The organism is Clostridium neuense, assembly GCF_045310695.1.
Classification (GTDB): domain Bacteria; phylum Bacillota; class Clostridia; order Clostridiales; family Clostridiaceae; genus Clostridium_S; species Clostridium_S neuense.
In genome coordinates, this window is record NZ_JBJIAA010000014.1 from 115,344 (window position 1) to 162,790 (window position 47,447).

The window sequence follows — 47,447 nt, forward strand, 5'->3', positions numbered from 1 at the left end:
GTTTTACCAGGTATCTTTGTGAACAAGTCCCAATTACTGATTCCTTTTCCATCTTCATTCCATGCTCCTTCTACTTGATATGCAGCCGAAGCAGCACCTAAGAAAAAATCTTTTGGAAATTTCATTTTTATCCTCCTTGTTTTATGTTAGCTTGCCTTTTTTGCCATCTTCAAAGCAGCTTCTAATACTTTTTCTCCATTGAGCATTCCATAATCTGCCGAATCGATTACACTTACTGGAATTCCCTTTGGATCAAATATTCCCTTTGCTTTTGGTAGCATAAATTTAATCTGAGGTCCAAGCAAAACTACATCTGCATCACCTGCATGGTTTATCATCTGTGCCTGTGGAAGTGCATCAATTTCAACATCCTCAATATTCTTTGCTTTTGCAGCCTTTTTCATTTTTGTAACTAACATACTTGTTGACATACCAGCACTACAAAATAATAAAATTCTTATCATAATATCTCCTCCATATAATTTATTTTAATTTATCTGATAAAGAATTTATAAGCTTTCTCATTTCAATCATTTCCATAATCATATTTTTCTCAGATATCGTTGTCATAAGATGATCTTGAGAATGTACAAATAATACTGAAACCTTTAAAGGCTCTCCACTAGCTTCCTGCTGTAACATTGTGGTTTGAATATCATGAGCCTTTCCAATAGCATCATTTGCTTTTTCAATTAAAGGTTCTATTTCATCGTATTTTCCTTCCTTTGCACTATTAAGTGCTTCATATAAGTAACCTCTAGCATCACCTGAATATATTATTATGTTCATTACTATTTGTTCTATATCCATATTTTAACCCCCTCATAGTTACGGTATATTTTTTATGCCAATATATTTTATAGCAAATACTGTGCCAAACACTAACATAAACATTAAAACCACTATTATTCAGCAATATATAATAAAAAAAATATAGTGTTTAAGTTTTTTGTAAGTGTATTATGTAATTTATAAAGTGTTTAAACACATCTTTTAGCAAAAGTTGAATTATTTACAATATTGATTTATAATTTAGCTATTATAATGTTAAGTATAGGGGTGATATCATGACTAAAAAAGAGTACATCTACAATAAATTATTAGACCTGCCTAGCGGTAAAGGCATTGATGCTCAAAGTCTTGCGGATATGCTGAATATGACTAGAGCAAATGTAAGCCACGAACTAAATAATTTGTGCAAGGATGGAAAGGTTTTCAAAGGTTCTGGAAGACCAGTTTTATTTTACGTTTCAAACACTAATATCAATAAATCTAAACTAGATGCCCTCATAACAAATAACATAAGTTTAAAACAAGCTGTTGAACAATTAAAGGCAGCTATTCTCTATCCTCCAAACGGCATGAACTGTTTAATACTTGGAGCTACAGGTGTAGGAAAATCCATGTTTGCCTCATTAATGCATGAATATGCTATTGAAATGGGTATAAAAGATAAAAAATCTCCCTTTATAGTGTTTAACTGTGCAGATTATACAAATAATCCTCAACTTTTAACCTCACAGCTTTTTGGAGTAAAAAAGGGAGCCTACACTGGTGCAGATGCTGACAAAATAGGACTCATAGAAAAAGCAAATGGAGGTATTCTATTTCTTGATGAGGTTCACCGACTGCCACCTGAAGGTCAAGAAGCTCTTTTTACATTTTTAGATAAGGGGACCTTTAGAAGGATGGGGGATGATGAAATACGAAAGTCCAATGTTCTTATAATATCCGCTACAACCGAAAATCCAAACTCAGCTTTACTTAAGACCTTTACCAGAAGAATTCCTATGCTTATTACAATTCCTTCTCTCAGCGAAAGAACACTTGAAGAAAGACTTTACCTAATAAAAACCTTTTTCAAAAACGAAAGCAAAAAATTAAACAGAAATATTTCTGTATCCTTAAATACTATGAGAGCACTTTTATCATATAATTGTCCTAATAATGTTGGCCAGTTAAAAAGCGACGTGCAGCTCCTTTGTGCAAGAGCCTATTCAGAATTTCTCACAAATACAAAATCCGATGTAAGAATAAATAGTTCAAGCCTCCCATTATACATTAAAGAAGGACTTTATAAAGAAAAAGAACATAGAATTTTATGGAATAAATTAATGGGTGAGGAAATTGAATTTTTTAAATTTTCCAGTAAAGATGACAGCTCAGAAAAACCAAATAACAAAGCCAATAATACCATATATGAATTTATAGAGCAAAAACTTGAGAAATTAAAATACAAAGGTATATCAGATATAGATATAGAAAATATTCTTGAGAAAGATATAACTAAATATTTCACAAAATACATAAGCAGAGTATCTGAAGAGATTAACAGAAAAAATCTCCTAAACATAATAGGTGAGGAAAATCTAAATTTTATCGATAAGGCGGTTTATCAAATTGTAACTTCATTAAAAAGAAACATAAGTAACAATATCTATACAGCCTTAGCTCTACATATAAATACACTTATAACAAGGATATATAGTAACAAGACCATAGTAAATCCTGAACTTAATAAGATAAAAAACTTATATCCAAGTGAATACAGCATAGCCTTAAATATTAAAAAGCAAATTGAAGAATACGTTCACCACTTAATTCCAGATGATGAGGCAGGATATCTAACCTTGTTCTTAGTCAATGACGATAAGGTATCCAAGAAAATTAAAGATAAGGTAAACATTATAATTATTGCCCATGGAAAATCTACTGCTACCTCCATTGCCGAAGTAGCTAACGACCTCCTTGAAGAAAACTCCGTAATAGGTATAGATTGTCCTTTAGATGTAAACCCTTCTGTAGTGCTTGAGAAATTAAAGACTACAGTTAAAAATAATTTTACTACCAGTGGATACATACTTCTTGTTGATATGGGTTCTCTAACTACCTTTGGCGAAATAATAGAAAGCGAATTTAAAATTCCTGTAAAGGTTTATCCACTTGCTTCAACCCTGCACGCAATAGAAGCAGCAAGAAAATCTCTATTAGGACTTTCTATAGATGAAATCTACAGCGATATACTATCAGTTAATTCATATGAGCATATGGAAACTCCAGCTAGCTATTCTAATGTAAAAAATAAAAAAAGCATTATTATAACTGCTTGTCTAACAGGTGAAGGAGGTTCTCTTGCAATTAAAAACTTTTTAAAATCTAATCTCAAATATGACAAGGATTTATTTGAGATAATGTCATTAAACTGTTTAGATAAGAACCATTTTAAAAATCAGCTTATTAAGCTCCAAAAGGACAGAGAAATTTTATTTATTGTATCCTCTTTTCCAATAGATTTGAATATAAAACAATACAATATGCACGATGTTTTATGCATGAAGGTAATGGATGAATTACAGCAGCTTATAGACACAAAGTCTGTGGTACAAAAAATGTCCTCCATACTAAAAGAAAATATAGATAACCTTGATGGGAACGAACTTTATGTTGATATAACTCAATTTATTAACTCTATAGAAAACAAACTTAAAATAAAGCTGGACGATGATTCTTTCATTGGGCTTATACTTCATATAGCTTTTTCAATAAGTAGATTAAAAAAAGGACAAGAAGCTGTAGAATATCCTGATAAAGAAGAATTCATAGAAAATAATAAAGTCTTATACAACATAATAAAAGAAAATTATTTATTTTTATACAACAAATACTATATAAAAATATCTGAAAGCGAGCTTTGCTATATAACGGACTTTTTTCTCGAATTTATGAATAATACGAAATAGCAATGCTTCGTCGCATACACATACGTGGGGTTTGGGATGTAATCCCATTATCCTTCTAGAATAAGATAAAAGTACTTTTAATAATAAATTCTATAAATCTAAGGTAAAAAAAATCATAAAATCCTAAGATATTTCAATAACTCGCTTAAAAAGTGCTCAAACAATTGAAATATCTAAGTATTTTATGATTTTTTTACCGAGATTTATTAGAATTTTTTTAAACTGTTCCTTCAGCATTGCTATTTCGCTCCCACAGTGGTGCAAGGAAAAAATTCCTCCGTTCCTACGGAATTTTAGGTGCAAATCTTTGCAAACAATTAAATTTTTGTGACATACATCTTATTAATCTTATTTGATATCCTGTAATGTGTACCTACTTCACATATTTTGTTAAGCTCATCATAGGCATAATTTATTATCTCTGCGCAGCTTACTTTGTTTTTCTTAAGTTCCTTGCAAAGCTGAGTTCCATACTTTGAATTGACATTATCTATCGTTTCGTTTATTCAGATAGCCAAGCATCATACTGTGTTTTTATATATTTTAAGATTTATCTGACGAAAGGAAGATAAATCAACCTTCATTGTCCTCTGTCCTCTGTACTTTATTTTTGTAGTTCTCCTCTGTAAGAACCAGTTCCACCCTTAACATTCACTACGTTAAACCCCATATCTGATAGCTTGCTGCAGGTCTTTTGACTTCTCATACCAGATTGACATATTATATAATACTCCTTTGACTTATCGAGGTACTTTTCCGGATTTTGAGTTACGGAATTCATCGGAGCATTTTTAGCACCTGGAACATGCCCTACCTTGTATTCCTCTGGCTCCCTAATATCTATTAAAGTTATATTTCCTCTCAAATTATCTAGTTCACTTACATCTATTGATTTAAATTTATTTTTATTTAAGAATAAAAACACAACAATTCCTCCTTTGTTAATCTATATAAATAAATTTACATTAGAATCCTCTGCCTCACCAAGGTAATAACCAACACCTCCTATTTTAACACCATCGATTAATTCCTCTTTTTTTATTCCCATAACATCCATCGACATCTGGCAGGCAACTATTTCTACGCCACTCTCTATTGCAGCTTTAATTAAATCCTCAAGAGAAGTTATATTTTTATCCTTCATAACCTTTCTTATCATTTTAGAGCCCATGCCCATCATGTTCATTTTAGAAAGTTTAAGCTTTTTACTTCCTCTTGGCATCATCATTCCAAACATTTTATCCATAAAGCCTTTTTGTACACTTACTTTTTCTGGCCTTCTCAAAATATTAAGTCCCCAGAAGGTAAAGAACATAGTTACTTTTTTACCCATGGATGCTGCTCCATTTGCTATAATAAATGATGCTATAGCCTTATCTAGATCACCGCTGAAAACTACCATAGTTTTGTTATCTTTAACTACTACTGTTTGATTTTGAGTCATAGAACCTTGCGAAGATTTCTGTATAACAGCTGTAATAATAGCTTTATCCTTATCAAGGCTTAAAAGCTGATTTCCTGTTCTCTTGCACCATGCCTTTATATCCTCATAAAATCCAGGATCTGATGCATTAACTTTTAAAACTTCACCATTTTTCAAATTATCTATAGCTTCCTTTACACTCATAAGAGGTCCAGGACAGCATAGCCCGCAGGCATCAAGTACTTTAGTATATTTTTCTGTGTCCATTGCTGCTTCCCTTTCATAACTTTCATCATTATTTTTATTTGAAGGTTTAAAATTAAGTGCTGATATAGATTTGTACCCTCCAGTAACATTCTTAACCTTAAATCCATTTTGCATTAAAATCCTCTGAGCAACATATCCTCTAAGTCCAACTTGGCAATAAACTATTATTTCTTTATTCTTATCAAGTTCATTTAATCTTTGCCTTAAATCATCTACAGGAATATTTACAGCTCCATTTATGTGTCCATTACTAAATTCAAGTTCTGTTCTAACATCTACAACCATGGAATTTTCTTTATTGCTTTCTAAAAATTCAGTTGAAGTTACAACCTCTGCCCTTCCAGTCAAAACATTTTCTGCTGCAAAACCCGCCATATTTACTGGATCTTTTGCAGAGGAATATGGAGGTGCATAGGAAAGTTCAAGTTCAGCTAAATCATAAACACTGCCCTTAAATCTTATTGCCGTTGCTATTACATCTATTCTTTTCTCAACACCACCGTAACCTACTGCCTGAGCTCCAAGTATTTTTCCCTTTTCATCAAATATTAATTTTAATGAAATAGGAGAACTTCCAGGATAATACGATGCATGAGATGCTGGATGAACTACAACCGTTTTATAAGGTATATTAAGTCTTTTTAAGGTTCTCTCATTATTTCCAGTGCTTGCTGCTGTAAGTCCAAATACCTTTATAACCGCTGTTCCCTGTGAACCTTTAAATGATGAATTTAATCCACAAACATTATCTGCTGCTATTCTTCCTTGCTTATTTGCAGGCCCAGCAAGAGGAATTGCTGTTTTTTGACCATTTACAAAATCCACCACCTCTACAGCATCACCAACTGCAAATACACTTTCTATATTAGTTTGCAGCCTATCATTTACAATTATGTGCTCTTTAGGACCAAATTCAATTCCAGAACCTTTAAGGAATGAAGTTTCTGGTGCTACTCCAATTGCTAATACTACAATTTCTGTCCTTACAGCTTTTCCACTTCCAAGAGTTATCTCAACATAATCTTCATTATCCTTAAATGATTTTACTCCATCACCTAAAATTAAATTTACACCATTATCATTAAGTTCCTTTTCTGCCATAACAACCATATCTGTATCAAAAGGTGCTAAAATATGCGGTGCTGCTTCAATAAGAGTTACATCAATTCCTCTTTCTTTCAGGTTTTCTGCAACCTCAACTCCTACAAAACCGCCACCAATAACTACGGCATTTTTTATTTTTTTACTGTCAACCTTCTCTTTTATCTTATCCATATCGGGAATATTTCTAAGCGTCATTATTTTATCACTTTGAATCCCCTCGATTGGTGGCCTTAAAGCTCTTGCACCAGGTGACAAAATAAGATAATCATAATTTTCTTCATACGTTCCCTTATCTTTGCTTTTAACCTTAACTTTTTTATTCTTTGTATCTACTTTAAGTACCTCGCTGTTATTTCTAACATCTATATTAAATCTATTTTTCATGCTTTCCGGGGTTTGGACAATTAATTTTTCTCTTTCCTTTATAGCTTCACCTATATGATAAGGAAGACCACAATTTGCAAAGGAAATATATTCGTCTTTCTCAAACATTATAATTTCTGCCGTTTCATCTAGTCTTCTAAGCCTAGCCGCAGCAGACGCTCCTCCCGCAACCCCACCAACTATTAAAACCTTTTTCATAATTTAACTCCTTTCTTTAACTAATATTTTCTTCAATTCCATCATAAAAATCTATATATTCGTATATTAAGATAAATAAATATATACTTTAAGCACAGCTTTAAAGTTTCCATTAAACGGTTAACAAGTAAAGTGCGCTTTTATGTGATACATATAAATTCAATTAATCGGTATAAAGAACTTTCATTAACTCTTCAACTTTTTTATTACAAACTCTGTATATAATCTCTGTTCCATTTCTAGTTCCTTCAATAATTCCTGCTGTTCTTAGCTTCTGAAGGTGCTGAGAAATAGTTGATTGAGGACAATTAAGGCAATCTGTCATATGCATAACATTACATTCGCCATTTTGTAAAAGTCCTGCAACTATACAAAGTCTAACAGGATGTGCAAGAACTTTCAAAAGTTCAGCTGCATTATTATATTTTGAATAATCCTTTTCCATAGTTTTTACCTCTTCTGTTTATTAATATATTTATATATTACGATATGCAAATATATGTGTCAAGTAAAAAGTTGTGAATTAATAATGTTTCGTCGCGTTAAAAAAATCCTATAAATCTAAGGTTCAAAAATCATAAAATAACTAAGATATTTCAATAACTCGCTATCGCTCAGACAGATTGAAATATCTTAGTATTTTACAATTTTTGAACCAAGATTTATTAGAATTTTTTTAAATCGTTCCTTCAGCATTATTACTTCACAATCACGGTAGTGCAAGGAAAAAATTCGAGGTCACTGAAAAACTAAAAAACATTACTAATTTAGATATATCTGTATATTTTTGCAGGTCATTTATGTCTAAAAAGTTGTTGGAAGACTATTAGAAGGCCTCCTAGCGCCTTACTTATTTTCCCAATTAATTTGCACAAAAAATATGAAGACTTTTTCAGTGGCCTCAAAAATTCCTCCGTACCTACGGAATTTTTCCATAAATCTTTGTAGCGCACAGTTTGAATAATTTATCACTATTTTTACTGCATAACCTCGTTTACAGTGTATTTTTCGTAGGGAAACGGATTATAGAGAGAACATAACATTTTGTTCAAGAATCACACGGGCTTATGCCCAAACTCCAATATGTGTATATTACTTCACAACTTCCAGTTTAGCGAATAAATCATTATCCCTATCCAAATTCCAAACATATTCAATGGAGTGTGCAATCTCTTTTGCCTTTCCCTCTCCAATTCTATCAGCTACAAAGCCTAAAGCCATATCTATTCCAGCAGATACACCAGAAGAAGTATAAAATTTACCGTCAACTACCCATCTAGCGCATGGCTGCCAGTTAACATTAGTATTCAAAGATTTTACCCACTCAAAAGCTCTTTTATTTGAAGTTGCCTTTTTATCATTTAAAAGATTTGTTTTAGCTAGCAGTGCGGAACCAGTACATACAGTGAGACAATACGTTGATTTAACTGCAACTTCCTTAAGTCTTTCTATAAAAACATTATCGTTAACTAAAGACCGTGTGCCTTGTCCACCTGGAACTAACAATATACCCGAAAAATCAGCCTCCTCTAATTTTTCAGTTATAACCTCTGTACCTTGCCTACTTATAACAGTTCCACCATTTACGGAAAAATAACGAAGCTTGTACCCTTCAAGCCTTCCAAGTACTTCTACTGGTCCAAACACATCTAGTGTTTCAAAATCAGAAAACAGCAAAATATTTATATCCATGAAAGCACCACCTTAATGCAGAGGACAAAGTACAATTGACAGAGTACAGTGAATGAAATTGAAGAAAATCGTCCTTCACTGTACTCTGTACTTTGTCCTCTGTACTCTATATTTTTATCCTATTATACCACTATACTCAAACTTTTTCTAAAACTTAAGCTCCCCTATATCTTTAAACGAGTTCATGTCCACTGCAACCATTTTAGAATCAAATATAGTATACAAGGTATTCCCTATATAAATTGCTCTAAAAGATGTATTTCCATCTTCATCTGATTCTCCTTTATATGCTAGCTTAAATCCATTTTTTAAATCAACCTTATATACATATATAAAACATTTTTGCCCCTGACTGGTGCTTATTGCAATTGGAAATGCCATAATACCTTTATCCTTATCAAACAGAAGTGCTTTATGATTATACAAGACGTCCGACTCGATACTAATATCAGCATCATAAGTTGATTTTAAATCTGAATTGCCCTCCTGCAAAGATTGCTGCGTTATTAAATTGTCTAAGCTCACATTATACATTTGCTTTGGTTTAGACATATCCGTTACATCAAACATAGCAAATTTCATATTTCCCGGTTTTGCCAGTGTAAGTCCATTTTCAGAAACATCCGTTGAATTTCTACCAAACCCTATAATATGATTTTCATCATACGGCTGCAAATAAGTACTAAAGCCAGGCATTTCAAGTTTCCCTGTAATCTTAGGTTTCTTTGGATCTGACAAATCTAAAGCAAAAAGGGGATCAGTCTGTTTAAAAGTAACCATATACGCTCTATTGCCCATAAATCTTACAGAATATATTTTTTCACCTACAGCTATATTGCAAACTTTAGAAATCAATTTCAAATTGTTATCAAATATATATATTCCGCTTGACATATTGCTATTTGTAAAACCATATGAATTATTAGTTACTGCTATTCTAAAATAGTTATTATATTCATCCATAGAAAATTGATTTAATATATTGCCATCAATTTCAGTTTTATTTTTCAGCTCTACCTTAGAATTAAAAAGCTGAAATTTATACAGTATAGTCTTGTTTTCAGCATTTTCAGATGCAATATACATGTTTTTGTCACTACAATAAATATTGCTTCCATTTCCTAATACTGATGTAACCTTAGCTTCACTGTTTATATTTGAAAGATCTATACTCGAAATATTTATATAATTTGGATATACATCTTTAGGGTTATATACTATATGTTTGTAATCTACCTCTTTAGCTTTTCCTTTTAAACTGCTGTCTATATAAAACGGAGCACGTTCTTCATCACTTGCATTTTTAAAATCTATATTTATACTTTGATTTGATATTACATAAACTTTATCTCCTATAAGTCTTGAATCATTATATCGGCCACCTACAATTAAGCTTTTAGCAAGCTTTGGTTCTTCTTTATTACCTATGTCATAAACTATAACCTTAGATTTTTCCCCTGCATACCAATGCTCTTTCATAGCATCATAATTAGGCGAACTTTCATAATATTGACCAAACACTATTAAAAAGTTATCCTTTAAAAACATATTACTAGCATGAAAATTCTTATCTAGGGATATGCTTGATTCTATTTTCATAGATTGAGCTGGATATGCCCTTACTATCATAACTTTGCCACTTCTAGTACTTAAAGTATAAATAAACTTATCATCATTTTTAACCATATCAGGTTCATCAACCCCATTTACCTGCACATTTGTAGCTGAATGAGGTGTGCTTTCACTTGTTTTGCTTCCAGAATTTTTCACAGCAACATCTGCTGAACCTATTTCTCCCCCCTTCATTGAGGAACCATCCATAGTGTTACTCTTATAATTTTCTAGTATACTTTTCAAATTTTTGTATGATCCTACAGCTGCAATACCTCTCGAATCTACTTTTGCACTTTTTTGAATCCAAAAGTTTTGTATATGTGTTTCTATAAATGGAATTTTAAAAATTAATAATATAACAGCAGCAGCCATAAAATAAACACTTAGCATTTTTATTTTATCCTTTTTTTCTTTCTTTTTTAGCCCTTTTTCTATAGCAAAATCTATTTCAGTCGGAACTTCTATATTATCTATATCATTTTTAAACTTCTTTATCTTATCTAAATCGCTCAAGCTACTTTCCTCCTTTACTTCTCTGGACAATCCATATTTATTCTAAGTGTCTTTAATGCTCTGTGTAGATAAGTCTTAACCGTACCAATTGGACACTTCATTACCTCTGAAATATCTTCAAAGGTCATGTCCCTAAAATATTTAAGTACTATCACAGTTCTATACTTATCATTTAGTAAATCTACAGCTCTATATAAATCTATATTTCCTTCAATATCTTCATCTTTTACCGCTTTGTTTAAAAGCACATTTTCACTGCCGTTTACAAATATTTTTTTCTTCTTTAGCATATCAACAGCACAATTAATGAGTATTCTTGTAAGATAAGTATTAAAGAACTGTGGATTTTTTAGCTTCTTAATTGAAGCGTAAGATCTATACACAGTTTCACTTACTATATCAAGTGCATCTTCTTTATTTTTTACGTATATGTATGCTGTTTTGTAAAGTACATCTTTTCTTTCATACATAAGCTTTGCAAAGGCTTCTTTGTCCCCTGACTTTGCAAGAGTAATAACCTCTTCCTCACCCAAATTTTTCACTTCCTTTAAATTCATTCTAAACATTAGACTAAGATACTTATGTTTTGGTTTCACACAAAGGAGAAATAACATTAATTTAATTATAATCCGAAATAATGAGAACAAAATACAAGAGTAGAGAGTAAGAAGTAGAGTGTAGAGTGAATGATAATTTTCTGCTTTGGCAGAAAATCTAAAACTTATTGCTGACGCCATTTCAAGATAATACCATATTATATTCATTCAGTCAGCTGAACATCATTCTACGTTTTTTTATATAATTTAGATTTATCTGACGAGAGGAAGATCAACATATACAAGGTTTGGACAAAGTCCATTATCCTTCTAGAACTAGATATTTATAATCTTTTCATTCCTTCACTCTACTCTTCTTTAAAGTTTGCATTATTTTTATAGCACAAAAAAAACAAGCACCATCCCCTCATAGTGCTTGTTTTTTTACATCGGTTTTCTATAAAATTTTATCTAAAAATGCTCTAGTTCTATCTTCCCTAGGATTTGTGAAAATTTCTTCTGGAGTGGCTTCCTCTACTATTTTTCCGCCATCCATAAATATTACTCTATCAGCAACTTCTCTTGCAAAGCCCATTTCGTGAGTAACAACAACCATTGTCATGCCCTCTTCTGCAAGTCCCTTCATTACTCCTAAAACCTCTCCAACAAGCTCTGGGTCAAGAGCAGATGTAGGCTCATCAAACAGCATTATATCTGGTTCCATGCAAAGTGCTCTTGCAATAGCAACTCTCTGCTTTTGTCCACCAGAAAGCTTTGAAGGATAGACATCAAGCTTATCACTTAATCCAACCTTTGCAATAAGCTTTTCTGCTCTTTCTCTTACTACTGCACTATTTTCTTTTTTTACAGTAATAGGTGCTGCCATAACGTTTTGTATAACCGTCATATGTGGAAATAGATTAAAGCCTTGAAAAACCATTCCAGTTTTCTCTATTATCTCTCTATATTCTTTTTTATTCTTTAAATCCAAGGTTTGGCCTTCTATTGTAACTTCACCTTCTTCTGGAACTTCAAGATGATTTAAACACCTTAAAAAAGTACTCTTTCCTGAACCAGAAGGTCCTATTATTACAAGAACCTCTCCCTTGTTAACATTAATATTCAAATTTTCAAAAACCGTAAGCTTGCCAAATTTCTTAGTTAAACCTTTAGCTTCTATCATTAACGTACTAGCCATTTCACTAGCTTCTGCCATTAACATACTAATCCTCCCCTTAATAAACTGATAGTTTCTTTTCTACACGTGAGAACAAGAAAGTAAATACAGTCGTCATTATAAGATAAAAAACACCTGTCATAACATATGGAGTAACCGCATCACCAGAAGCTGATACAAAGAGCTGTGCCTTTCTTAAAAGCTCTTCCATTGTTATTACTGAAACTAAAGAAGTATCTTTAATTAGGGCAATAAACTCATTTCCCATTGGTGGAATTATTACTCTAAAGGCCTGCGGTAAAATTATCTTTTTCATAGTTTGAAAATAGGTAAAACCAAGTGCCCTTGAAGCTTCAAATTGTCCCTTATCTATAGCTAAAATACCACTTCTTATTATCTCCGCAACATATGCTCCCGAATTCAAACTAAGTCCAAGTATTGCAGCTTGTATAGATGTAATTTGAATTCCTAAAGATGGAAGTCCATAATAAAACACATAGAGTTGAAGCAAAAGTGGTGTTCCTCTAAATATCCAGGTATAAAAAGCACCTATATAGTTTAACACCTTATTAGATGAAATCTTTAATATAGCAATTATAAGTGCAATTATGCATCCACATATAATTGCTATTACAGTAAGTTCAACAGTTACAACACTTCCATTTAAAAGCACTGGTAACACCTTGTTTAGTGAACCAAAATCCATAAAAAAATCTCCCTCCATCAGCCACTTATAGAAATTATAAAGTCTTTAATATCTATATATGTTCATTGCATTTTTATTCAATCAAAATTAAATATTTATACATCATTTAAAATTAATTATACATAAAATTTAACCATTAATCAATTACTTGTGCATAAAAATTGATTCCAGCATTGGATATTTATTATAGTAATTTTATATTAATAACCTTTTTTTACACTTACTATATTGTTTAGCTTTTCACTTCTTTTATATTTCAACATGTTGTTATAAATAAGCTCATACAACCTCTTGTCCTTATTTTGAGAAACCCATGAATTGTGCGGAGTTATTATAACATTATCAAAGCTCCACAGAGGATTTTCATAATCAAGAGGTTCTTTTTCAAATACATCCAAGGCTGCCGCAGCTATTTTTTTATTTGTGATATTCTGAATTAATTTTTCTTCATCAACTACCTCTCCTCTTGATGCATTTATAAAAGTAACTCCATCCTTCATAGCTGCAAATTCCTTTTCTCCTATAAAATGAAAAGTACCTTTAGTAAGCGGTAATAAACAGATTACAACATCACATTGTTTAAGCATAATCTCAATTTCATTATTTGAGTAACACTTATCAAAATAATCTACTTGCCTTCCACTTGTATTAAGTCCTAAAGTTTCTACTCCAAAGCCTTTAAGTCTTTTTGCTGTCTCAACTGCTATGCTACCTGTTCCCACTATTCCAACAGTACTTTTATATAGCTCTCTAAGTGAAGAATTTAGCTTCCAGAGCTTCTTTTCTTTATTTTTATAGAAACTATAACTTTGCTTAAAAATATCAAGTATGGCAGATATTATCCATTCTGCTATGGGTATACTGTAACTATCACTATTATTTGTTAGAATAATATTCCCCTCTTCTACTTTCTCCTTTGGCACCTGATTAATGCCATCACTGATAAGTTGAATCCATTTTAAATTTTTCATTTTGCCAATATCTAAACTTTCAAAAGCATTATAAGTTACCAGCATTTCTACATCTTTTAGTTCATCTGTATATTCTAAAGCCCTCTCTTTACCTTTAATTATTTCATAACCTAGATCCTCTAACTTATTCATTTTTTCCTTTTCAAAAGTATAAGTAAATAATGCTTTAATTTTCATATATAATCCCTCGCTAATCAGCTTTCTTATTTCCACTTTGTTAATCATCAGTGTTGTTTTTTATTAATATGTTACCATATACGGCTTATTTTTTCAACATGGTTATTAGATTTATTCTTTACTTATATATTATTAATTTACAAGCTTATGGTACCTCATTTCTAGAGATTAACTTTTTATTATGATAAAGCGGAATAACAATGCTTGGGAACATAAAAAAAAAATTCCTCCGTACCTACGGAATTTTAAGTGCTAATCTTTGTAATCACTTAAATTTTTATCCCAATTTCTCCAACGCAGTAATTAGTTATATTATCTGTATGATTATAAATTTCATCATTCTCTAAAATACTTGTGAGCAAACTTAATAAACTTGCTTTCGGATAATATTTCATGTGTTACAAACTTACCATTATAGAAAAGGCTGTAGGTTGTAAAGGGTGATGGTGCATTTTTAGCACTTTCTAAACTTTCATGTTTGTGTACAACTAGCTCCACTCCGAATTTACTGGCCGCCTCTTTTACTATTTCTACATATTTTTCTGTATAAGGGCATTGATTAGAATAATATATAGTAAGGCCCTTTTCTAAAATCTTGCTTTCTTTCGCACAAGTTTTAAATGATGGCTTTTCTGCACCTTCTTCAAAAGGAAGATACAAAAGTTCATAATAAGGCTTTGCTGTATCTGCAACTTTAAACCCTTTATATTTCATATAGTTTCCATCACTTAAATATGGTAACTTCTTTTTTGATGAAAGCACTGCAATTCCCTTTTTACCTTGAACCTTACTATCCTTAATACATTCATTTAAAAGGATATTTGCTATTCCTTTGCCTTTATATTGTCCAGAAACCCAGAAGCAATCAATAACCATATATCCATCTGCATTAATTGGATACCATGCCTTTTCGCTAGGTATGTACTCTATAAAAACCTTTGCCCTTACATTTGCCTTTTTAAAAATAAGACCATCTTTAAATCTTTCCTTTAGCCATTCTTTTTTAAGTTTAACGCAATTTTCTCCTCTTTTATCAGCAATGGCACAACATATGTGTTCCTTATCTATATTATTTTCTGTAACCTGAATAAGCTCCAAATTAATCACCTCATTTTTTTAATAATAGCATATATAATATGACAGGAGTATGACATATATTGTGAAGTAACAATGCTTCGTCGCGTTAAAAAAAGCCTATAAATCTAAGGTTGAAAAATCATAAAATCCTAAGATATTTCAATAACTCGCTAGAAAAATGCTCAGGCAAATTGAAATATCTAAGTATTTTATGATTTTTCAACTAAGATTTATTAGAATTTTTTTAAATCGTTCCTTCAGCATTATTACTTTACTCACACGGTAGTGCAATGTGGATTTATCTTTCGTTTCTCTCAGATAAATCTTAGAACTTATTAATATCAGCTGCGCTGAATATTATGTTTTAAGCCATGCGAAAGCATTAAGTTTAAGATTTTTTAAAGCGATAGCGGAAAAAAATCAACCTTAACTGTCCTCTGTCAGCTGTCCATTGTCAACTGATATATTTTCATATAACCAACATGTTCCAAAATACAATTCAGCTAATTTTAATATTCTAAGTTGTTTATCTATAAGTTTCTCATCTCATGTTATAATTTTCATATACAAACTTCATTTTTCAGAAGGAAGGAAATGCTATGAAATCTAAAGATCCATACGCAGGGATGCTATTAAAATTAGAAAGAATAAAACAAAATAAAGGTCAAAAAGAAATTTGCTTTGGAATTTGTGTTCCAAGTTATTTAAGTAAAATAGAACGAAATTTAGTGCAAGCTGATGAAAAGATTTTACAGGAATTATTTGAACGATTAAACATAAAATATTGCTTTAAAGAAGAATTTATAACCAAAGCCGCTAATTTAATTAATACATACTTTAAAAATCAATTTTATGGACTAGATAATAAGAAAATATTTTGTGAGCTTAAAGAGTCAAGTGCAGAATTAAACTACAGTCCGCTTGCAATTGACTGGTTGCTTATACAAGGCTTTGAAAAAAATAAAAATGTAATTCCACTTCTCTCTCAATTACAAGATGTAATGTCAGAACATCAACTTGCCTTGTATTATATTATTCAACCTTTAGAGATTAAGGATGCAAATAAAATGCTAAAGTCATATAAAAAATCTTATAGAATTTTGGAAAACAGCTATAGTCTTTTATATGTAATGGAAGCTTATTTTCTTTTAGGTCAATATGATAAAGTAAATGAGTGTGCTAACCAATGTATTTCTATAGCTTTAGAAGAAGGTAATACCTGGGCTTTAGCTGAATGCTTTGATATGCAGGGATGTGTTTATGCTGCATTAAATGTTGAACCTTTGATGCTGCAATTTTACAAAAGGTGCATTAACCTACTTCAAAATACACTCTGGAAGGAAAAATTAAGTGGAACCTATTATAACATTGGCGCTGTATACTTACAAAATGGCAAATATGAATTAGCAATGCAATACCTTAATAAGGTAACGGAATTAGAATGTGATTTCCTTTTGAATCATAAAAAAGCACTTGTTAAGATAAGAAGTTGACATAGTGAAGAAGCAAAAGATTTTCTTGAAATAATGAAAAACTGGCTTCTTAATAAAAATGATGTTGAAGTTGAAAAACTAATGTATGAAGAAACACTTATGGAAATGAACAAAAACTTCTTATCAAATCGCCATTTTATAAGTCTTCTTGAAAAACTCATGTTATCAATAAAAACCGACAAACATTTAGGATATTACTTATTTTACCGAGACCTTTTAAAAGAAGCTTATTGCAAACAGCGAAAATATAAAAAAGCACTAGAGCTAAAATAAAGTACAATTTCCTAAAAAGTTATAAAATACTTAATTAAGCAGTGAAAACAGTTTCAACTATATTATCAGTTATAGGTGGTCAAGCAATGGATTTGCCTATCAGCCTACTTGTTTTTGATAAAACAAAATCTACTTTTTTATCGGCTATTATAATGGTATGTGGTATGCTTCCAAACATCCTTTTTTCAATTGCCGTTTCACCAATTATTGATAAGGGAAGTAAAAAGAAATGGATTGTTAGATTAGATATTTTAATGGCTGCAATATATCTTTTAACAGGAATTTATGTTTTAAGTCATCCATTTAATTACGCTCTCTATGTTATTTTCACTCTAGTTGTAGGCACAATTTCTGTGTTTTATCACCTAAGTTATTCCTCCTGGTATCCTGATCTTATTCCAGCTGGAATGGAACAAAAAGGATATGCCGTTAGCGGAACTATTTACCCAACAGTTTCAATTATCATGGCACCATTTGCAGCCTTCCTATACAAAAGTCTTCCACTTGGATATATCTTTATAGCAGTTTCTGCCTTAACCTTAATTGCTGTTATATCTGAAGTAAACATTACAGAAACAAATTCAAAAGTTGCTGAGAAATATGATTTTAAACAGTATAAAGAAGATATAAAAGAAGGCTTTGCTTTTTTAAAGAAGGAAAAAGGAATAAGAAATATATATACTTACATGAGCATTACTAACGGAGCATCAGATGGTATTTCTGTTATAACTCAGGCCTTTTATCAAACGCAGCCTTGGCTTACCGTAACAATGCTTGGTTTCTTAAAAAGTGCCGAAACCTTAGGCAGGGTACTTGGAGGACTTTTTCAATACAAAAAAGACATCCCTACAAGCAAAAGATATTCTTTAACAAAATTTATTTATATATTTTACGATTCAATGGATTCAATTTTACTCTTTATGCCCTATCCTTTAATGCTGATTAATAGATTTTTGTGTGGAGCACTTGGAACAACTAGTGCTACTTTAAGAGAAGCTGCCGTGCAATCCTACTTGCCACAATCAATAAGAACAAGAATCAATGCATTTTTTAATGTTGTATTTGCTGCTGGTGATATTGTTTTTCAACTTGCTGCAGGTTATTTAGGACAATTTTTCTCATACAGAATTGTGGCTTTAGGTTTAGGATTGTTTACTTTAAGTAGTGTGTTTATATTCATTTGTATTCCAGCTAGTGAAAATCGTAAGGTTTATGAAGCAAGTAGAAGCTCCTTGCATTGAAAAAAACTTTTGGAATGATAATGAATATAAATGTAAAACTTGGATACCAATAAAAAGAATATCTTAGTATCCTCTACTTGTAATAGTGAGCTCTTATTGATATTATTAGCGGACATACTAAAATACATATAAAAAATAAAATAATATATACGATAACTGCATTTAAAGTTTTAGGAAAAAAGCCAAATGCAATAGAAACGATCCCCCCCATAACCCAAAATGGACTTGATTTCCTATGTGTTATATCCCAAGCTTCTTTATCTTTTAATATCCAGGGAAATTTTATTCCAATACCAGCATTATTAAACTGTATTTTAGGCAGTACTAGCCCCAAAATAATAAATAATGCACCTATTATACTAAAAATTGATGTCTCTGTAACATCTTTGCTGTTAGTGTTTATAAAACCACATATTAAAATATAAATTATTGGCATCAACCATTTTAGAAAAATAGTAAAGCTTCTAACTTCCACCTCACTACCATAGTTTTTCTTATCAACGATAATATTTAGTAATATATTAGAAATTATAAAAAAGACTAATATTGCAACTTGAACTCCCAAACTCACTTTACTAACATCTAAGTTTTTATTGAAATACATAAACACAAAAAATCCAATAGACAAAATCGTACCAAATACTATAGACAAATAAGAAAAACCTTGTGTCTCTTTTTCCATAATCACCAACTCCTATATTATAGATTAGCTACATAATATGAGTTTCTTATAATACTTATATTCTAACTTAAATATCATCCTATATTTATAATATATTACTTTTATTGTAACTTGTAAACATTGGACTGATGATACTCCGTACAAAAATAAAAAGACCAAGCATCAGATTATCTCCAATGTTGGTCTTACTTATACTTTAAATTATTTTTCGCTGCTTTTAGCCCTATATGAGTATATAATAAACCCAATGCAAGCAAGCACTCCTAATCCACTTACAAGCTGTGCTACTCTAATAGGTCCAAGCATTAGGCTATCTGTTCTAAGTCCTTCTATAAAGAATCTTCCTAATGAATATAACCCTACATAAAGAAAGAACACCAAACCATTTTTCTTGCTTTTCCTTAATACTACAAGCAATATGATAAAAGTAATTAAATTCCATGTAGATTCATATAAAAATGTAGGGTGATAATAGGTTCCGTCAATAAACATTCCCTTTTGAATAAACTTAGGAAAATGCTGTATAAACTTTGCGCTTACAGGACCGCCATGAGCTTCTTGGTTAAAGAAATTCCCCCATCTTCCCATTGCTTGAGCTATTATTATAGATGGTACAATTACATCCATAAGTTTTAAAAAATTGACTTTCTTACGTCTACACATTATAAATGCAGTACCCATACCAAATATAAGTCCTCCATGTATAGCAAGACCGCCATTTCTTATATTAATCATTTCTAATATGTTTCCATTGTATGTATTAAACTGAAATATAACATAATATAATCTGGCACCAATTATTCCTACAATAAGTGAAACAAGGGCTATATCTATTATAGTATCATAATCAATATCTCTCCATTTACAATTAAAATAAGCTGCTATAAAACCTATTAAAACGCCTGTTGATATTAATATTCCATACCATTTTATAGCAAACCCAAAAACTGAAAATGCAACTGAATTCATACTTCCACTTCCTATTCTAATTTAATTAAAAACTCCTACAATAAAGGCGAAAAAAGTCTGCTAAATCCTTCTTTAGTCTTATTCCATGTTCCTCTTGCTTTATACTTTTCCATTGTTACTATTTCCGATTTTTTCATATCATCCTCAAAAATGCTTATACATTTCTCAGCAAACTCTGTATCGTATATAAATGCATTTATCTCAAAATCAAGAGAAAAACTTCTTATATCAAGATTTGCAGTACCAAGAGAAACTATCCTTCCATCTACTGCTACCATTTTTGAATGTAAAAACCCCTTATACAAGTATACCTTAATACCATAATCAAGTAAATCCTGAATGTAGGATGTAGTTGCATGATATACAAAATTTTTATCTGGAGTTAAAGGCAGCATCATTCTCACATCAACTCCAGACATAGCCGATATTTTAAGCGCCTCCAAAAATGAATCATCAGGTATAAAATATGGAGTTTGAAGATATACTCTATCTTTAGCAGAATTGATCATTTTTATATAACCCATCTTTATTTGCTCACCAGTTAAATCAGGGCCACTTGCAACAATTTGAACTCCTATTTTACCTTTACCGCCTCTATTGTGAAAAAACTTTTTTAACCTATTATCCTCATTTACAGTTTCATCCTTAGTGGCATAATACCAATCCATCAAAAACCTTTCCTGAAGAAACATAACGGAAGTTCCCACAATTCTAATATGAGTATCTCTCCAAGGCCTCAGCTTTTTATATTTTCCCTTCGCCTCGCCCATATACTCATCACCAATATTTATGCCTCCTACATATCCGATGCTTCCATCTATTACAACTATCTTTCTATGATTTCTATAATTTATACTGCAGTAGGTCCCAAAGCTAAGGGGAAAAAATCTTGTCACCTTTCCTCCAGCCTTTTTCAATTTATCAAACATCCTAGAAGGTGTGTGAAAGCTTCCAATATGATCATACAAAACTCGTACTTCTACCCCCTGTTTAGCCTTCTTGGTAAGTAAATCTACCATTTTTCTGCCTATAGTATCATTTTTGATAATAAAATATAAAATATTTATAGTTTCTTTTGCATTTTCTATGTCCTTTAAAAGAGCTTCATATTTATCCTTTCCATTTGTAAAAATACTAACTTCATTATCCTGAGAATATATGCTTCTATTTGAGTTTATATTCATTTCTATAATATCTTTATATTCTGCAATATTTGCATCATTAAATAATTCATCGTCATTATTAAGTAAATATTTTTCCTCTATTAACCAGCTATTATATACAGTATCATACTCCTTTTTTAAACGAAATATCCTTTTTTGATTAGGTCTCAAATTTCTTCCAAAAACAAAATACAATAAAAAACCCAGTATAGGAATTAAACTAAGTATAAAAATCCACACAGTAGCAGTTAGCGGCTTTTTTCTTTCTACAAAAATCGTTATAACAATGGATATAAAATTTATAAAATATATTATTCCTATGGTAATCGCAAAGGGCGAAATTTTCATATTCTCACTTCCTTCCTACCTTTTGTATAAAACACATATATCAAATTCTAACATATCTATGCAAAAATTTTAAGTAATTTATTGATTAACTTTATATATAATATGCCAAAAAACAAAAATTGCGATGTACTTGAACCTACTTACATCGCAATTTTAAACTATGCTTTATCATTATAAAGTACATGTTTCACTATAATTCTAGTTGTACCAATAAAAAATAATCCATATATTAAACTAAATATAATAATACTAATTACAGCCGGAAATATTATATTATATTTTAGCATTTTACTTAACACGGATATGGCGGAGCAACTGTGAATTATTCCTACTACTAAAGGAAATATATAAGATATTCCTACTTGTTTGAAAACAGCTTTTGTAATTTCACTTTCTGTCATTCCAATCTTTCCAAGCATCTCGTACTTGTACTTATCTGTATTGCTTTCACTTAAAAACTTAAAACAAATTATACTTCCTGTTGCAATAATAAATACAAATGACAAAAACCCTCCAAAGAAATAAACAAGTCCAGTAAGTGGAAGAACACTTTGTTTTTGAGCCTTTGCATAAGGTGCATACAAGCTTTTATCTAATATTCCTTTTACCTTTGTGAGCTTATTTGCAAGTGCTAATGTATCTTCAGGCTTACTAACCCTTAATCCCCTAAAATTATATTCTTTGAAATTATCTTTTATAGTATTATAATCCTCATCCTTCACTACCAAAGTAAATGCTGAAAGCCCAACGCCAAATAAAGGCGTTTTTATTTCTTTATCTACAGTATAATTAATATTATTTATCTCAAACCCTTTAGGCTTTTTTCCAAGAGATATTATTGTATTTGGTATATCTATAAGTATACTATCTTTTGTAGAAAGTTCTAAATCCTTAGCATCCTTAATCCCTAAGTTTGTGCTAGCTTTTTTTAAATCAGAAAGTTTAATTACAACAATTTCATTTTCCTTACTACTGTTACCACCAACTCTAATAAATTTATCTACCAATATAAAATTTATATTTTGATTAAGAAGCGTTTTTCTATTATCCTGATTTATTATAGTACTAACTTCCTTATTTGTTTTATTATCATTCACAGCTGTAATATAAGAAAATGTATATGGTTTTTGAATTTTATTGGAACTTTGGACAAAATATCTTATAGAATAGGAGGTTCCAAAAGCTGTAATTGCTGCTGTCACAAGAAGTGCAACTGTTGCTAAAACCTTATACTCACTTTTAATTTTGAACGCAATATTAGAAAAGCTTACTATGTTTACTCCATTGTAGAGAATGCTTTTTCTTTTTATAAAATGTTTCATGAGCATTAAATAAAAAGAACTAAAAAGCCAGTATGTTCCCACAATTACAGCTACAATAGAAATAAGTACACAAGAATAAAAGTCCAAATTTCCCCCATATGCATTGTACATAAAGTAATACGCAGTTCCAATTAAAATAACCGATAAAATAGCTTTAAAATAATTTACTTTTGGCACTTCTTCTTCCCTCTTTGAAGCATTAAAAAGCTCTATAAGTTTACTTCTAACCACATCTATATATCCTTTTATGGATGTAATAATAAATAAAACTAAAAATGTAGCAGCCGCCTCTATAAGAGCTTTAAAAGACAAATCAAACTTTATCTTAACATTTAATATAGAAACTTTAACTAAAAGCATCATAAAAAGCTTACTAAAAAGTACTCCTAAAAAAAGCCCCAAAGCAATAGAAAGAACTCCTATAAAAAATATCTCTATGGCAAACATCGATGCTACTTCTGAGTTTGAAATTCCCATAAAAGCATAAATTCCTATTTCCTTTTTCATCTGTTTTAAAAAAAGAGAATTAGAAAACCATATAAAAAACACTAAAAACAAAAGAAGTAAAATTATAACGGCATTAGCGATACTTTTTACATACATATTTAAGGACTGAACCTCTAGAAGCTGTTTATTATATTTAATAGATAAGAAATTATAATAAACAATTACAGAAAACATCATTGCAATAATATATAAAACATAACTCTTTATATTTCTTTTAATATTTTTATATGCAACACTAAAAGAGTTCACTTTCGCCACCTCCCATAGAAGCGACAAAATCTAATATTCTTTTAAAAAACTCTTTTCTATCTTTATTTTTATCAAGCCTTGCATAAATTTTACCATCTTTAATAAACAATATTCTCCTACAATAGCTTGCTGCAAAAGCGTCATGAGTAACCATAATAATTGTGGTTTTAAACTGCTCATTCATTCTTGTAAAACAGTTTAAAAGATCCGCAGAAGACTTTGAATCCAGTGCTCCTGTAGGTTCATCACCAAATATTACTGCTGGAGAAGTAATAAGTGCTCTTGCAGTTGCTACTCTTTGCTTTTGTCCTCCTGAAATTTGGTAAGGATACTTTAAAAGTTGACCTTCTATTCCAAAGAATTTGCTCAATTCACGAACTTTTTTTCTTATTTCATTTGAATTTACTTTATTTAATGCAAGTGGCAGTGCAATATTATCTTCAATTGTCATATTATCTAGAAGATTAAAATCCTGAAATATGAACCCTATATTATCTCTTCTAAACTTTGCAAGTTCCTTGTTCTTCATCTTTCGCATTTCCTTTCCCTTAAAGAAAAATTCGCCAGATGTAGGACTATCTATAGTTGAAATCAAATTCAAAAGGGTTGTTTTGCCTGCACCCGAGGCACCCATAATTCCTAAAAATTCTCCTTCTTCAACTTCTAAATCAATTCCATCTAAAGCAGTGTAGGTATTTTCCCTTGCACCATAAACCTTTTTCAAATCTATGGTTTCAATTACTTTTGCCATATTAATCAACCTCTCTTTAATTAGGTACTATAGATAAACCAGTTGACAATGGACAGTTAAGGATGATTTATCTTTCGCTTTTCTCAGATAAATCTTTGATTATAACTAATAATGCTCAGCTTTGCTAAGTAAGGAAAAGAGAAAACTTTAGTAAATTGGTGGCAGCATTAAGTTTTAGATTTTTCGTAGCGTTAACGGAGAAAAATCATCCTTCACTGTACTCCGTACTCTGTGCTCTAAACCCCATCTTAGTTTTCCAGAATAAACTTGGAGATTGTAATTTTAATATTTCAACTTGTCTATCTATAAAATTATACTAACCCAGATCAAAGGAGCCTTCCATCGAATTATGATTACATTTTTTCATTTAAAGTTACATCTATGTCACATTAAAGTAATCTGAAAGTTTATAGAATATCAAAATAAACTCAGTGTATTTTCCTTCTTTTGAATATACCTTTATATCATGTCCCATTCTTTTAAACATCTTTTTAGAAATATATAACCCTATTCCTGTTGACTTCTTAACTTTTCTTCCATTATCCCCTGTGAAACCTTTATCAAATATTCTTTCTATGTCCTTTGGTGCTATCCCTGTTCCATTATCTTTTATGTGAAGTTTAACATCTTTATTATGATCTTCCTCTGCCCATATCTTTATTTCTCCGCCTTCTCTTGAATACTTGCAAGCATTGTTTACAATCTGCTCCATTACGTATGACATCCACTTTTCATCAGTCATTACATTAAGCTTTAAATTTAAAAGCTGCAAATCGATTTTATTGGCTATAAAAAAAGAAGTATTCTTCCTTATAACTCCTCTCACCACTTTCTCGATATTAACCTCATTTATTTGCAAATCATTAGAATAACTTGACGCTCTGCTGATATACAATACTTGTTCTACTAAGAATGTCATTCTTTCAATTTCCAGCCTTAAATCTTCGGAGACTTTAGAAAGAAATTCGACATTATCCTCATCTTCTAGCTTGTCCGAAATTATTTCACATACAGACATTGGGAGTTTTATTTCATGGACCCACTTTATTATATAGTCATTTACATCATCTAAACTTTCCTTAAGTTCCTTAGTTTTGGCGTACATTTCATCATTTTTGTAATCAACTAATTTTCTCATAATATTACTATAAAAATCGTATTTCCTGGGTAATAAATTGTCGATATCACTTCCAAGATTAAGTGCCTCTACTAGATCACCATATTTATCCTTTCTCCTTTTAAATCCAAAAATCAAAAAAACTATTGCTATAAAAAGTATTAGTATATCCATATATACTATGTCACCTAAAGTCTCATTTATATTATTGCTCGTTACTAAAACAAGGTTACTAGTTGCAACTATCAAGACAAAAGCAAGTAAAGTTAACCTTATATCCTTCAAATACAATTTTAATGTCATGATATAATATACCCCCGCCCCTTTTTTGTCACAATAAAATCGCTAAGTCCCATATCAGAAATCCTGCTTCTCAATCTATTTATATTAACTGTGAGCGTATTGTCATTTATGAAATTATCGTCTTCCCATAATGCTCTCATTATTCTCTGTCTTGAAACTACCTTTCCTTTATTTTTTATAAGCACTTGTAGAATTCTAAATTCATTTCTCGTAAGTTCAATTTTATTATCCGCATAGCTAAAGGTATTTTCAGTTAAATTAAACACAGCTCCATTACATTCAATAACATCACAGGAATCACTTCCATATGAGTAAGTTCTTCTTAAAAGTGCATTTATCTTAGCAATCAAAATATCCATAGCAAAAGGCTTTGTTATATAATCATCTCCACCCATATTTATAGCCATTATCACATCCATATTAGAATTCTTTGAAGATGCAAATATTATTGGCACCTTAGATATTTCTCTTATTTTATTGCACCAGTAAAATCCATCAAAATATGGAAGCGTAACATCCATTATTATCAAGTTTGGCTTTATACTTGTATATTCTTTTACTATATTTTTAAAATCCTCAATCCTTATTGCTTCAAACTCCCACTTATGAAGCCTTTCACAAATTTGACCACAAAGTGAGTTATCATCCTCAACAACCATTATTTTATACATTCGCATCACCTTAAATTTAGAATACTTATTAATAATTAAAATGTCAATTTCTATAAAAATTATAGCAAAAAATACTTAAACTTATCTATAAAAACATTTACACCTAATTGTATAAATGATATCATATATAATAGGTAATTATTTTTGGATAATAAAGGAGTTTTTAACATGGACTGTGTTGAAATACTGTCACCTGGTGACAAGATAAAATTATTGAGAAGAAAATACAAATTAAAACAAGAAGAAATTTCTGGTGGAAAAATAACTAGAAATTTAATAAGTGAAATTGAAACCAACAAAGCCAGTCTGACTAGAAATACTGCCGAAATAATATTTGACAATTTAAATATACTTTCAAAAAAATATAAGTTTGATATTACCGAAACTGTTGATTATTTAATGGAAGACGAGCTTTATCAAGCTAATAAAATATTAAATAGTTACATAAATGAATTAAAAAGTGTTTTTCCCTACAAGGATAGAAGCTTCTCTAAAAAATTAAAGATTGTCGAGTCCTTCTTAATTAAATGGGATATAAAAGACAAAAAAATCCAGATATACGAACTTGCTGGAGATTATTTTAGCAGCATAAATGATTATTACAAAGGCGCTTTGTATTATGAAAAAGCATTTAATTTAATGGATAAGCTTATTTGCACCGAAGAATTATTAGGACTTTTAAAAAAACTATCAAAAGTTTATGCATATACAAATAAACATAATGAAAGCATTGAATGTGCTGAATTTGCACTGGATCACTTTCCAAACATGCCGAACTATTACAAAGCTTTATTTCTATATAATAGTTCAATCTCATTTAAAAAACTAAAACAATATAACAAAGCTATAAAAAATTTAGAAGCTTCAGAAAATTATATTGATAAAAGTAACTTAGATAAACTCATAGAAATTTGGAATAATAAAGGGACTTGCTTTTTAGATTTAAAAGAATATAAAAGAGCTCTTGAGATATTCTTAAAGATTTTCAAGTTAGTAGAAGAAAAAACTAATATGGATGAATTTATGATGACAATAACCAATCTAATAGAATGTTATATTGGATTAAATGATTCTGAAAATACAAATAAATATTTAAGGATCACACTTGATAATTTACAGGATTATCTTAATTCTAATAGCGAATATTGTCCTGAGGTATGTTGTGAACTTGGAGACATATTTAAAAATCTAAATGATTTAAAAAATGCTGAAATATATTATTCAAAAGCTCTAAAGTTTAGCAAAGAAGAAAAACTTTTTATTGAAGCTAAAAGAGCAATCTGTAATTTAATTGATATATGTACAGCCTTAGATAATGTAGAAAAAATAGATGAACTAGAAATAGAGACCTTTATCCTTTCCAACTTTGAGACATACTTAAATAATAATATTATGTATAAATTAATTAATTTTTATAGTACACATAATATGAATGCTAAAATAAACAGACTATGTAAATTAGCGACAAATTATAATTAGAAAGGAAGCGATTGTTATGAAATTAAAAAAATTATTTAAAAAATTATCAGAACACTACTCTTTATTTCTTTTTTCATTAACAATTATGAATATAGTCATATCCCTTCAAAGTATATATCACCCTTGGGATTAGTTTTAATTAAAACTAGCTCAATTAAAACTAATTTTAATTGAGCTAGTTTTTTATTCAATAGGATTTTCTGGTCCCCTCAACTTCAACTCATAAAAAACAAGGTCAAGCCACTTTCCAAATTTAAAACCCGATTTTTCTATTGTTCCAGCATACTCAAAGCCAAGCTTTTTATGTAATTCTATGCTCCCCACATTTTCGGAATCAATTGCCCCTACCATAATTGCATAGCCAAGCTCATTAGCCTCCTTGATTAGCTCTTCCATTAACTTTTTTCCAATTCCCTTTTTTCTATAAGCCTTATGTACATATACAGAATGTTCTAAAGAATACTTAAATGCAGGATAAGCTCTAAATTGCTCAAAGGTGGCAAAGCCAACAACCTTATTATTCTCCTCAAATACCAATACAGGCTGATTATTTTCCATTCTCTCGTGATACCACTGCCTTCTTTCTTCAATATCATGAGGTTTATATGCATATATTGCTGTAGTATTAAGTATTGCATCATTGTAAATCTCTAAAATAGCCGCCAAATCATTTTCTGTTGCCTTACGTATCATTTTTTATAGCCCCCTAAAACTTTATTTTAAAAAATTGCACAGACCTCATCTAGTCTGTGCAATATATATATAATCTTAACTACGATTCCTTATCTTTTTTATTGCAATTATAACTGGTACTACTATAACAACCGCAACAGCAGATTCTATAGAACCATTAAGCCCTGCAACACCAAATATAGCTTTTGCAGCACCGCTTACACTTATTTTTACAGTTCTCGCATACTGCTGAGCATATAAAAAATAAATCATTGAAAGAACTCCAACAGTATTTGTAAGTGTTCCAACAACAGCAGTTATGCCAATTCTAAGTGGCTCATTACACTTTTTAAGCAGTACATAAGTATAGTAAGAAGTAATCCCTATAAGAATTCTTGGCAGAATTGCAACTAGTGGATTCATAAACGCAAAAGAAAGTACACTAGGAGTCATCATATTTTGGATCATGCTAAATATTCCAAACATAAGTCCTACTAAGATTCCAACAATTGGCCCCTCTATAATTGCACCTATAATTACCGGAATATGCATAATAGTTGCATGAGCAATTGGAAATGGTATAAATCCATAACCAGTTAGTCCCAAAGTTACAGAAATTGCAGATAACAGCCCAACGATAGTAAGTTGCCTTGTCTCAAATCTTCCCTTGGTCAATACAGTTTTATTCAATTTTTCCCTCCGTTCTTATTCCACTTAAGGATATAAGTCGAATAATATAAATTAATTTTTATTTAGGCTACAGTTTCCGAAGAATACTGTTTCCAAAGAAATTCAAAATTATTATATCATATTATTTAAGCTTTTTTAATATAAAATAAAAAAAAAGATAGAACCTATATAAAGCTCTATCTTTTTATCTAATATTATTGCTGAACTACTTCATTAAACTTTTTTTCTATATTTGATTTATCCTTTGAAATGACAAAAATTATAAAATTTTGTCTATCCTGGAGTAAGTCATTTTTAATTAATTTGTACTCCTTAGGCGAGCTTTTCTTAAACTTATCAGCTTGTTCATTTAACCTTTTTTCTATCTTGTATCTAAGTTCTCCTATACTGCTTAAATATTTAACTTTAAGGACTAAAATTTCTTCTGCATTATTCTTAGACTTTGATGTATACAAAACAAAATCCTGCAGTTCAACTTTATTTATTTTATATAACTTTTCAAGCTCTTTACTATCCCCTTTTTTCAAATTGGACATATCACAACTAGTTTCAATTTGCTGATCTAGGTTTTTAACCGATACACTACCTTGATCTATGCAACCTGTAGTCACAAAAATTATTACAAATATAATGCTGAGTAACCTAAAAATCCTTCTCAATTAAACATCCCAACCATTTCATATATTACTTAGTCAACCAAACAGCATACCACTCGTTACTTAAAATTTTAATGAGTTTTTTCTAAATCACTAATGTTAACACTTCTGCTATGTATTGTATGATCCCATTCCTTATTATCTCTATCTAAAATTGCCTGTATACAAATAGGTAACCAGGTTATTATATAGATTGGCATTATTATGTAATATACTAGCACTTTAAAATCAAATTTTTTTTCAACAATTAGTAAAATAGGTGTGTAAAGATAAATTGCTATACCCACTAAAGATATTAATATAGCAAACAAATTAAAGTTTCCAGTAATCAATGCCTTATTATAATGGTATACATAATTGTAAGATTCTATAATGAGCTTAATTACACTTACAACTGTAGTTACACCAAAAATAATAAACAAAATAGGTTGAATAGTATAAATAGCACAATCTATTGCTGTAAGACTTCTCTTCTTAATACCTTGCTTTATAAGCTTAAAGAAATACCTACTACTTACATCTACAAACCCCTGCATCCATCTCTTTCTTTGCCTCCAAGATTGCATCAAAGTAAGAGGCTTCTCATCGTAAACAATTGCGTCATAAGCAAAATCAACTTTGTAGCCATTAGATACTAATTTACAAGTAAACTCTACATCCTCTGTTAAACAAGTTGCTCCCCATCCTAGCTTCTTAAGTATTTCAGTATCTATACAGCAACCGGTACCTCCAAGCTGAGCAGAAATTCCCATGTTATCTCTTGAAAGCTGAGCCATTCTGTTGTTTGCCCAGAAGGTTATAGAATAGCTTCCTGTGATCCAGGTATCTTTGGGATTTTTACTATCTAGGTAGCCTTGAATTACTTTACAGCCTTCGCAAAGCTTTTTATTCATTTCTTTTAAGAAATTTTTAGAAACAAGATTATCTGCATCAAAAATACAAACTGCATCGTATTTCTTATCCATATGAAATATTTTATCAAACATCCACTCTAATGCATAACCTTTTCCTTTTTTCTTATCATTAAATCTTTCATGAACTAACGCTCCAGCCTCTGTTGCCATTTGTGCTGTTTTATCAGTACAATTATCTGCAATTACAAATGTATCATATAATTCCTTAGGATAATCCAGATTATTGAAACTAACCAATATATCTTTAATAACCACCTCTTCATTATGAGCGGCTACTATTAATGCAAATCTTTTTTCAGGTTTTATGACATTTGGGCCCTTTTTTCTGTATAGTCCAAACAATGAAACAATCACGTAATATACTGAAAAAACCAAAGCAAAATTCGTCAATGTATTTGAAAGAAAGATCACTACGTTTTGGAATTCTTTCATTATTAGCCTCCTTAAATAAATTTTAAGTTTTCAAGTAACATAAACTATGTAAAATATTAATATCTCTAAGTATAATCTTAACATTATAATTATATATGTCTTATTGTTAAACGTCAAATAGACATTTAACAAATTTGTTACATTAATATTAATTAAATCTTGAAAATTAAAACCTTATTTTGAAGTGATTCTAGCTTACTGTTGCTTAAAACAGCCAAATTTCCATTATTTAGATATGATGCCCTTATAAACACATCCTTATCCTCACAGTTTACTAATTTTTCATTATTATTTCCAATTATTTTTATATAATCCCCATAGACAAGTCCTATATTTTTTCCATCAGATATAAAATCAGTTATTCCATACATACTTTTAATATCTATTTTTTCATAACTACCATCTAAATTGTACACAAAAAATTCATCATTATTTTCTTGTACAATTGCCTTATAAGCCTTAGGAAAAATATCAATTACATTTTTAAAGCTAATGTAACTGCAAAATCTATAAAATGCTGGATATAATCCCATGACCGCCTCCTCCTTAATGATTTCTAAACGATTTCTAGAAAAATCAACCTTACAAAAAACCATATTATATGAATCAAGTATTACAATATCATTCTCCCATAAATAAATTTCAGAAAAAAGTACGTCTTTTAGTCCATTTTCAATAAATATAGTTTTAACTTCATAATTATTAAGATTGATATGTACAAAACATTCATTTCCTGGACAAAATAAAAGCATCTCATTGTTTTTTTCATTAACGTAAGAATACTGTATAATAATATCTTTAAAAATGTTTAGTTTTTTGATTAGTTTTAGATTGTTATCTAATATTTCAATACCTTCGTATCCATCGTTAATTATAATTTTATCTAATACAGTTTCCATAAAATATACATCTTTTTCTTTAATTATCTCCATATATTTCTCATTCATAAATACAACCCCCTAAATGCTGTAAAAATAGTAATCCTTACATTTATTATATTTATCGTCTATTAATTAAAATTCTAAAAATTATTTAACTTATTTTTAGCAGCTTCTAGTAAGTTTCTTTTATCATTACTTTGGGGATTCTCAATAACTATTTCAAGTAAATAATTAAGCATTTTGCCTATAAGTCTTCCATCCTTTATTCCAATGTTCATTAAATCGCGACCGTTTACTGCTAGATCCTTTAATTTAAAACAATTACCTTCATCAATGATTTTTTTAAATATTTCTCTTGCAATATTGATTTTTTCCTGACGTTTTTCATAGTACTCTGGATTTTGTGCTTTTATATCTGCTTCTTTTACCTTGAGTAAATAAGCAAAGTTTTCCTCACCTATTTTGCTCAAAACCTTTCTAACCTGTTTTGCATTGTTTAATTCATAATCATGAAACCTTACAAGTACTTTTACCCTTTCTATTGAAGCATTATCATATTTTAATCTTTTCATTATGTCTTCTGTCATAAAAAAAGACTTTTCTGGATGACCATAGAAGTGATCTATGCCTCTTTCATCGGTAGTTTTACATGGAGGCTTTCCAATATCGTGAAAAAGCATAGTAAGTCTAAGTACTAAATTTTTTTCTACATGCTTTAAGGAATTTTCTATATGAACTCCTACATTATAAATATGGTTTGGATTGTTCTGTTCACATTTAAAACACCTTGAATATTCTGGGATTATATAATCCAGCAGCTTATAATCATATAATTTTGCTATATAATCTGGATTGTCCGACATCAAAATTTTATTTATTTCAATTTGTATTCTCTCTACAGACACATTCTTAATTCTGTCACATTTTGCCTTAATTGCTTCTGCTGTTTTTTCTTCAATTTGAAACCCTAACTGTGCTGAAAATCTAATTGCTCTAAGCATCCTAAGTGCATCTTCATCAAATCTTTTGCTTGGAGCTCCTACACATTTTACCATCTTATTATTTAAGTCCTCATACCCATTAAAATAATCCATGAGTCCAGCTTTTTCATTGTAAGCCATGGAGTTTATAGTAAAATCCCTTCTTGATAAATCCTCCTTTAGGTCATCTGTGAATTCAACATTATCAGGATGCCTTCCATCAGAATATTCTCCATCTATTCTAAAGGTTGTAATTTCATATCCATTGTCTTTAAGCCTCAAGGTTACAGTTCCATGCTTAAGTCCTGTAGGAATCACCTTATGTCCTTTACTCTCAAATATTTTTATCATATCCGCTGGTTTTGCTGAGGTTGCTATATCCCAATCATTTGGCTCCTTTAAAAGCAAACTATCTCTTACACATCCACCAACAACATAAGCTTTAAATCCATTCTTCTCAAGCACCTTTATAATATAACTAGGCTCCTCGGGTACTTTTATCATATAAAAACCACCTACTTACTACATATATTAATTATAATTTTACCACAATTAGATTTACCTTACATTCTACAACTATTTTTAACTTATTTAAAGCTTTTTATAGCCACAAAAATGCGCAGAATATCGACATTCTACGCATTTAAAAATTCTATTTAATTATCACCCTTTGTTACATCATATCCAAACCATTTATTTGATATTCTGGTTATGGTTCCATCCTTTTTAAGTTCATCGTATGCCTTTTGATAAGCATCCTTTAAAGCCTTATCATTTTTTCTAAAAGCAGCTCCTATTGGCTCTTTACCTAAATATTTTTCTACCTTTTTAAATTTTCCAGGATTTTTAACCATGTAATAATCACCAACCATTGGGTCAGCAACTACTGCTGCAATTCTGCCGTTTTGAAGGTCTAAGAAAGCATCTGTTGTAGCCTCATATTTCTTTACATCCTTAAGTCCTGAAAGCTTGCTTAAAGCATCCTGTGAAGTTGTTCCCGCCTGACAGCCTACAACCTTTCCTTTAAGATCATCTCCACTTTTTATTGAATTGTCACCACTTTTCAAAAATATAGCACAGCCTCCATTTATATAAGGCTCTGAAAAAAGCATCTTTTTCTTTCTATCTTCAGTTATACTTACAGTTGATTGTACAACATCAAACTTTTTAGAATTAAGTGCTAAAAATATACCATCGTAAGCATTTGTAACTATTTTAAGCTTAACTCCCATTTTTTTAGCTACTTCGTTTGCAACATCAATATCAAAGCCGGCTATTTTGTTATCCTTGTCTCTAAATTCCATAGGAGGATAATCATCTGAAAGTCCTACCTTTAGAACTCCCTCCTTTTTAACGTTGTCTAAAGAATTGTCCTTACTGCTGCTAGTACTAGAACACCCCGCAAAAATTGATATACAAAGCATTAAAGCCATTATTATTGATAATTTCTTTTTCATTATACTGCACCCCTAACTTAGAATATATACACGCCTATATTTAAATAAAAAATTTATATATGATGCTTCCATCAAAAGACAACCTACCTATATTGTCCTTTGCGTTCATGTATATTTATAAATATTTTAGCATATTAATTCAGATAATTCAATACCATAAAAAAAGATGCTAATTAAAGCATCCTTTTCTATTCAAAATATTCTATTCCAATAGCTTCACGAACTTCTCTTAGGGTGCTGCTAGCTACTTCCCTAGCTTTAGCACTTCCATCCTTTAGCATTTTATATACTGCTGGAATATCCTTTTCAAATTCTTTTCTTCTATTTCTTATAGGTTCTAATTGTGCCTGTAAAACCTCATTTAAATACTTTTTAACTTTAACATCTCCAAGTCCGCCTCGTTTGTAGTGTTCCTTCATTTCATTTATGGTTTCTTTATCTTCACCAAAAGCATCTAAATAAATGAATACAGGATTATTTTCAACTTCACCTGGATCTTCTACCCTTAAATGATTAGGATCCGTAAACATACTCATGACTTTCTTTTTTACTACATCTGGTTCATCACTTAAGTATATACAGTTTCCTATAGATTTACTCATTTTAGCTTTTCCATCAGTACCCGGAAGTCTTGCACAAGTTGAATCTGGAAGCATTACATTTGGCTCTACTAGAACTTCTTTTCCGTAAATAGTATTAAAGCTTCTTACAATTTCTCTTGTTTGTTCAATCATAGGAAGCTGATCTTCACCGACAGGTACAACTGATGCCTTAAATGCAGTAATATCAGCTGCTTGACTTACTGGATAAATGAAGAAACCTGCTGGAATGCTTTTGCCAAATTCCTTTTGTCTTATCTCTTCTTTAACTGTAGGGTTACGTTCAATTCTAGCTACAGTTACTATATTTAAATAATGCACAGTAAGCTCTGCTAGTTCTGGTATTTGTGACTGCACAAGTATAGTTGATTTTACTGGATCTATTCCAACTGCTAAATAATCAAGTGCAACCTGAATAAGACTATTTCTAATTTTTTCTGGATCTCTTGCATTGTCTGTGAGTGCCTGCTGATCTGCTATCATTATGTAGCTTTCATAAAGTCCAGAATTTTGAAGTTTAACTCTATTTTTTAAGGAACCAACATAATGTCCCAAATGTAACTTTCCAGTTGGTCTATCGCCTGTTAATATTATCTTTTTTTCCATATTAATTTACTCCTCAATATAAATTAAAATCTGCATAAATCTATTGAATATAGGATACCTCAGCTTTTGCCAAAAAGTCAAGGCGATAGACTATAATTTGAAGCCTTCCGTTATTGCCTTCAAATTCCTTGACATCTCTGATAATTTTCCTGTAGCCTTTTCTACTTTATTCATAGTTGAAAGTTGGTTTTGTATACTTAAATTTATATCTTCTGTGCCATGGGCTATTTCACTTGCTCCATCAGCTACATCACTAATAACCTTCTCCATCTCCTTAGAACTCTTCGCCTGCTTGTCATTGTCACTGTTTATCTGTTCTATCTCATCTACAATACTTTGGATATTTAATATTATACCCTTTATACTTTCTTTTACCTCAGATGCCTTTGAAACACCGTTTGATACCTTCTCATCAACTTGTTCTACCAAACTAACAGCATTAGATGATTTTAGCTGATTTTCATTTATTAGCTCTGCTATTTGAGCCGCAGCACTATTGCTTTCATCTGCCAATTTTCTAATTTCATCTGCCACTACGCTAAAGCCTTTACCAGCTTCCCCCGCACGAGCTGCCTCTATAGCAGCATTTAAAGCCAGCATATTTGTCTGCTCCGATATTGAAGTTATCATTTTTACTATATCTCCTATTTTTTTAGAAGATTTATCAAGGTCATCTATCATAGTTGATACTTCATTTGAAGCAGCTGCTATATCAGTTATAGAGGATACTACCTGAGATATTTTTTCTGCTCCTTCTTCTGCTGAATGTTTTGCCGCTTTACTATTTAATGCGGTATTTTTAGTTGCTTTAGAAGTTGATTCTGAAAACTCTGCTGCTTCTGTAAGCGCCGCTGTAGTTTCCTCCGCTGCCGCTGCTGTATCCGAAGTACTAGAAACAATTTGTGATACTGTTGTTGAAATATCATTTAGTGATCTTGTACTTGTTGAAGTTACCTTACTCATATCTTCACTTAAATCTGTTATTGTTTTAGCTGAGGAGGATACCTCTGTAATTATGGCATGAAGTTTATCCATAAATAAATCAAAATTGCAGCTTAATTCACCTATCTCATCCTTGCTATGATACTCTATTCTCTGAGTTAAATCACCATCATTTTCGGATATCTCCTTTAATTTTAAAGTAACCTTTTTAACAGGCATTACAATTTCTCTTATTATGATACCGGATAAAACTAATCCTATAGCTACACTTATTACTAGTATTATTATTATTTCTACAATAGTCCTTGTAAAAAGCTTTTGACTTTCCTTATAAGTTACATTTGCAGCCTTAACATGCTCATTTACAATTTTATCGAAGTCTGAAACCAATGTATTTTTTATCTTATCAAAATTTTGAACATCGCTTCTGTCACCCTTATTTCCTTTAGGCGGTGTAGTACCGTTCCCCTTATTTTGATTTTGAAGCGTCTTCATTTCTTCTACTGCTTTTATGTACGTATCCTTAGCTGTTAAAAACTTGCTATAATCACTTAGCAAATTCTTAAATTCAGTAGTATTTTTATATTCAGGGTTGTTTTTATACTGAGATATTTTATTATTTAAAACTTTTACACGAGCCTCTATATCACTCTTTATAGTTGCCGTTGATGTCGTAGTATCCTCTGTATCCATTAATAAACTTCCCTTTGTTCTTATGTATTCAATATCCGACTTTATATCTTCCAGGCTTATTATTGGATTCATTCTTGAGTTATTTAGCTCTTTAATTTGAGAATTGACTTTGTACACCTGCATTACTGAAGTTCCTCCAATTACCAGCAAAAATATGAGAAAGCTCAATGAAAGCAGCCCAATTTTCTTTGTAAGCCTTAGATTCCTAAAAAATGTCATACACACCACTCCCTCTTTTGTTTTCAAAATTATATATTTATTATATGTAATGAATATATCATACTAGCTGAAGCTAAATCCCATTAACTTTGTGGCAAAATTGAAGCAAATTAAATTGCACAAAAAAAGTACCGGATATTAATCCCGTACTTCCTCATTCATATATTAAAACGCTCTTATAGCCTGTCTATTTCTCTATTCCACTGTATAAGCTTCTTTTATCTCTGTATAAATCTGCAAATAAAATCAAGAATAACACAGAAACAATAACCTTATATGCTGCCATATTATAATAAGGCGACATTACATTCCAAACAAATTCTGCTATCATACAAAAATCAAGCATTCCTAGTACTTTAATGTATAATCTTTCATAGTATTTTGATAAATTTGCATCTTTATTTTTATAAGTTTTATTGAGATGATTTCCATAGAACACTTCAAACATAAATCCAGCATTTATAGCCAAGCTTAAAAATCCTAAATGGTTTATGATTGTAAAAGCAAGTGATAACAAACCTATTATTATAGTAAAATTTTTCATTAAAACAAGTTTTTTCATATCAAACTAACTCCTTATTTATATATAGTGAAACTAGCCCAACTACATGTCATATATGTATGTACTATCATGCTTAGAAAATAGTGTTTAATTCAAATTAATTTTTAAATTCTAATTACTTTATTTTTATATATAGTATATATTATAATTATAATATCACTTTTTGCTTATTAAATAAATAATTTTTTTAAATCTTTTATATGAATCTTTCAAATTTATAACTAAACGTATTTAAAATTTGTAGATTATTACATGCTTTTTTATCTATTTATTTACTCAAAACGTTTTAACTTTTAAATATGCTTTTAGGATTTTGTATTCCTCTTTTGCGGTTAATTTTTCAATTACTTATAAATATAATGTATATTATTTATTCTATCTTCTAAATTTACAATTTTATTACCTTCTACTAGGAAACTTTGACACAAAAAATGTTATAATATTAGTTGGAAATAAATAAAATAATATATACTAATTTATTAAATAAAAATAAATACAAGCTTAAAATTATTATTGCTATGAAATAAGGTGAATATTAAAGAAATGGAAATGAAGAAAAGTAAAGTCAAATCAAGTAAACACGAACCAAGTAAGCACAAACAAAATAACATCACTAAAGGTATTATAATTTCTTTTTGCGTATTAATCGCTGTATACATTGCAGTATCACTGTATTTTGCAAATCATTTTTATTTTGGTTCTAAAATTAATGGAGTTAGCGTTTCAGGGAAGACTGTAGATGAAACAAAAACAAAACTAGCATCTGTACTCCAGAACTATACTCTTAACATAAAAGAAAGGAATGGTAAAACCGAAACTATAAAAGCCCAAGATATTAATGAAAAATATGCTTCAAATAATGATTATCAAAAACTTAAAAATGAACAAAGCCCTTATATGTGGATTACGGGAATATTTAGCAAAAAAAATTCCGAAATGGCTGATGGAATTTCATATGATTCCAACTTGTTAAAAGAAAAGATAGATGCGCTTTCTTGTGTCAATGGAAACGACATAACTGAACCCCAAAACCCTAGTTTTAAATATACCTCTAAAGGCTATGTAGTTATAAAGGAAATACTAGGAAATAAAGTCAACAAAGATGCTTTATATGCTGCTGCAAAAAAAGCGATACTAAATCAAGAGTCTACAATAGATTTAGAAAAAAGTAATTGTTATATTACCCCTAAATATACTTCAAGCTCTCCAAAAGTTAGAAAAACTAAAGAGCTTCTTAATAAATATGTCTCTTCAAAGATTACCTATACATTTGGTAATCAAAAAGAAAGCATAGATGGTTCTGCAATAAATAAATGGATTAATGTCAACAGTAATCTTGATGTTACAATTGATGAAAAAAAGGAAAAAGATTATTTAAATAAGGTTTTCAGCAAATATGAAACAACTGGCAAAACGAGAAGTTTCACTTCCTCATCAGGTGATACAATAAATGTTAGTGGTGGCGATTATGGCTGGCTTGTTAACACAAGTAAAGAAATGGAAAGTTTAAATTCAAGCATAAAAAAAGGACAGACTACAACAAAACAGCCTGCATACAAGCAAACAGCTGCCTCTCACGATGCTAATGATATTGGAAATACTTATGTAGAAGTAAATTTATCAAAGCAGCATCTATGGTTTTATAAAAATGGTTCATTAGTAACTCAAGGAGATGTTGTTACAGGTAACGTAAGCTTAAATGATTCCACTCCAGCAGGTGTTTATTGGGTAAAGTACAAAGAAAGAAATGCTACTTTAAAGGGTCAGGGTTATAGTTCTCCTGTTGACTATTGGATGCCATTTAATGGAGGAATAGGCCTACATGATGCACCTTGGAGACATGGGCAGTTTGGTGGAGATATATACCTCACTCAAGGTTCTCACGGATGTGTAAATTGTCCACCTGATTTAGCACAAACTATATTTAATACTATAGCTGCAGGTACTCCGGTTGTTCTATATTAGAAGCAACCGCAAAGCAACAATGCTTCGTCGCGTTAAAAAAGTCCTATAAATCTAAGTGGTGATTCTAAGCGAGTGCTTACTTGAGGTATAGAAGGATAACGATCATATACGGGGTTTGGGATGTAATCCCATTATCCTTCTTTAACTTATATTAGCCATCTATATATTAGCCCAAACCTTGTGTATGTTTACTCGCTGAGAGAATGCTCAGACAATTGAAATATCTAAGTATTTTACAATTTTTGAGCCAAGATTTATTAGGACTTTTTTTTAATCGTTCCTTCAGCATTGTTACTTGCTCCCACGGTAGTACAAGGAAAAATTCCTCCGTATCTACGGAATTTTAGATGTAAACTTGTACAGTCCATTATATATAAATCCTTATATCAAAATAGCGTCATTTATAAGTTTTAGATTTTCCTTAGCAAAGCGGAAGAAAATCATCCTCGTCCTGAGGTTTTCCTATAAACTAAAAAATCGTCGACCACCCGAGGTTTTTTACACTACTCAAGGTCGACGACAATTTTTTAGTTGTCTTTAATATAGCTCTGTTAAAGTTTTGTGTTGATATTTTGTATATAGTAAAACCAGCTCAACTACAAACAAATAGCTTGTCTATAGCTACTGTAAACAACCTTCGTCTAAAAATTTTATCCTTTTGAAAAATTATCATTTCCTTTTTCATTAAAAACTTCTTTCCAAGCTTTTTTGGCATAAGGTATAAATTCGTTTGCACTTTTAGTTATTTTTTCATGAAACTCTTTATCCTTTAGCATTTTTTCTGCACCATAATCATCAGGCTTAGCTCCTGTCTCCCTGCATACATTAATTATTACTCCCGTATTATCTATCATCATACAAGGCCTTAACATATTTTTATTATACGGCTGAATTGATCTTAATTTTTTAAAGAAAGGATCCCTAAATGCGTCAATAAGATGTCTTCCTTTTAAATTAACTGTAGAAAAATGAGAAAATATACATGGCTCAACATCTTCCTTTGAATTAACATGAAAATAATATTTCCCTGCAATGCACCCTCCAACATATGGTGCATCATTAAAGAAATCAATTGTAAAATATGGTTTCGATGCTCTTATTTCTCTTGATCTTTTACCTAGAAAATCCCTTTGTTCTCCAGTAAGCATCATATCAAAATCATTATCTTCACCATTTACAGGCATAAATAAGAAATACCAACTCATTTTTGAGCCTTTTTCAATAAGCATGTCCGTAAATTCATCACTTAATACTGTATTTATATTAGTTCTTGTTACCGCTGAAGATACCCCAAACAAAATTCCCCTTTCGTGAAGCAAATCCATAGCTTTTAGCACTTTCTTATAGGTTCCCTTACCTCTTCTGGCATCTGTATCTTCTTCAAAGCCCTCAATTGAAAGCATAGGTATAACATTTCCGCACTTTTTAAGTCTATCTGCTATTTTATCATTCAAAAGAAGTCCACTAGTAAACGGTGTAAACATCACATCATCATACTTTTCATATAAATCAAGTAAATAATCATTGAAGAAAGGTTCTCCACCAAGAATTATAATATAATAAATTCCAAGATCTCTTGCCTCTCCTATTATTCTATCAACTTCTTCTGGCGGTATATCATCCTTTTTACTGAAACTTGAAGCATAACATCCCTTACAATGAAGTGGACATCTCATGGATGGGCTTATAAGCATAACAAATGGAATTTTTGTATTTTCCTCGTTGAGATATTTCTGTCTTTTAGGTCCAGCATACCAGTTAGCATTAGCAAAAAAATTAGTAAAAAACTTTTTTAAACACTTATTATCAGTATTTTTTAAAATATCCTGGATAAAATCATGTTTTGATTTATCATTTTTATAATATTTATAAACATGTTCGATTTGAGCCAAGGCAGATTTATCCTTTGTTAATAAACGAATTGCACTAAATATATTATCAACATTTTTCTCTGGATCTTTATCAAGATATCCAACAATTTTACTTACAATTACCTGTTTCGCTGTCTTTTCTAAATTGTCCTTCATTTCCATAAGCAATTTCCTCCTAACAAAACTTAATAATTATCCGGTTGCAGAATGCTGCAGTCGGGTATGTTACTGCATTTTCTTGCATTTGATTTATATATTTCAACCCAATGCGGCAACATGAAAAGTAGCAAAACCACTTATAACCGCAAAGGATGAAATTACTATGTTTTGTTTGATTTTAAACAATTAAATTTTTACAATAAATTTTCTGAAATTCAGAATCCTTATTACCAAAGGCCTGTTATTTTTTGAAATTTCTCAAAGAAAGTTTTTATATTAATACTTCTGTTTCAAAATTATTTTCAGATAGTTATTATAAAAAATAGATAATGCTATAAATCATAAATTCATTATGGAACTTATAAAAAAGTATACTTGTTGATTAAAACTAGTACATTTACTTTCAAGGTGCCATCAGTTAAATCCACAGGAAAATATACGGAATAAAATTAAAAGATGCTTATTTAAGCTTCGTTCTATAATTTATATTGGTGAGTCATTGTTAATTTAGCGTTATTTATGGAAAATTTAAATCTCGATATGGCTCAGATTAAAGCTATTATGTGCGGTAAGAATTATTATTAATAATTTAAAATATTTTTAGATGATTCTTAATTTGATAATTACGATAATTTCAACTTTGAAAAAGTATTTATTCCAATTAATAATCTTAATGCGAAAATCCTTGATGATTCTTTAGCTGATACTGATGGTACGCCTATTTACTATTTTTAATAAATCATGCTTTCTCACAGAGGTATTTTTCATATCTAGTTTTAATTACTTTCTTTTTATTTATAAAAAATAGTTATCAACATTATAGATAATTGGATTTTGCAATTATATAATTTGAAATTTAATTTCCTATAGGTATTCCAAAAACCCATCGACTATAGAATACATCAGCTCCCCAAAAAAATCAAATTCTAAGATAAACCTCCTAAAATTACAAATAGTATATATAAGCTTTCTATTTACCCATAAACCGAATAATAATCATTTCTACAGGTTTTTACACCGCTCACGGTTGACAACAATTTTTAAGTTACCTTTAATATAGCTCTGTTAAAGTTTTATGTTGATATTTTAAATTTATTAAATGTTTAAATTTTACATATAATATAGTATACTGTTAATAAAAAATATCTTGTATTTTAATTTATATAAGGAAATAAGATTGGAGTTTTAATATGGAAATAAATTATACAATTTCAAAAGAAGAATTAGTAAATTTTCATTTAAAGCATTTCACCGAAACTAAATCTTATAAGCATACAGCTATTATGCAGATAATTTCAATGCTTGTTTTAACTATTTTAACATACATACTTTTTAATCGTTTATATTATTGTATAATTGTGTTATTAGCATGGTTCGTTTTGGCATTATCTAAGAGAAAAAGAATCCGATTTTTACTTAAAAAAAAATTGAATAAAATTTTTCTGTCAGCTAAGTATAAAGATTATTTTGAACCTACTAAACTAACTATAACTGAATCTGGATTACAAACAAGTACTAGCTTATCTGAAAAAACTTATAAATGGCAATCTATAAAAATAATCAGTTTAGTAGATACCTATATTTTTATCATAACTGCTGCAAATGATGAATTATTAATTCCTATTAGAACATTTAAAAACTATGAAGATAAAGAATCTTTTTTAAATAATTTAATAAAAAAAACTAATTTAAAATTAAGTTACACATATCCTATTGACACTAAAAAATAATAAGATATGTGTAACTTAATTCTAGCTATTTAGTTGCAAAATAAAGTAATGCTACTCCAAAAGAAACAACTGTTGCAATAACACTAAATATAATGATACTAAAAAATTATAGGTGTCCCATAATATTCAGGCACTGGATATTCGAATCAATTATAAGCATACTAAAATCTCATCAACTACAGAATTCATGAGTTTTCTTAAAAAATCAACTCTTAATAAAACTTTCATAAAAGTGGTAAAAACAATCTTAACTTTCTATTTTCCTACATTAAAAATCGTCATTCCAGAATTTTTTGTGCTATTGGAGGTCTACAACAATTTTCCAATCACCTTGCATATAGAGCTCTGTTAAAGTTCTGTGTTGATATTTTAAATTTATATTAAACTGCAAGGAACTAGATTAATCATTTTTATAAGATATATATCAGACAATCACATAGTAAAATCATTTTAAATGTTTAAATTTTACATATAATATAGTATACTGTTAATAAAAAGAACACTTTTTATTTTACTTTATACAAAGAATAAGATTGGAGTTTTAATATGGAAATAAATTATACAATTTCAAAAGAAGAATTAGTAAATTTTCATTTAAAGCATTTCACCGAAACTAAATCTTATAAGCATACAGCTATTATGCAGATAATTTCAATGCTTGTTTTAACTATTTTAACATACATACTTTTTAATCGTTTATATTATTGTATAATTGTGTTATTAGCATGGTTCGTTTTGGCATTATCTAAGAGAAAAAGAATCCGATTTTTACTTAAAAAAAAATTGAATAAAATTTTTCTGTCAGCTAAGTATAAAGATTATTTTGAACCTACTAAACTAACTATAACTGAATCTGGGTTGCAAACAAGTACTAGCTTATCTGAAAAAACTTATAAATGGCAATCTATAAAAATAATCAGTTTAGTAGATACCTATATTTTTATCATAACTGCTGCAAATGATGAATTATTAATTCCTATTAGAACATTTAAAAACTATGAAGATAAAGAATCTTTTTTAAATAATTTAATAAAAAAAACTAATTTAAAATTAAGTTACACATATCCTATTGACACTAAAAAATAACAAGATATGTGTAACTTAATTCTAGCTATTTAGTTGCAAAATAAAGTAATGCTACTCCAAAAGAAACAACTGTTGCAATAACACTAAATATAATGATACTAAAAAATTATAGGTGTCCCATAATATTCAGGCACTGGATATTCGAATCAATTATAAGCATACTAAAATCTCATCAACTACAGAATTCATGAGTTTTCTTAAAAAATCAACTCTTAATAAAACTTTCATAAAAGTGGTAAAAACAATCTTAACTTTCTATTTTCCTACATTAAAAATCGTCATTCCAGAATTTTTTGTGCTATTGGAGGTCTACAACAATTTTTCAATCACCTTGCATATAGCTCTGTTAAAGTTTTGTGTTGATATTTTAAATTTATTAAATGTTTAAATTTTACATATAATATAGTATACTGTTAATAAAAAGAACACTTTTTATTTTACTTTATACAAAGAATAAGATTGGAGTTTTAATATGGAAATAAATTATATAATTTCAAAAGAAGAATTAGTAAATTTTCATATGAAACATGTTACTGAAACTAAAAACTATAAAAAAGCTACTATTAATAATACAATTTTTACGCTTTTAATACTATTTCTTGTATTTATAATCTCTAAACACTCATATTATACTATCACTGCTTTCATTACATGCCTTGTTTTATTATTATTTAGAAAAAAAATCGTATTATATCTTCTTAGAAAAAAACTATATAAAATTCTTTCATTTGAAAAATATACAAATTATTTTGAGCATACTACATTAATGATTTATGAACAAGGTTTAAAATTAACTACTAATTTATCTGAAAAAAACTATAAATGGAATTCTATAAAAAGTTTACATCTAATAGACAAATTTTTATTAATTAAAACTAATACGCACGATAATATTTTAATTCCTATTGATTCCTTTAAATCGCTAGAGAGCAAAGATTTTTTTATAAATAGCATCATAAATAATACTAATTTAAAATTACAAAATAAGTATCCTATCGATTTCAACTATTAATAAGATACTTATTTTTTTCAATTCTAAAGTATATTTTTAACTTTCATAAATAAAACATTAGTAATATTGTTTATACAAAAGTTAAGTGTTAATCTGTAGATCCTTTTAATTTTGATATTAACAAAGATAATATATTTATTATAAATATTGCACCAGCAGCTACTCCAGCTATAGATGAGGCTAAAACAGTTTCAACTAATGATGTGCAACCCAAAGCCATTATCACTACTATTACTGCTATTATTATCAAGATCCCCAACATAGGATTTTCATTCAATTCCTCACCTATTGAATTAACAGCACTATTAGCAGCTTGTACTATTGAAGCACCAGTATCACTTATATCTAATGATAATTCGATGTTTAAATCCTCTGTTATAGTTACAGTTTCTGCAATGTTTATTTCTTTCTTTTCTTCAGTTTCAATTGTTATCGTTATAGAATTACCTGTATAAGCTGTTTCAATTGACAGTTCTGTATTTTCATTTATTTTACCTAATAGTGCTGTTAATTCTACAGCACCATTTGAGCCTAATCCAGCTGAAATAGTTTGAAGTGCTGTTTGCATTGTCGCATCTTCAAATTTACCATTTTTAAATTTTATTGAATTAGATCCACCACCTACAGTTCCTCCAACTGAAAATTCTAATTCAGCTTTAATGGCAGGTGAATTTATTAATGTTATTGGATCACCAGCAGCATCAATCGTATGGCGGTTCCATTTTATATGCGTTGGCTGAACTAACCCCATGCACCCTTTTTTAATGGGAAATCTTTATAGTCTTCGCAAGACTCCCTATGCAATCACTATTTCACAACATGAACGCTTCAGGCTCTCTATTTAAGTTACAGAGCAACTGCTAATATTTAAAATAATAGCTCTTTTTATGCTTGTCCCAATACATACTTGTATGAAAGTTTTAAATACTTTCTCTTTCATTACTTCTATAAAAAAGACAACAAAAATTACGCCTATTGAGATTTATATTTTTTCTCAATTACTCTCAAAAGGTTTTATTCATATGCAATTTTTAATATATATAAAAATTTCTTCAGCTCTAAGATCACTTAAAACCTTGAAAATTTTATTATCCTGAAAAAATAAATATCCACCAGCTTAGCTGGTGGTTTTTCCTTAAGCCCTATAAGGGCACATTACCAGCATTATGCCTTA

The 47,447-nt window shown here is 29.9% G+C and carries 41 protein-coding genes (1 of these 41 only partly in view); 9 read left to right on the forward strand and 32 right to left on the reverse strand.

The window, feature by feature from the left end; genetic code table 11:
- The 3 genes in view from ACJDT4_RS16725 to ACJDT4_RS16735 are tightly spaced (at most 21 nt apart) and all read right to left on the reverse strand, a layout consistent with a single transcriptional unit that may run on beyond the window.
- Positions 1 to 125, reverse strand: the 5' end (the start) of a protein-coding gene (locus ACJDT4_RS16725; protein WP_406788728.1) for a glycoside hydrolase family 1 protein. The gene continues 1,279 nt to the left of window position 1, outside the view; the window shows 125 of its 1,404 coding nt (coding positions 1-125); its start codon is at positions 123 to 125; the stop codon falls past the left edge of the window.
- A gap of 21 nt (positions 126 to 146) precedes the next feature.
- A complete protein-coding gene (locus ACJDT4_RS16730) occupies positions 147 to 464 on the reverse strand; it encodes a PTS sugar transporter subunit IIB (RefSeq protein WP_406788729.1) in 318 nt (105 codons plus the stop codon).
- A 19-nt stretch (positions 465 to 483) separates the two neighbouring features.
- Entirely contained in the window at positions 484 to 810 is a 327-nt protein-coding gene (locus ACJDT4_RS16735) for a PTS lactose/cellobiose transporter subunit IIA (protein ID WP_406788730.1), read from the reverse strand.
- A 257-nt stretch (positions 811 to 1,067) separates the two neighbouring features.
- Here ACJDT4_RS16735 and ACJDT4_RS16740 point away from each other — a divergent pair, with 257 nt between their 5' ends.
- Positions 1,068 to 3,740 carry a sigma-54-dependent transcriptional regulator gene (locus ACJDT4_RS16740; RefSeq protein WP_406788731.1) on the forward strand — a complete coding sequence of 891 codons (2,673 nt, stop codon included), beginning with the start codon at positions 1,068 to 1,070 and terminating at the stop codon, positions 3,738 to 3,740.
- Positions 3,741 to 4,344: 604 nt separating this feature from the next.
- On the opposite strand, the gene ACJDT4_RS16745 is transcribed toward ACJDT4_RS16740, so the two are convergent.
- The 10 genes from ACJDT4_RS16745 to ACJDT4_RS16790 all read right to left on the reverse strand — a co-directional run bounded on the left by ACJDT4_RS16745 (position 4,345) and on the right by ACJDT4_RS16790 (position 15,600).
- Positions 4,345 to 4,665: a rhodanese-like domain-containing protein gene (locus ACJDT4_RS16745; protein ID WP_406788732.1), complete on the reverse strand. Its 321-nt coding sequence runs from the start codon at positions 4,663 to 4,665 to the stop codon at positions 4,345 to 4,347.
- Between the two features lie 21 nt (positions 4,666 to 4,686).
- Positions 4,687 to 7,119, reverse strand: a complete 2,433-nt coding sequence (locus ACJDT4_RS16750; protein WP_406788769.1) for a DsrE/DsrF/DrsH-like family protein — start codon at positions 7,117 to 7,119, stop codon at positions 4,687 to 4,689.
- A 160-nt stretch (positions 7,120 to 7,279) separates the two neighbouring features.
- Positions 7,280 to 7,561, reverse strand: coding sequence for an ArsR/SmtB family transcription factor (locus tag ACJDT4_RS16755; protein ID WP_406788733.1), 282 nt, complete (start codon positions 7,559 to 7,561; stop codon positions 7,280 to 7,282).
- Positions 7,562 to 8,208: 647 nt separating this feature from the next.
- Complete coding sequence (locus ACJDT4_RS16760) at positions 8,209 to 8,808, reverse strand: DJ-1/PfpI family protein (protein ID WP_406788734.1); 600 nt, start codon at positions 8,806 to 8,808, stop codon at positions 8,209 to 8,211.
- 147 nt (positions 8,809 to 8,955) lie between these two features.
- Positions 8,956 to 10,935, reverse strand: coding sequence for a beta-propeller domain-containing protein (locus ACJDT4_RS16765; protein ID WP_406788735.1), 1,980 nt, complete (start codon positions 10,933 to 10,935; stop codon positions 8,956 to 8,958).
- Positions 10,936 to 10,949: 14 nt separating this feature from the next.
- Positions 10,950 to 11,468, reverse strand: coding sequence for a sigma-70 family RNA polymerase sigma factor (locus ACJDT4_RS16770; RefSeq protein ID WP_406788736.1), 519 nt, complete (start codon positions 11,466 to 11,468; stop codon positions 10,950 to 10,952).
- 460 nt (positions 11,469 to 11,928) lie between these two features.
- Positions 11,929 to 12,693 (reverse strand): amino acid ABC transporter ATP-binding protein, encoded by a 765-nt coding sequence (locus ACJDT4_RS16775; protein WP_406788737.1) that lies wholly within the window; start codon positions 12,691 to 12,693, stop codon positions 11,929 to 11,931.
- Positions 12,694 to 12,706: 13 nt separating this feature from the next.
- On the reverse strand, positions 12,707 to 13,354 hold the full coding sequence (locus tag ACJDT4_RS16780) for an amino acid ABC transporter permease (RefSeq protein ID WP_406788738.1): 648 nt from the start codon (positions 13,352 to 13,354) through the stop codon (positions 12,707 to 12,709).
- A 200-nt stretch (positions 13,355 to 13,554) separates the two neighbouring features.
- Positions 13,555 to 14,502, reverse strand: a complete 948-nt coding sequence (locus tag ACJDT4_RS16785; RefSeq protein WP_406788739.1) for a phosphoglycerate dehydrogenase — start codon at positions 14,500 to 14,502, stop codon at positions 13,555 to 13,557.
- 336 nt (positions 14,503 to 14,838) lie between these two features.
- Positions 14,839 to 15,600, reverse strand: coding sequence for an N-acetyltransferase (locus ACJDT4_RS16790; RefSeq protein WP_406788740.1), 762 nt, complete (start codon positions 15,598 to 15,600; stop codon positions 14,839 to 14,841).
- 578 nt (positions 15,601 to 16,178) lie between these two features.
- Between ACJDT4_RS16790 and ACJDT4_RS16795 the strand changes: the two genes are divergently transcribed.
- From ACJDT4_RS16795 to ACJDT4_RS16805, 3 genes are read left to right on the forward strand one after another with little or no spacing between them, the layout of a single operon-like run.
- Positions 16,179 to 17,072 carry a hypothetical protein gene (locus ACJDT4_RS16795; RefSeq protein ID WP_406788741.1) on the forward strand — a complete coding sequence of 298 codons (894 nt, stop codon included), beginning with the start codon at positions 16,179 to 16,181 and terminating at the stop codon, positions 17,070 to 17,072.
- 33 nt (positions 17,073 to 17,105) lie between these two features.
- Positions 17,106 to 17,345 carry a hypothetical protein gene (locus tag ACJDT4_RS16800; protein WP_406788742.1) on the forward strand — a complete coding sequence of 80 codons (240 nt, stop codon included), beginning with the start codon at positions 17,106 to 17,108 and terminating at the stop codon, positions 17,343 to 17,345.
- 41 nt (positions 17,346 to 17,386) lie between these two features.
- The gene (locus ACJDT4_RS16805) at positions 17,387 to 18,586 is read left to right on the forward strand and encodes an MFS transporter (protein ID WP_406788743.1); all 1,200 of its coding nucleotides are present in this window, start codon (positions 17,387 to 17,389) and stop codon (positions 18,584 to 18,586) included.
- Between the two features lie 73 nt (positions 18,587 to 18,659).
- Here ACJDT4_RS16805 and ACJDT4_RS16810 read toward each other — a convergent pair whose 3' ends face one another.
- The 7 genes from ACJDT4_RS16810 to ACJDT4_RS16840 form a co-directional block, all read right to left on the reverse strand.
- Positions 18,660 to 19,268 carry an SdpI family protein gene (locus ACJDT4_RS16810; RefSeq protein ID WP_406788744.1) on the reverse strand — a complete coding sequence of 203 codons (609 nt, stop codon included), beginning with the start codon at positions 19,266 to 19,268 and terminating at the stop codon, positions 18,660 to 18,662.
- 201 nt (positions 19,269 to 19,469) lie between these two features.
- The gene (lgt, locus tag ACJDT4_RS16815) at positions 19,470 to 20,237 is read right to left on the reverse strand and encodes a prolipoprotein diacylglyceryl transferase (RefSeq protein WP_406788745.1); all 768 of its coding nucleotides are present in this window, start codon (positions 20,235 to 20,237) and stop codon (positions 19,470 to 19,472) included.
- A 35-nt stretch (positions 20,238 to 20,272) separates the two neighbouring features.
- Positions 20,273 to 21,748: a cardiolipin synthase gene (gene cls / locus ACJDT4_RS16820; RefSeq protein WP_406788746.1), complete on the reverse strand. Its 1,476-nt coding sequence runs from the start codon at positions 21,746 to 21,748 to the stop codon at positions 20,273 to 20,275.
- A 158-nt stretch (positions 21,749 to 21,906) separates the two neighbouring features.
- Complete coding sequence (locus ACJDT4_RS16825; protein ID WP_406788747.1) at positions 21,907 to 23,826, reverse strand: FtsX-like permease family protein; 1,920 nt, start codon at positions 23,824 to 23,826, stop codon at positions 21,907 to 21,909.
- Positions 23,813 to 24,577 (reverse strand): ABC transporter ATP-binding protein, encoded by a 765-nt coding sequence (locus tag ACJDT4_RS16830; RefSeq protein ID WP_406788748.1) that lies wholly within the window; start codon positions 24,575 to 24,577, stop codon positions 23,813 to 23,815. The genes ACJDT4_RS16825 and ACJDT4_RS16830 overlap by 14 nt, the downstream gene beginning before the upstream one ends.
- A 379-nt stretch (positions 24,578 to 24,956) precedes the next feature.
- Positions 24,957 to 25,997, reverse strand: coding sequence for a sensor histidine kinase (locus tag ACJDT4_RS16835; RefSeq protein WP_406788749.1), 1,041 nt, complete (start codon positions 25,995 to 25,997; stop codon positions 24,957 to 24,959).
- The gene (locus tag ACJDT4_RS16840; protein ID WP_406788750.1) at positions 25,994 to 26,668 is read right to left on the reverse strand and encodes a response regulator transcription factor; all 675 of its coding nucleotides are present in this window, start codon (positions 26,666 to 26,668) and stop codon (positions 25,994 to 25,996) included. The genes ACJDT4_RS16835 and ACJDT4_RS16840 overlap by 4 nt, the downstream gene beginning before the upstream one ends.
- A 168-nt stretch (positions 26,669 to 26,836) precedes the next feature.
- Between ACJDT4_RS16840 and ACJDT4_RS16845 the strand changes: the two genes are divergently transcribed.
- Positions 26,837 to 28,147 (forward strand): XRE family transcriptional regulator, encoded by a 1,311-nt coding sequence (locus tag ACJDT4_RS16845; RefSeq protein WP_406788751.1) that lies wholly within the window; start codon positions 26,837 to 26,839, stop codon positions 28,145 to 28,147.
- Between the two features lie 183 nt (positions 28,148 to 28,330).
- On the opposite strand, the gene ACJDT4_RS16850 is transcribed toward ACJDT4_RS16845, so the two are convergent.
- The 10 genes from ACJDT4_RS16850 to ACJDT4_RS16895 all read right to left on the reverse strand — a co-directional run bounded on the left by ACJDT4_RS16850 (position 28,331) and on the right by ACJDT4_RS16895 (position 38,450).
- Positions 28,331 to 28,840 (reverse strand): GNAT family N-acetyltransferase, encoded by a 510-nt coding sequence (locus ACJDT4_RS16850; protein ID WP_406788752.1) that lies wholly within the window; start codon positions 28,838 to 28,840, stop codon positions 28,331 to 28,333.
- A 75-nt stretch (positions 28,841 to 28,915) separates the two neighbouring features.
- On the reverse strand, positions 28,916 to 29,509 hold the full coding sequence (locus tag ACJDT4_RS16855) for an ECF transporter S component (RefSeq protein ID WP_406788753.1): 594 nt from the start codon (positions 29,507 to 29,509) through the stop codon (positions 28,916 to 28,918).
- 194 nt (positions 29,510 to 29,703) lie between these two features.
- Positions 29,704 to 30,168: a DUF4358 domain-containing protein gene (locus tag ACJDT4_RS16860; protein ID WP_406788754.1), complete on the reverse strand. Its 465-nt coding sequence runs from the start codon at positions 30,166 to 30,168 to the stop codon at positions 29,704 to 29,706.
- 68 nt (positions 30,169 to 30,236) lie between these two features.
- Entirely contained in the window at positions 30,237 to 31,511 is a 1,275-nt protein-coding gene (locus ACJDT4_RS16865) for a glycosyltransferase family 2 protein (protein WP_406788755.1), read from the reverse strand.
- A gap of 152 nt (positions 31,512 to 31,663) precedes the next feature.
- Entirely contained in the window at positions 31,664 to 32,458 is a 795-nt protein-coding gene (locus ACJDT4_RS16870) for a hypothetical protein (RefSeq protein ID WP_406788756.1), read from the reverse strand.
- A gap of 74 nt (positions 32,459 to 32,532) precedes the next feature.
- On the reverse strand, positions 32,533 to 33,876 hold the full coding sequence (locus ACJDT4_RS16875; protein ID WP_406788757.1) for a CCA tRNA nucleotidyltransferase: 1,344 nt from the start codon (positions 33,874 to 33,876) through the stop codon (positions 32,533 to 32,535).
- A gap of 152 nt (positions 33,877 to 34,028) precedes the next feature.
- Complete coding sequence (locus ACJDT4_RS16880) at positions 34,029 to 34,829, reverse strand: ABC transporter substrate-binding protein (protein ID WP_406788758.1); 801 nt, start codon at positions 34,827 to 34,829, stop codon at positions 34,029 to 34,031.
- 188 nt (positions 34,830 to 35,017) lie between these two features.
- Positions 35,018 to 36,034 (reverse strand): tryptophan--tRNA ligase, encoded by a 1,017-nt coding sequence (trpS, locus tag ACJDT4_RS16885; protein ID WP_406788759.1) that lies wholly within the window; start codon positions 36,032 to 36,034, stop codon positions 35,018 to 35,020.
- 90 nt (positions 36,035 to 36,124) lie between these two features.
- Entirely contained in the window at positions 36,125 to 37,888 is a 1,764-nt protein-coding gene (locus tag ACJDT4_RS16890; RefSeq protein ID WP_406788760.1) for a methyl-accepting chemotaxis protein, read from the reverse strand.
- Positions 37,889 to 38,075: 187 nt separating this feature from the next.
- Entirely contained in the window at positions 38,076 to 38,450 is a 375-nt protein-coding gene (locus ACJDT4_RS16895) for a hypothetical protein (RefSeq protein ID WP_406788761.1), read from the reverse strand.
- A 543-nt stretch (positions 38,451 to 38,993) separates the two neighbouring features.
- Here ACJDT4_RS16895 and ACJDT4_RS16900 point away from each other — a divergent pair.
- Entirely contained in the window at positions 38,994 to 40,415 is a 1,422-nt protein-coding gene (locus ACJDT4_RS16900) for a L,D-transpeptidase family protein (RefSeq protein ID WP_406788762.1), read from the forward strand.
- Between the two features lie 650 nt (positions 40,416 to 41,065).
- Here ACJDT4_RS16900 and ACJDT4_RS16905 read toward each other — a convergent pair.
- Complete coding sequence (locus ACJDT4_RS16905; RefSeq protein WP_406788763.1) at positions 41,066 to 42,448, reverse strand: radical SAM/SPASM domain-containing protein; 1,383 nt, start codon at positions 42,446 to 42,448, stop codon at positions 41,066 to 41,068.
- Between the two features lie 1,187 nt (positions 42,449 to 43,635).
- On the opposite strand from ACJDT4_RS16905, the gene ACJDT4_RS16910 reads away from it, so the two are divergent.
- From ACJDT4_RS16910 to ACJDT4_RS16920, 3 genes are all read left to right on the forward strand, one after another.
- On the forward strand, positions 43,636 to 44,175 hold the full coding sequence (locus ACJDT4_RS16910; RefSeq protein ID WP_406788764.1) for a hypothetical protein: 540 nt from the start codon (positions 43,636 to 43,638) through the stop codon (positions 44,173 to 44,175).
- Positions 44,176 to 44,721: 546 nt separating this feature from the next.
- On the forward strand, positions 44,722 to 45,261 hold the full coding sequence (locus tag ACJDT4_RS16915) for a hypothetical protein (protein WP_406788764.1): 540 nt from the start codon (positions 44,722 to 44,724) through the stop codon (positions 45,259 to 45,261).
- A gap of 472 nt (positions 45,262 to 45,733) precedes the next feature.
- On the forward strand, positions 45,734 to 46,273 hold the full coding sequence (locus tag ACJDT4_RS16920) for a hypothetical protein (protein ID WP_406788765.1): 540 nt from the start codon (positions 45,734 to 45,736) through the stop codon (positions 46,271 to 46,273).
- Between the two features lie 88 nt (positions 46,274 to 46,361).
- On the opposite strand, the gene ACJDT4_RS16925 is transcribed toward ACJDT4_RS16920, so the two are convergent.
- Positions 46,362 to 47,024 carry a hypothetical protein gene (locus tag ACJDT4_RS16925; protein WP_406788766.1) on the reverse strand — a complete coding sequence of 221 codons (663 nt, stop codon included), beginning with the start codon at positions 47,022 to 47,024 and terminating at the stop codon, positions 46,362 to 46,364.
- Positions 47,025 to 47,447: the final 423 nt, after the last annotated feature.

Excerpts from the sequence above, each read along its gene's own strand:
- ACJDT4_RS16810 (WP_406788744.1), bottom strand. The coding sequence starts at position 19,268 with ATGGAAAAAGAGACACAAGGTTTTTCTTATTTGTCTATAGTATTTGGT.
- ACJDT4_RS16865 (WP_406788755.1), bottom strand. The coding sequence starts at position 31,511 with ATGAAAGAATTCCAAAACGTAGTGATCTTTCTTTCAAATACATTGACG.
- ACJDT4_RS16875 (WP_406788757.1), bottom strand. The coding sequence starts at position 33,876 with ATGATAAAAGTACCCGAGGAGCCTAGTTATATTATAAAGGTGCTTGAG.
- ACJDT4_RS16735 (WP_406788730.1), bottom strand. The coding sequence starts at position 810 with ATGGATATAGAACAAATAGTAATGAACATAATAATATATTCAGGTGAT.
- ACJDT4_RS16830 (WP_406788748.1), bottom strand. The coding sequence starts at position 24,577 with ATGGCAAAAGTAATTGAAACCATAGATTTGAAAAAGGTTTATGGTGCA.
- ACJDT4_RS16910 (WP_406788764.1), top strand. The coding sequence starts at position 43,636 with ATGGAAATAAATTATACAATTTCAAAAGAAGAATTAGTAAATTTTCAT.
- ACJDT4_RS16835 (WP_406788749.1), bottom strand. The coding sequence starts at position 25,997 with ATGACATTAAAATTGTATTTGAAGGATATAAGGTTAACTTTACTTGCT.
- ACJDT4_RS16840 (WP_406788750.1), bottom strand. The coding sequence starts at position 26,668 with ATGTATAAAATAATGGTTGTTGAGGATGATAACTCACTTTGTGGTCAA.
- ACJDT4_RS16800 (WP_406788742.1), top strand. The coding sequence starts at position 17,106 with ATGAAAAACTGGCTTCTTAATAAAAATGATGTTGAAGTTGAAAAACTA.
- ACJDT4_RS16920 (WP_406788765.1), top strand. The coding sequence starts at position 45,734 with ATGGAAATAAATTATATAATTTCAAAAGAAGAATTAGTAAATTTTCAT.
- trpS (WP_406788759.1), bottom strand. The coding sequence starts at position 36,034 with ATGGAAAAAAAGATAATATTAACAGGCGATAGACCAACTGGAAAGTTA.
- cls (WP_406788746.1), bottom strand. The coding sequence starts at position 21,748 with ATGAAAATTTCGCCCTTTGCGATTACCATAGGAATAATATATTTTATA.
- ACJDT4_RS16905 (WP_406788763.1), bottom strand. The coding sequence starts at position 42,448 with ATGGAAATGAAGGACAATTTAGAAAAGACAGCGAAACAGGTAATTGTA.
- ACJDT4_RS16925 (WP_406788766.1), bottom strand. The coding sequence starts at position 47,024 with ATGGGGTTAGTTCAGCCAACGCATATAAAATGGAACCGCCATACGATT.
- ACJDT4_RS16740 (WP_406788731.1), top strand. The coding sequence starts at position 1,068 with ATGACTAAAAAAGAGTACATCTACAATAAATTATTAGACCTGCCTAGC.
- ACJDT4_RS16730 (WP_406788729.1), bottom strand. The coding sequence starts at position 464 with ATGATAAGAATTTTATTATTTTGTAGTGCTGGTATGTCAACAAGTATG.
- ACJDT4_RS16900 (WP_406788762.1), top strand. The coding sequence starts at position 38,994 with ATGGAAATGAAGAAAAGTAAAGTCAAATCAAGTAAACACGAACCAAGT.
- ACJDT4_RS16850 (WP_406788752.1), bottom strand. The coding sequence starts at position 28,840 with ATGATACGTAAGGCAACAGAAAATGATTTGGCGGCTATTTTAGAGATT.
- ACJDT4_RS16890 (WP_406788760.1), bottom strand. The coding sequence starts at position 37,888 with ATGACATTTTTTAGGAATCTAAGGCTTACAAAGAAAATTGGGCTGCTT.
- ACJDT4_RS16780 (WP_406788738.1), bottom strand. The coding sequence starts at position 13,354 with ATGGATTTTGGTTCACTAAACAAGGTGTTACCAGTGCTTTTAAATGGA.
- ACJDT4_RS16755 (WP_406788733.1), bottom strand. The coding sequence starts at position 7,561 with ATGGAAAAGGATTATTCAAAATATAATAATGCAGCTGAACTTTTGAAA.
- ACJDT4_RS16775 (WP_406788737.1), bottom strand. The coding sequence starts at position 12,693 with ATGTTAATGGCAGAAGCTAGTGAAATGGCTAGTACGTTAATGATAGAA.
- ACJDT4_RS16880 (WP_406788758.1), bottom strand. The coding sequence starts at position 34,829 with ATGAAAAAGAAATTATCAATAATAATGGCTTTAATGCTTTGTATATCA.
- ACJDT4_RS16895 (WP_406788761.1), bottom strand. The coding sequence starts at position 38,450 with ATGAAAAAACTTGTTTTAATGAAAAATTTTACTATAATAATAGGTTTG.
- ACJDT4_RS16870 (WP_406788756.1), bottom strand. The coding sequence starts at position 32,458 with ATGAATGAGAAATATATGGAGATAATTAAAGAAAAAGATGTATATTTT.
- ACJDT4_RS16795 (WP_406788741.1), top strand. The coding sequence starts at position 16,179 with ATGAAATCTAAAGATCCATACGCAGGGATGCTATTAAAATTAGAAAGA.
- ACJDT4_RS16915 (WP_406788764.1), top strand. The coding sequence starts at position 44,722 with ATGGAAATAAATTATACAATTTCAAAAGAAGAATTAGTAAATTTTCAT.
- ACJDT4_RS16760 (WP_406788734.1), bottom strand. The coding sequence starts at position 8,808 with ATGGATATAAATATTTTGCTGTTTTCTGATTTTGAAACACTAGATGTG.
- ACJDT4_RS16785 (WP_406788739.1), bottom strand. The coding sequence starts at position 14,502 with ATGAAAATTAAAGCATTATTTACTTATACTTTTGAAAAGGAAAAAATG.
- ACJDT4_RS16845 (WP_406788751.1), top strand. The coding sequence starts at position 26,837 with ATGGACTGTGTTGAAATACTGTCACCTGGTGACAAGATAAAATTATTG.
- lgt (WP_406788745.1), bottom strand. The coding sequence starts at position 20,237 with ATGAATTCAGTTGCATTTTCAGTTTTTGGGTTTGCTATAAAATGGTAT.